This window comes from Rhodococcus sp. NPDC080181 (assembly GCF_040702225.1).
GTDB lineage: Bacteria > Actinomycetota > Actinomycetes > Mycobacteriales > Mycobacteriaceae > Rhodococcoides > Rhodococcoides fascians.
The window spans coordinates 1-55896 of the sequence record NZ_JBFBKN010000025.1 but is presented as its reverse complement, the minus strand read 5'-3'; the positions used below and the strand labels follow the sequence as shown (position 1 = coordinate 55896).

The 55896-nt window shown below is 65.1% G+C and carries 56 protein-coding genes (1 of these 56 only partly in view); 32 read left to right on the top strand and 24 right to left on the bottom strand.

The annotated features are described in order from the left end of the window. From AB0O58_RS22485 to AB0O58_RS22475, 3 genes are all read left to right on the top strand, one after another. Window positions 1-361, top strand: partial view of a Fur family transcriptional regulator gene (locus tag AB0O58_RS22485; protein WP_032366272.1) — the 3' portion only. 119 nt of this gene lie to the left of the window's left edge; only the last 361 of its 480 coding nucleotides appear in the window; the start codon falls outside the window, past its left edge; its stop codon occupies window positions 359-361. 75 nt (window positions 362-436) lie between these two features. Next, window positions 437-2632 carry a catalase/peroxidase HPI gene (gene katG, locus AB0O58_RS22480; protein WP_197077504.1) on the top strand — a complete coding sequence of 732 codons (2196 nt, stop codon included), beginning with the start codon at window positions 437-439 and terminating at the stop codon, window positions 2630-2632. A gap of 165 nt (window positions 2633-2797) precedes the next feature. After that, entirely contained in the window at window positions 2798-2941 is a 144-nt protein-coding gene (locus AB0O58_RS22475) for a hypothetical protein (RefSeq protein ID WP_155288482.1), read from the top strand. Between the two features lie 3 nt (window positions 2942-2944). Here AB0O58_RS22475 and AB0O58_RS22470 read toward each other — a convergent pair whose 3' ends face one another. Next, window positions 2945-3943 (bottom strand): fumarylacetoacetate hydrolase family protein, encoded by a 999-nt coding sequence (locus AB0O58_RS22470; protein ID WP_052063188.1) that lies wholly within the window; start codon window positions 3941-3943, stop codon window positions 2945-2947. Window positions 3944-4049: 106 nt separating this feature from the next. Between AB0O58_RS22470 and glsA the strand changes: the two genes are divergently transcribed. Further along, a complete protein-coding gene (glsA, locus tag AB0O58_RS22465; RefSeq protein ID WP_366238826.1) occupies window positions 4050-5258 on the top strand; it encodes a glutaminase A in 1209 nt (402 codons plus the stop codon). A gap of 25 nt (window positions 5259-5283) precedes the next feature. Here the strand turns inward: glsA and AB0O58_RS22460 are convergent, their stop codons facing one another. Continuing rightward, window positions 5284-6465: an FAD/NAD(P)-binding oxidoreductase gene (locus AB0O58_RS22460; RefSeq protein WP_032375643.1), complete on the bottom strand. Its 1182-nt coding sequence runs from the start codon at window positions 6463-6465 to the stop codon at window positions 5284-5286. Window positions 6466-6473: 8 nt separating this feature from the next. After that, on the bottom strand, window positions 6474-6941 hold the full coding sequence (locus tag AB0O58_RS22455) for a hypothetical protein (RefSeq protein WP_032375617.1): 468 nt from the start codon (window positions 6939-6941) through the stop codon (window positions 6474-6476). Between the two features lie 202 nt (window positions 6942-7143). Between AB0O58_RS22455 and AB0O58_RS22450 the strand changes: the two genes are divergently transcribed. Both AB0O58_RS22450 and AB0O58_RS22445 read left to right on the top strand, forming a co-directional pair. Next, window positions 7144-7830, top strand: a complete 687-nt coding sequence (locus AB0O58_RS22450; protein WP_283550704.1) for a HemK2/MTQ2 family protein methyltransferase — start codon at window positions 7144-7146, stop codon at window positions 7828-7830. A gap of 61 nt (window positions 7831-7891) precedes the next feature. Continuing rightward, the gene (locus tag AB0O58_RS22445; RefSeq protein WP_063216898.1) at window positions 7892-8056 is read left to right on the top strand and encodes a CDGSH iron-sulfur domain-containing protein; all 165 of its coding nucleotides are present in this window, start codon (window positions 7892-7894) and stop codon (window positions 8054-8056) included. On the opposite strand, the gene AB0O58_RS22440 is transcribed toward AB0O58_RS22445, so the two are convergent. Further along, window positions 8038-9036 carry an iron-containing redox enzyme family protein gene (locus AB0O58_RS22440; RefSeq protein WP_048319872.1) on the bottom strand — a complete coding sequence of 333 codons (999 nt, stop codon included), beginning with the start codon at window positions 9034-9036 and terminating at the stop codon, window positions 8038-8040. The genes AB0O58_RS22445 and AB0O58_RS22440 overlap by 19 nt on opposite strands. A 127-nt stretch (window positions 9037-9163) precedes the next feature. On the opposite strand from AB0O58_RS22440, the gene AB0O58_RS22435 reads away from it, so the two are divergent. Next, window positions 9164-10345 (top strand): zinc-dependent alcohol dehydrogenase, encoded by a 1182-nt coding sequence (locus tag AB0O58_RS22435; protein ID WP_032375618.1) that lies wholly within the window; start codon window positions 9164-9166, stop codon window positions 10343-10345. Window positions 10346-10421: 76 nt separating this feature from the next. Here AB0O58_RS22435 and AB0O58_RS22430 read toward each other — a convergent pair whose 3' ends face one another. After that, window positions 10422-11375, bottom strand: a complete 954-nt coding sequence (locus AB0O58_RS22430) for a hypothetical protein (RefSeq protein WP_032366265.1) — start codon at window positions 11373-11375, stop codon at window positions 10422-10424. A gap of 207 nt (window positions 11376-11582) precedes the next feature. On the opposite strand from AB0O58_RS22430, the gene AB0O58_RS22425 reads away from it, so the two are divergent. Both AB0O58_RS22425 and AB0O58_RS22420 read left to right on the top strand, forming a co-directional pair. Beyond that, on the top strand, window positions 11583-11975 hold the full coding sequence (locus AB0O58_RS22425) for an OsmC family protein (RefSeq protein ID WP_027496209.1): 393 nt from the start codon (window positions 11583-11585) through the stop codon (window positions 11973-11975). A gap of 39 nt (window positions 11976-12014) precedes the next feature. Continuing rightward, window positions 12015-12851: a YihY/virulence factor BrkB family protein gene (locus AB0O58_RS22420; RefSeq protein ID WP_052063189.1), complete on the top strand. Its 837-nt coding sequence runs from the start codon at window positions 12015-12017 to the stop codon at window positions 12849-12851. Here the strand turns inward: AB0O58_RS22420 and AB0O58_RS22415 are convergent. The 4 genes from AB0O58_RS22415 to AB0O58_RS22400 all read right to left on the bottom strand — a co-directional run bounded on the left by AB0O58_RS22415 (window position 12799) and on the right by AB0O58_RS22400 (window position 17201). After that, on the bottom strand, window positions 12799-13512 hold the full coding sequence (locus AB0O58_RS22415; RefSeq protein ID WP_051365079.1) for a CDP-alcohol phosphatidyltransferase family protein: 714 nt from the start codon (window positions 13510-13512) through the stop codon (window positions 12799-12801). The genes AB0O58_RS22420 and AB0O58_RS22415 overlap by 53 nt on opposite strands. A gap of 98 nt (window positions 13513-13610) precedes the next feature. Further along, window positions 13611-13844 carry a hypothetical protein gene (locus AB0O58_RS22410; RefSeq protein ID WP_155289657.1) on the bottom strand — a complete coding sequence of 78 codons (234 nt, stop codon included), beginning with the start codon at window positions 13842-13844 and terminating at the stop codon, window positions 13611-13613. 97 nt (window positions 13845-13941) lie between these two features. Beyond that, window positions 13942-16260 (bottom strand): glycosyltransferase, encoded by a 2319-nt coding sequence (locus AB0O58_RS22405; protein ID WP_230595433.1) that lies wholly within the window; start codon window positions 16258-16260, stop codon window positions 13942-13944. After that, entirely contained in the window at window positions 16257-17201 is a 945-nt protein-coding gene (locus AB0O58_RS22400; protein ID WP_032375647.1) for a WcbI family polysaccharide biosynthesis putative acetyltransferase, read from the bottom strand. The genes AB0O58_RS22405 and AB0O58_RS22400 overlap by 4 nt, the downstream gene beginning before the upstream one ends. 202 nt (window positions 17202-17403) lie before the next feature. Here AB0O58_RS22400 and AB0O58_RS22395 point away from each other — a divergent pair, with 202 nt between their 5' ends. From AB0O58_RS22395 to AB0O58_RS22375, 5 genes are read left to right on the top strand one after another with little or no spacing between them, the layout of a single operon-like run. Continuing rightward, complete coding sequence (locus tag AB0O58_RS22395) at window positions 17404-18438, top strand: glycosyltransferase (protein WP_366238825.1); 1035 nt, start codon at window positions 17404-17406, stop codon at window positions 18436-18438. Continuing rightward, on the top strand, window positions 18435-19547 hold the full coding sequence (locus AB0O58_RS22390; RefSeq protein ID WP_027496215.1) for a glycosyltransferase: 1113 nt from the start codon (window positions 18435-18437) through the stop codon (window positions 19545-19547). Before AB0O58_RS22395 ends, AB0O58_RS22390 begins: the two co-directional genes overlap by 4 nt. Next, window positions 19544-20563 (top strand): glycosyltransferase, encoded by a 1020-nt coding sequence (locus tag AB0O58_RS22385; RefSeq protein ID WP_366238823.1) that lies wholly within the window; start codon window positions 19544-19546, stop codon window positions 20561-20563. Before AB0O58_RS22390 ends, AB0O58_RS22385 begins: the two co-directional genes overlap by 4 nt. Beyond that, entirely contained in the window at window positions 20560-21411 is an 852-nt protein-coding gene (locus tag AB0O58_RS22380; protein ID WP_366238822.1) for a galactosyltransferase-related protein, read from the top strand. Before AB0O58_RS22385 ends, AB0O58_RS22380 begins: the two co-directional genes overlap by 4 nt. Before the next feature lie 33 nt (window positions 21412-21444). Further along, window positions 21445-22467, top strand: coding sequence for an LLM class flavin-dependent oxidoreductase (locus AB0O58_RS22375; RefSeq protein ID WP_366238821.1), 1023 nt, complete (start codon window positions 21445-21447; stop codon window positions 22465-22467). Window positions 22468-22536: 69 nt separating this feature from the next. On the opposite strand, the gene AB0O58_RS22370 is transcribed toward AB0O58_RS22375, so the two are convergent. Next, on the bottom strand, window positions 22537-23730 hold the full coding sequence (locus AB0O58_RS22370) for an alpha/beta fold hydrolase (RefSeq protein ID WP_027496218.1): 1194 nt from the start codon (window positions 23728-23730) through the stop codon (window positions 22537-22539). 353 nt (window positions 23731-24083) lie between these two features. Here AB0O58_RS22370 and AB0O58_RS22365 point away from each other — a divergent pair, with 353 nt between their 5' ends. After that, on the top strand, window positions 24084-25340 hold the full coding sequence (locus tag AB0O58_RS22365; RefSeq protein WP_032375623.1) for a CdaR family transcriptional regulator: 1257 nt from the start codon (window positions 24084-24086) through the stop codon (window positions 25338-25340). After that, complete coding sequence (locus AB0O58_RS22360) at window positions 25337-26071, top strand: EAL domain-containing protein (protein WP_230595434.1); 735 nt, start codon at window positions 25337-25339, stop codon at window positions 26069-26071. The genes AB0O58_RS22365 and AB0O58_RS22360 overlap by 4 nt, the downstream gene beginning before the upstream one ends. A 62-nt stretch (window positions 26072-26133) precedes the next feature. Here AB0O58_RS22360 and AB0O58_RS22355 read toward each other — a convergent pair whose 3' ends face one another. After that, a complete protein-coding gene (locus AB0O58_RS22355) occupies window positions 26134-26331 on the bottom strand; it encodes a CsbD family protein (RefSeq protein ID WP_027496220.1) in 198 nt (65 codons plus the stop codon). A gap of 118 nt (window positions 26332-26449) precedes the next feature. Between AB0O58_RS22355 and AB0O58_RS22350 the strand changes: the two genes are divergently transcribed. After that, entirely contained in the window at window positions 26450-26911 is a 462-nt protein-coding gene (locus AB0O58_RS22350) for a hypothetical protein (RefSeq protein WP_027496221.1), read from the top strand. Window positions 26912-26985: 74 nt separating this feature from the next. Here the strand turns inward: AB0O58_RS22350 and AB0O58_RS22345 are convergent, their stop codons facing one another. From AB0O58_RS22345 to AB0O58_RS22335, 3 genes are all read right to left on the bottom strand, one after another. Further along, window positions 26986-27534, bottom strand: a complete 549-nt coding sequence (locus tag AB0O58_RS22345) for a DNA starvation/stationary phase protection protein (RefSeq protein ID WP_027496222.1) — start codon at window positions 27532-27534, stop codon at window positions 26986-26988. 79 nt (window positions 27535-27613) lie between these two features. Continuing rightward, entirely contained in the window at window positions 27614-28678 is a 1065-nt protein-coding gene (locus AB0O58_RS22340; protein ID WP_032371100.1) for a TerC family protein, read from the bottom strand. A gap of 312 nt (window positions 28679-28990) precedes the next feature. Further along, window positions 28991-30205, bottom strand: a complete 1215-nt coding sequence (locus AB0O58_RS22335; protein ID WP_032375624.1) for a helix-turn-helix domain-containing protein — start codon at window positions 30203-30205, stop codon at window positions 28991-28993. A gap of 215 nt (window positions 30206-30420) precedes the next feature. Here AB0O58_RS22335 and AB0O58_RS22330 point away from each other — a divergent pair, with 215 nt between their 5' ends. Next, window positions 30421-31860, top strand: coding sequence for an amino acid permease (locus tag AB0O58_RS22330; protein ID WP_032375651.1), 1440 nt, complete (start codon window positions 30421-30423; stop codon window positions 31858-31860). After that, complete coding sequence (locus AB0O58_RS22325) at window positions 31857-32756, top strand: universal stress protein (protein ID WP_027496226.1); 900 nt, start codon at window positions 31857-31859, stop codon at window positions 32754-32756. The genes AB0O58_RS22330 and AB0O58_RS22325 overlap by 4 nt, the downstream gene beginning before the upstream one ends. 7 nt (window positions 32757-32763) lie before the next feature. Here AB0O58_RS22325 and speB read toward each other — a convergent pair whose 3' ends face one another. Beyond that, entirely contained in the window at window positions 32764-33723 is a 960-nt protein-coding gene (gene speB / locus AB0O58_RS22320) for an agmatinase (protein WP_032375625.1), read from the bottom strand. A gap of 115 nt (window positions 33724-33838) precedes the next feature. Between speB and AB0O58_RS22315 the strand changes: the two genes are divergently transcribed. The 3 genes from AB0O58_RS22315 to AB0O58_RS22305 are packed head-to-tail and all read left to right on the top strand — an operon-like array spanning window position 33839 to window position 36995. Next, the gene (locus AB0O58_RS22315) at window positions 33839-34471 is read left to right on the top strand and encodes an XRE family transcriptional regulator (RefSeq protein ID WP_032375626.1); all 633 of its coding nucleotides are present in this window, start codon (window positions 33839-33841) and stop codon (window positions 34469-34471) included. Beyond that, window positions 34468-35313, top strand: a complete 846-nt coding sequence (locus tag AB0O58_RS22310) for a carbon-nitrogen hydrolase family protein (protein ID WP_032375627.1) — start codon at window positions 34468-34470, stop codon at window positions 35311-35313. Before AB0O58_RS22315 ends, AB0O58_RS22310 begins: the two co-directional genes overlap by 4 nt. Then, the gene (locus AB0O58_RS22305) at window positions 35310-36995 is read left to right on the top strand and encodes an NAD(P)/FAD-dependent oxidoreductase (protein ID WP_032375628.1); all 1686 of its coding nucleotides are present in this window, start codon (window positions 35310-35312) and stop codon (window positions 36993-36995) included. Before AB0O58_RS22310 ends, AB0O58_RS22305 begins: the two co-directional genes overlap by 4 nt. On the opposite strand, the gene AB0O58_RS22300 is transcribed toward AB0O58_RS22305, so the two are convergent. Next, a complete protein-coding gene (locus tag AB0O58_RS22300) occupies window positions 36992-37702 on the bottom strand; it encodes a YoaK family protein (protein ID WP_032375629.1) in 711 nt (236 codons plus the stop codon). The genes AB0O58_RS22305 and AB0O58_RS22300 overlap by 4 nt on opposite strands. A gap of 28 nt (window positions 37703-37730) precedes the next feature. Further along, window positions 37731-39227, bottom strand: a complete 1497-nt coding sequence (locus tag AB0O58_RS22295) for a PucR family transcriptional regulator (RefSeq protein ID WP_032375652.1) — start codon at window positions 39225-39227, stop codon at window positions 37731-37733. 129 nt (window positions 39228-39356) lie between these two features. Between AB0O58_RS22295 and gabT the strand changes: the two genes are divergently transcribed. Together gabT and AB0O58_RS22285 are read left to right on the top strand one after the other, a co-directional pair. Next, a complete protein-coding gene (gene gabT / locus AB0O58_RS22290) occupies window positions 39357-40721 on the top strand; it encodes a 4-aminobutyrate--2-oxoglutarate transaminase (RefSeq protein ID WP_032375630.1) in 1365 nt (454 codons plus the stop codon). Window position 40722: 1 nt separating this feature from the next. Further along, a complete protein-coding gene (locus AB0O58_RS22285; RefSeq protein WP_032375631.1) occupies window positions 40723-42174 on the top strand; it encodes an NAD-dependent succinate-semialdehyde dehydrogenase in 1452 nt (483 codons plus the stop codon). 108 nt (window positions 42175-42282) lie between these two features. Here AB0O58_RS22285 and AB0O58_RS22280 read toward each other — a convergent pair whose 3' ends face one another. After that, window positions 42283-43314, bottom strand: coding sequence for a Glu/Leu/Phe/Val dehydrogenase dimerization domain-containing protein (locus tag AB0O58_RS22280; protein WP_045842106.1), 1032 nt, complete (start codon window positions 43312-43314; stop codon window positions 42283-42285). Between the two features lie 283 nt (window positions 43315-43597). Then, window positions 43598-44077 (bottom strand): Lrp/AsnC family transcriptional regulator, encoded by a 480-nt coding sequence (locus AB0O58_RS22275; RefSeq protein WP_027496234.1) that lies wholly within the window; start codon window positions 44075-44077, stop codon window positions 43598-43600. Window positions 44078-44211: 134 nt separating this feature from the next. On the opposite strand from AB0O58_RS22275, the gene pdhA reads away from it, so the two are divergent. The 3 genes from pdhA (at window position 44212) to AB0O58_RS22260 (ending at window position 47666) form a co-directional block, all read left to right on the top strand. After that, complete coding sequence (gene pdhA, locus AB0O58_RS22270) at window positions 44212-45294, top strand: pyruvate dehydrogenase (acetyl-transferring) E1 component subunit alpha (RefSeq protein ID WP_032375633.1); 1083 nt, start codon at window positions 44212-44214, stop codon at window positions 45292-45294. Then, the gene (locus AB0O58_RS22265; protein WP_032375634.1) at window positions 45291-46295 is read left to right on the top strand and encodes an alpha-ketoacid dehydrogenase subunit beta; all 1005 of its coding nucleotides are present in this window, start codon (window positions 45291-45293) and stop codon (window positions 46293-46295) included. Before pdhA ends, AB0O58_RS22265 begins: the two co-directional genes overlap by 4 nt. A 75-nt stretch (window positions 46296-46370) precedes the next feature. Then, complete coding sequence (locus tag AB0O58_RS22260; protein WP_032375635.1) at window positions 46371-47666, top strand: dihydrolipoamide acetyltransferase family protein; 1296 nt, start codon at window positions 46371-46373, stop codon at window positions 47664-47666. A gap of 32 nt (window positions 47667-47698) precedes the next feature. Here the strand turns inward: AB0O58_RS22260 and AB0O58_RS22255 are convergent, their stop codons facing one another. Beyond that, the gene (locus AB0O58_RS22255) at window positions 47699-49168 is read right to left on the bottom strand and encodes an MDR family MFS transporter (protein WP_032371088.1); all 1470 of its coding nucleotides are present in this window, start codon (window positions 49166-49168) and stop codon (window positions 47699-47701) included. Between the two features lie 110 nt (window positions 49169-49278). On the opposite strand from AB0O58_RS22255, the gene AB0O58_RS22250 reads away from it, so the two are divergent. Next, the gene (locus AB0O58_RS22250; protein WP_052063193.1) at window positions 49279-49926 is read left to right on the top strand and encodes a helix-turn-helix domain-containing protein; all 648 of its coding nucleotides are present in this window, start codon (window positions 49279-49281) and stop codon (window positions 49924-49926) included. A gap of 67 nt (window positions 49927-49993) precedes the next feature. Here AB0O58_RS22250 and AB0O58_RS22245 read toward each other — a convergent pair whose 3' ends face one another. Further along, window positions 49994-51136 (bottom strand): FAD-binding oxidoreductase, encoded by a 1143-nt coding sequence (locus AB0O58_RS22245; protein WP_366238819.1) that lies wholly within the window; start codon window positions 51134-51136, stop codon window positions 49994-49996. Beyond that, window positions 51133-51630, bottom strand: a complete 498-nt coding sequence (locus AB0O58_RS22240) for an Lrp/AsnC family transcriptional regulator (protein WP_027496240.1) — start codon at window positions 51628-51630, stop codon at window positions 51133-51135. Before AB0O58_RS22240 ends, AB0O58_RS22245 begins: the two co-directional genes overlap by 4 nt. 166 nt (window positions 51631-51796) lie before the next feature. Between AB0O58_RS22240 and AB0O58_RS22235 the strand changes: the two genes are divergently transcribed. Both AB0O58_RS22235 and AB0O58_RS22230 read left to right on the top strand, forming a co-directional pair. Beyond that, on the top strand, window positions 51797-52369 hold the full coding sequence (locus AB0O58_RS22235) for an antibiotic biosynthesis monooxygenase (RefSeq protein WP_287452447.1): 573 nt from the start codon (window positions 51797-51799) through the stop codon (window positions 52367-52369). 46 nt (window positions 52370-52415) lie between these two features. Further along, the gene (locus tag AB0O58_RS22230; RefSeq protein WP_027496242.1) at window positions 52416-52940 is read left to right on the top strand and encodes a peroxiredoxin; all 525 of its coding nucleotides are present in this window, start codon (window positions 52416-52418) and stop codon (window positions 52938-52940) included. A gap of 3 nt (window positions 52941-52943) precedes the next feature. Here the strand turns inward: AB0O58_RS22230 and AB0O58_RS22225 are convergent, their stop codons facing one another. Beyond that, window positions 52944-53066 carry a hypothetical protein gene (locus AB0O58_RS22225; protein WP_255032376.1) on the bottom strand — a complete coding sequence of 41 codons (123 nt, stop codon included), beginning with the start codon at window positions 53064-53066 and terminating at the stop codon, window positions 52944-52946. A 91-nt stretch (window positions 53067-53157) separates the two neighbouring features. Here AB0O58_RS22225 and AB0O58_RS22220 point away from each other — a divergent pair, with 91 nt between their 5' ends. Continuing rightward, window positions 53158-54276, top strand: a complete 1119-nt coding sequence (locus AB0O58_RS22220; RefSeq protein ID WP_222083065.1) for a methyltransferase — start codon at window positions 53158-53160, stop codon at window positions 54274-54276. Window positions 54277-54300: 24 nt separating this feature from the next. On the opposite strand, the gene AB0O58_RS22215 is transcribed toward AB0O58_RS22220, so the two are convergent. Continuing rightward, window positions 54301-54726, bottom strand: a complete 426-nt coding sequence (locus tag AB0O58_RS22215) for a hypothetical protein (protein WP_027496244.1) — start codon at window positions 54724-54726, stop codon at window positions 54301-54303. Window positions 54727-54923: 197 nt separating this feature from the next. Between AB0O58_RS22215 and AB0O58_RS22210 the strand changes: the two genes are divergently transcribed. Further along, window positions 54924-55772 carry a Bax inhibitor-1/YccA family protein gene (locus AB0O58_RS22210; protein WP_027496245.1) on the top strand — a complete coding sequence of 283 codons (849 nt, stop codon included), beginning with the start codon at window positions 54924-54926 and terminating at the stop codon, window positions 55770-55772. Window positions 55773-55896: the final 124 nt, after the last annotated feature.

The following is a 55896-nucleotide window of genomic DNA, read 5'->3' as shown; positions in this document are numbered from 1 at the left end:
CGGACTCGTCCGATCGGTGCTCCCCGAGGTATCACGCCAGACGGTGTACGACGTTCTCAATGCCCTGACCGCTGCGCGCCTGGTGCGTCGCATCGAGCCCGCGGGATCTCCCGCACGATACGAATCTCGGGTCGGGGACAACCATCACCACGCTGTGTGCCGCAACTGCGGCGTGATCGCAGACGTGGATTGCGCGGTGGGCGAGACGCCGTGTCTCACCGCATCGGACTCCGTCGGTTTCACGATCGACGAGGCAGAGGTCATCTACTGGGGCTTCTGCGCACAGTGTTCGGCTGCTCGCGAGCAGCCGGCAGTTCCCGTTCAGTTCCCTCCCCGGTCTCGAACACAGCAGAGTTCGTGACCACCGATCACAGCCCGATCGTCACACCTTGGAAGGAAGCACGTGTCTGAAGATCACGTAACACGCGAAAAAGAGATGAACGAGGATCAGCCGCAGGAGAGCGGTGGCAAGTGTCCGGTCATGCACGACGCGATGCCCACGCCTGTCGAAGGCGGCGGCAACCGCGAGTGGTGGCCCAAGGCGCTCAATCTCAAGATCCTCAAGAAGAACCCGGCCGTGGGCGATCCGATGGGTGCGGATTACGACTACGCCGCCGAGTTCAATTCTCTCGATCTCGCCGAGGTCAAGCGTGACATCGAAGCCGTGATGACGAACTCGCAGCCGTGGTGGCCTGCGGACTTCGGGCACTACGGTCCGTTCTTCATCCGCATGGCGTGGCACGCGGCCGGAACCTACCGCAAGCAGGACGGTCGCGGCGGTGCCGGAGCCGGCATGCAGCGATTCGCTCCCCTCAACAGCTGGCCCGACAACGCGAGCCTGGACAAGGCCCGCCGTCTCATCTGGCCGGTCAAGCAGAAGTACGGCCGCAAACTGTCCTGGGCCGACCTCATCGTGCTCACCGGCAACGTCGCCATCGAGTCCATGGGCCTGCCGACCTACGGCTACGCCGGCGGACGCGTCGACGCCTGGGAGCCGGACGAGGACGTCTACTGGGGCCCCGAGCAGACCTGGTTGGGCGACGAGCGCTACCACGGTGACCGCACGAGCCTCGAGAACCCGCTGGCCGCAGTGCAGATGGGCTTGATCTACGTCAATCCCGAAGGCCCCAACGGTAACCCGGATCCCGTGCAGTCCGCACTGGACATCCGCGAGACCTTCGGCCGCATGGCCATGAACGACATCGAGACTGCGGCACTCGCGGTCGGTGGACACACCTTCGGCAAGACCCACGGCGCAGCCGACCCCGATGCCCACATCGGACCGGAGCCCGAGGGCGCGCCCATCGAGCAGATGGGCCTGGGCTGGAAGAACAGCTTCGGCACCGGCTCGGGCGCCGACGCGATCACCAGCGGACTCGAGGTCATCTGGACCCCGACGCCGACCCAGTGGGACAACTCGTTCCTCGAGACCCTCTACGGCTTCGAGTGGGAGCTCTACAAGAGCCCGGGCGGCGCACACCAGTGGCGTCCGAAGAACGGAGAAGGCGCGGATCTCGTTCCCGACCCGGCGGATCCGTCCAAGCGTCGCCACCCGTCGATGCTGACCTCAGACATCGCGATGCGCGTCGATCCGATCTACGAGCAGATCACCCGTCGTTGGCTCGATCATCCCGAGGAGCTCGCAGAAGAGTTCCAGAAGGCGTGGTTCAAGCTCACCCACCGCGACATGGGACCGGTCTCGCGTTACCTCGGCCCCGAGGTTCCGGCGGAGCCCCTGCTTTGGCAGGACCCGATTCCGGCCGTCGATCACGAGCTGATCGGTGACGCCCAGATCGCCGAGCTCAAGCAGGCCATCCTCGGTTCCGAACTGAGCCAGGATCAGCTGATCTCGGCTGCGTGGGCGGCGGCATCGTCGTTCCGCGTCAGCGACAAGCGCGGCGGTGCCAACGGTGGCCGTCTGCGCCTGCAGCCGCAGGCCGGCTGGGAGGTCAACGAGCCCGACGAGATCGCACAGGTCATCCGCGTTCTCGAAGGCATTCAGCAGTCGTTCTCCGGAACGGTGTCGTTCGCGGACCTCGTCGTCCTCGGCGGTGTCGCAGCCGTCGAGCAGGCCGCCAAGAACGCAGGCGTCGACATCACGGTCCCGTTCACCCCGGGCCGCATGGATGCGACGCAGGAGAAGACGGACGTCGACTCGTTCTCCGATCTCGAGCCCAAGGTGGACGGCTTCCGCAACTTCCTGGGCAAGGGCCAGAAGCTGCCCGCCGAGTTCAACCTGGTCGATCGGGCCAACTTGCTCTCGCTCAGTGCACCGGAAATGACCGTGCTGGTCGGCGGTCTGCGTGTACTCGGCGCGAACTACAAGGGGTCGACGCACGGCGTCCTCACCGACAAGGTCGGCACGCTCACCAACGACTTCTTCGTCAACCTCCTCGACATGGGCACCGAATGGGTTCCCACCGCGGAGGACGGCATCTACGAGGCCAAGGACGCCGCTACCGGCGAGAAGAAGTGGACCGGAACACGTAACGATCTGGTCTTCGGCTCGAACTCCGAATTGCGGGCTCTCGCAGAGGTTTACGCTTGCGATGACGCCAAGGAGAAGTTCGTCCGGGACTTCGTCGCAGCCTGGGACAAGGTCATGATGCTCGATCGCTTCGAGCTCGCCTAGTACTCACCGGCGCTGATGCGCCACCCGAACTCGAAGTTGTGGATGGAATACGAGCTGGATCCATCCACAGCTTCGAGTTCGTCGTTACCGGGCTGTTATCATTCGATGCCGATTCGTGACTTTGCGCCTGGATTTGTCGCAATGTCCGATTGTCATGCTGGTTGCATGACACAACAGGACGTATCCGCAGGCTCTGCGGACAACAACAGAGACGAAACACGTCAGAGTGCATCCGGTTTCGGGTCGTTCCTCGAGATGTTCCAGGACGCGTCGACCGACAAGTCGGACACCGAGCGCGGAATCCGATAGGACTCAGCGAGCACCGATGGTGTTGGTGACGGAGCCGATCCGTTCGATATCGAGTTCGACTCGGTCGCCCGGAGCGATCCACCGGTCGAGTTCGAGCCCACAACCGCGAGGCAGGGTGCCCGACGTCAGGAGCTCGCCGGGGTAAATGCTCTCGCCGCGACTCGCAAACGCCAGAGATTCACCCATGGAATAGCGCATCCCGGCAGTGCTGGTGGTCGACCAGAGCTCGCCGTTGACCCGGACGGCCGCGGCCAGCGAATCTACATGCGCCGCAACCTCATCGGGGGTGACGACGTCTGCGCCCATCGAACTGGCGAACGTCTTGGTCTTGACGACCGGGCCGAAGGGCGTCCGGCGCTGCTCCTCCCACTGTGTGTCCCGCGCGCTGATGTCGTCGAAGACGACGTAACCGCCTATCGAAGCCTCGGCCTCCCGCTCTGACGCATCTCGGATCGGTCGGGTGACGACGGCACCGAATTCGAGCTCGAAATCGAGAACTCGGCTGTACGACGGCCACTCGACATCGGCCCCGTCGGCTACGACGGTCAGGTGGTTACCGGTGTAGTAGATCGGATGGTCGTCGAACCCCGGACCGGGACGCAAGGCCGGGAAAGTTCGACGCGTCAGCATCTCGAATCCACGGATGAACGGGACGGCACGCGGTAGATTTCGCCGAACGAGGTTGTGCGCGGCCAGATCCCAGTGCTCGTCCCAACCCAGGAAGCAGCGCAGTGACGCCGGAACGACCGGAAGGGTCGGTGCCGGTCGGTCCATCGTCGCGACGCCCTCGTCGGCCGCCCGCCGCGCCACCGTCGTTGCGGCTTCACGTGCGGGTTCACCTGCATCGAGGAACCGAAGCATGGACCCGGTGAGCGGGCGCAGGATCTCGGGGGCACCCAGAGTCGAGACCGCAGCCTCGAGATCGATCCACGTGGTCGTGTCGGGCACGTGGACGGCAAGGCGGTCGGCGGAATCGGTGGGGGTCAAGCGTCGCAGTCGCACGGGCGCGTCCGATCTGTGCGGAGCGATGCTCCACAACGGTTGAGGAACCCGGAGTGTAAACGGTGCCACGGTCGGCGTGTCAAGACCCGACGGTTAGCGTGGGGTGATGAGATCACCGGTGCCCGAGTATCTTCAGTCCGTCCTGACGGAGTGCCGACACCTCGACGATGGGGAAATGTCGAGCGGCAACCCGGAATTGGCGGCGGCCGATCCCGACACGTTCGCGGTTGCGCTCGCCACCGTCGGTGGGTCGCACTACGGGGCGGGCGATACCGACACCGAATTCTCCATCCAGTCGATCGCCAAAGCGGTGGCCTATGCGCTGGCCATCGAGGACAACGGGCTCGCAGCGGTGCTCGAGGCCGTCGACGTCGAACCGTCGGGGGATTCGTTCAACGAGATCTCGTTGGAGGCGCGGACCGGTCGACCTCGCAACTCTCTGATCAATGCCGGTGCGCTGGCGGTACATTCGATGATCGCGGGAAGTGACGGCGAAGAACGAGCGGGGCGGCTCATCGAGCTGCTCGGAGCCATGGCCGGCCGTGAACTCCACATCGATCGATCGGTGTACGAGGCCGAACTGGAATCCGACGATCGAAATACCGCGATCGCGCACCTGCTGAAGTCGGTCGGCCACCTCGGTGCGGAACCCGCGGTCGTCGTCGACGGGTATGCGCGCCAGTGCGCGGTGACGGTGACGTGCAACGATCTGGCCGTGATCGCCTCGGTGATGGCGAACGGCGGAACCGATCCGGCCACCGGCCGACAGGTCGTCGACCCCGCGGTCAACCGTCACGTTCTCGCTGTCATGGCAACCTGTGGGATGTACGACGGCAGCGGCAGTTGGATTGCGACAGTGGGCATTCCGGCCAAGAGTGGAGTCGCGGGAGCCATCATGGGCGTGCTCCCCGGTCAGGTGGGTGTTGCCGTGATCTCGCCCCGGTTGAACGAGCACGGAAACAGCGTCCGCGGGGTTGCGGTGTTCGAGAGGTTGTCACGCGACCTCGGTCTGCACATGATGCGCGTCCCTCCCAGCGGCGAATCCGCCATTCGCACGCTGAACGAATCCGACGGCGTCACGACCGTCGAACTGCAGGGCGAGCTGAGGTTCGCCGGTGCGGAATCCGTCGTCGCCCGTCTTGCGGCCGGCGTCCCGGACTGCGAGGAGATAGTCGTCGATTTCACCGAAGTGCGCGCCGTCGACGGCGCTGCACAGCGCCTCCTTCGAGAGGCTGTGAGCGGACTGGAAGACGACGGCTACCGCGTCGTCGTCGAGGATCCCGACGGGCTGATGAACGCCTCCCGCGACAGCTGACACACCTCGAACCAGACGGTCGGTGTCACAGTCTCCCGGCGAGAATCATGTGCCAGTAGGACTGCGGTAGGCCGTATCGGTCGAACGCCCACGCGGACCGTCTGGGTTTCAGGGGATCGAGAAACGAGGGTAGCGACGACGCCAGTGCACCGGTGCGGTCGAACTCGGCAGCGATCAGAGTGTGTGCTTCGACAGCGATGGGTGCGACGGTGTACCCGTCGTAACTCGACATCGCTCCGCCGCTCCTGGATGCGACGAGATTGTCGACGAGAACCGAAATCTGTTTGCGTAGAGCGCCACCCGACGAGTCGGTGTCGATCGCTGCACCGTCGCCTGCAGCCCACACCTCGGGGTGGCGTCGGTGCCGCATCGTGCGGGAGTCGATGTCGACGACACCGTGCTGCTGCTCTCCTGCCAGACCGGACTCCTGTACCCACAATGGTCCGCGATACGGCGGGACCAGGTGCAGCATGTCGTAGTCGATACGCTCGTCGACCCCGGCGTGATCGGTGACGGTGATGCGCTTGCTCTCGGGCTCGAGCGCCGTGACCGCCGTATCCATCAGGACGCGCACACCCAGGTCTCGGAGGTGGCCGGCGAGCCGGGGGTCCAGGTCAGGGACACCGAGCAGACTCTCACGATCTACGACCAACGTGATGTCGACGGTCGGTAGTCGTCCTGTGCGCTTCCAGTGGGCGGCCGCGAGGAACAGCGGCTTGACAGTGGTCCCGGTACACCCGACGGGCGGACGCGGCACGGTGAACACGGCGCGACTGTGTGCAGGCAGGTCACGGACCAGCCGCCATGTGCGCTCGGCCCGGTCGAGGTAGTTGCTGGCGACATCGGGAAAACGAAGCGCCGCATGCACACCCGGCAGAGCGGCTTCGTCGGCGATCAGGCCTTGCCCCAGTACGAGATCGCGGTAGCCGTACTCCATTCCCGACGCGCAGCGAACCGAGCGTTCTGTCGGATCCACCGACACGACCGAATCTTCGAGCCACACACAGCCCTCGGGGGTCACCGAGCGTTGGGTCCGTTCGGCCTCGGTCAGCGGTGCCTGACCGGCACCGACGTACGACAACAGGGGCTTGTACGTGTGCACCTGCTTGGGCTCGATCACGGCGACGTCGGACACGCCCTTCTTCAGCAGTCGTGCGGCCGCGCTGATCCCGGCATTGCCTCCACCGATGATCAGCACGTCGTACATGGTGCGGCTCACCGTGAATCGGCCGCCTGCGCTGTGACGTCGGTGCGGGCATCGGTTTCGGTGCGGGCTTCGGCGAGCGTGCGGTAGACGAACACGCGGTCCGAGACGCCGCTCGGGTCTGCGCCGTCGGGAAGCACAACGGAGAGTTTCTGCTGCCAGCGACCCTGGCGAATAGCGGTGGCGTCGAGCACGGAGCGAACCCCCGCCGCGACGAACGTGACGCGAGACAGATCGAGAATCAGAGCCCGGCCGCGCTCGGCGGCTTCCCCCAACGTCTCTGCCAGCACCGGAACGTCCACGTCGGTGATGGTGCCGGCAATGCGCACCTCGATGTCGGCGCCTGCGCTCTCGTCGACCGACACCGTCATCTCGGCCTCCGGGAGCGAGGAACGGGTACTCGAGGCACGGTCGTCGGCGGTGGAGAGCGATGGAACCACACCGGCGAGCGGAGTTCGAATGGACGGAACGACGATCATGGACAACTCCTCTGGAGCCGAACTCCTGAACCCGTGCAGGGGGAGTGCGGCAGTCGACTGCCGAGACTGCGGGCTGCTCCTCAACCACACACGTCCTAGCACTACCCCGAAGTGCGTGTCGGTAAGCCTGTTCCGAACAACCGGTTTGCGGGGCTTGGACGCGGGAATACGAATCCGACAATCCACGCTGGGAGGAATGTCCATGACGACAGCCGAATTCGATTCCGTCCGTTCGCTGGCACGAGTGCACGCCGATCCCGGAGTGTACGAGCCTCAGGAGGATTCACTTCTGCTGTGCGACGTCGCCGCAGATTCTGGGCTCGTGCCCGGAGCCCGTGTACTCGACATGTGTACCGGTAGCGGCGCAGTGGCCATCACCGCAGCACTGCTCGGTGCCCGCGAGGTGGTGGCCTTCGACATCTCTCCGCGTGCGGTTGCCTGTGCGCAGCGCAATGCCCGGTCGGTCGGAGTCGATGTGGATGTGCGGCTGGGGTCGTTCTCGGGGGCGACCGAGCTGGAGCCGTTCGACATTCTGCTGTGCAACCCTCCGTACGTTCCGTCGGAGACCGCGCCCACCGGCATGGGTTTGCACCGCGCCTGGGATGCGGGTGAGGACGGGCGAGTGGTGCTCGACCCTCTGTGCACGCGAGGCGCGGAACTGCTGGCCCCCGGCGGTGTGCTGCTGGTGGTCCACTCGGAATTCTCGGGTCCGCAGCGAACACGGGAGATGCTGAATACTCACGGTTTCGGTGCATCGGAGGCGGCGTGCCGCACAATCGACTTCGGGCCCGTCATGACGGCTCGTGCCGAGTGGCTCGAGGCCAAGGGCGTGCTCGAATCAGGCCGCAGAACGGAAGAATTGGTGGTGTTGCGTGGCGACAAGCGATGAGTCGACGGGTGGTGACGCTGCACCTGCGCGCACTCGGGTGAGACTGGTCCGGGGCGGACCGATGCTGATCGACGGGCCGGTCGAGATCGAACTCGACGACGGCTCCGTCGTCACCTCGGATCGTTTCGTCGTCGCGCTGTGCACGTGCAAGCGCAGCAAGACGTACCCGCTGTGCGACACGAGCCATCGCGCGAAGCGACGAGCGAGTCAGTCCAGCGACGACTGACCGGCGGACCACCGCTGCATCACGTGGTCCGCGAGCTCGTTCTCGACGAAATCCAGTGCGCGCATGCCGAATACGATGTCGGCTTCGATGTGTGGTTCCTGTCCGATCAGGTTCTCCACCACGTCGTGGCGCAGGACCTGCTCGTGGACGGCGTCGGCCTCGACGTGCTCCGCGTAGAACGCGATGCATGCCGCCGGCGCAGACAACCTGCGAAGGCCCTGCACGAACCGCTGTGAACCCGGCGAGGACGTGATCTCCGTGGCGGCGAAATGGCCCACGGTGGCACCTCGCCGGCTGCGGTGCAATCCGAACAACGACATGAGGTTGACCCACGCGAGTGTCTGGGCGGGGACGCGGTCCACGTACCCGAGGTAGGACGCATCGAGGTCTGCTGCCGTCATGGATTCGGCCCACAGATGCTGGTGGACACGCTCACCCCTGCCACCGCCGTACTCGTCGAATTCGACGGCGACATACGAGGCCTTGACCTGGCCGACCAGCCTCGGGATCGCCCACGCATGGGGATCCGCTTCCTTGAGGTGGTAGATGGACCGATGTACGAAGTACTCGCGCATCTGCTCCCACGATCCTTCGTCCCGCAGGAACCACGACGGGCCGGTACCGGACGACGCCTCGACCGACAGTCGCTTCATTTCGGCGACGACGTCGTCGCCGGGTTCGACATTCGAGCGCACGTAGTTCAGAAACGCGGATTCGAGTGCTGCTCTGAACTGCAGCAGTGCTGGATCCCACTCCAGTTCGTCGTCCACGCCCTCGAACCCGCGGTAGTGCAGTTCGTAGCTGACGAGCAACGCCAGTTGCATATCACGCGACGTCGGATCGGCATCCGACGCGCTGGGCAGTGCGGCACCGCCGCCGGTGGAGAGATACCGGATCACGGCGTCCGAGAGTGGACCACACGGCACCGGCAACCGAGGCGACACGAGGGTGGGGGCGATGGAAGGGGTCACAACACTCATTGTTCACGCCTACCCGCTGCCGGTCACGGTCAATCGTGTGGGTCCGATGCGTTTGCACGCATACGAAGCAGGTAATCCGCTTCGTGCGATTCCGAGTTTCGGGGTCGAGTAACAGAGAGGAGCCTCCATGCGCGCAGTGACATGGCAGGGCAAGAGGAACGTCAGCGTCGATTCGGTGCCCGATCCCCGCATCGAAGCGCCGACGGACGCAATTGTGAAGATCACGACCACCAATATCTGCGGATCGGACCTACACCTGTACGAGACGCTCGGTGCCTTCATGGACCAGGGCGATATTCTGGGTCACGAGCCCATGGGCATCGTGGAGGAAGTCGGTTCGGAGACAGGCGATCTCGCCGTCGGAGACCGTGTGGTCATCCCGTTCCAGATTTCGTGTGGACATTGCTACATGTGCAATTCGAGTCTGTACACCCAGTGCGAGACCACCCAGGTTCGTGAGCAGGGCATGGGTGCCGCGTTGTTCGGCTTCTCCAAGCTGTACGGCCAAGTGCCCGGTGGGCAAGCGGAGTACCTCCGTGTTCCGCAGGCGCAGTTCACGCACATCAAGGTCTCCGAGGCCGGACCCGATTCGCGATACGTCTACCTCTCCGACGTATTGCCTACCGCGTGGCAGTCGGTGGAGTACGCGTCGATACCTGCAGGCGGGTCGGTGACGGTGCTCGGACTCGGTCCCATCGGAGACATGGCCGCCCGCATCGCCCAGCACAAGGGTGCTCGGGTCATTGCTGTCGACCTCGTACCCGAGCGCCTGGCGCGAGCTGCGGCACGGGGAATCGAAACGGTGAATCTGGCCGAACACAGCGGGGGCGTCGGCGACGTCATTCGAGACATGACCGACGGCCGAGGAACGGACGCGGTGATCGATGCCGTCGGAATGGAGGCGCACGGCTCACCGGTCGGCAAGCTGGCCCAGCAGATCGTCGGAATGCTGCCCGACGCCGTGGCCGCGCCGATGATGCAGAAGGCCGGCGTGGACCGGCTGGGTGCGCTGTACTCGGCAATCGACATCGTTCGACGCGGCGGAACCATCTCGATCATCGGTGTGTACGGAGGTATGGCCGATCCGCTACCGTTGATGACCTTGTTCGACAAACAAATTCAGCTGCGGATGGGCCAGGCGAACGTCAAGCGATGGGTCGACGACATCATGCCGCTTCTCGGCGACGACGATCCGTTGGGCGTCGATTCGTTCGCTACTCACGAGCTTCCGCTCGAAGAAGCGCCGCATGCGTACGACATCTTCCAGAAGAAGCAGGACGGTGCGATCAAGGTTCTGTTGAAGCCCTGAACCTTTCGAATACAGCGATGCGGCCCGGAACTTCACGGGCCGCATCGGTATTCGCAGAAGGATCGATCGATCGTCGTCAGTCGACGGAGATGACGTCCTTGGCGATTGCTGCCAGGCGAGTCTGTCCTGCGGACACGACTCCGTGGCGGTTCTTGTGTGCCTCTTCGTACGCCACGACAGTGCGTACGTCGGCGGGTGTGGTCAGTTCCTTGATGGCGGCCACCGCGTCCGAGACGTTGAGGTCGTCGTAGTCCGCTACGGGAAGTTCGTCGGCACCGAGAGTTCCACCGGCGGACCGCGCGGTGTGAATGGCGTCGGCGACAGAATCGACACCCTCGCTACGGGTGACATCTTCGGCGGCTTCGAGTGCGGCATCGCGGCTGGCGGTCAACGTTCTGACGGCGACGTCGCCTGCGTGTGCACCGCGGCCGAGCAGAGCGCTCAGTCGGTCCGGGGTGGCGCGAGCGGCGTCCAATGCACGGTCGAGACCGCGAGCCGACCAGTTGGCCGGTGCGTTGACGATCTTGACTGCGGTGCCGGCAGCTGCCTGGAAAGGCGTCCGGCGCAGTGCGGCGGGTCCACCCAGGGCGTCTTCGGCGAGGACGGTCTCGAGCCATTCGACCGTCGCGGCGTGCGCGGTGGCCAAGCGGCCGGCCAGTGCCACGACGGACGGTTCCTCGGCTGCTGTTGCCAGAGCCTTGATGTACTTCGCTCGACCCAACAGTTGCTGCTCGAGGGCGAGATCGCCTAGCAGTGCCTCGTCGAACGGCTGCGCCTGCTCGGCGACTGCCTTCACCGCTGCGAAGGTGCGTCCGATGAACGGTGCCACTACCTCGGGCAGGCCACCGAGGTTGCGCAGTGCTTCCTCGATAGCGGCGGCGCGGTCACGTCCGTTGGCGGCGTTCTGCGTCAGTTCCCGACGAACCGCTTCGGTGCGCGCCTGCACGACGCGGGTTTCCGCGACCTGAATTTCGGTGTGTGTCAGCTGCAGTGCAATCCGCAACTGAGCGATCAAAGTCGATGTGCTCATGGTGCTCCCCTTTCGGTGGGTGGGTACATGGATCCGGCCGATGCCTGTGGGTCACAGCGTGATGCTCGGCCCTGTTCGGGTGTTACCCGTCGGTAAGTTTTGCCAAACGGCTGTACCGCAGGTGTGAACAGCGACACGTCCGAACCGCTACTCGTGTCGGCGGGATTCGACGGTTTCGATCGGCAGCGGAATGGACATCCGACACCGATGACTACCGAGCTGTACACAGCAACCGTCTCTGCAACTGCGACCGGCGTGACCTCCGACGACGGAGTGCTGTCGTTGAGTGTGCGAGAACCGGCCGAACTCGGTGGCCCGGGCGAGGCCACCAACCCCGAGCAGTTGATGGCCGCAGCGCTGTCGAGTTGCTTGGTGGAGTCACTGCGAATCGCACTGGGGACCGTCGGCGGCAGTGTCGACGAACTCGCGGTCAAGGGCACCGTCGTGCTGACCGATTCCGACGCATCCGGTTACGACGCGAAATTCGCACTGTCGGTGTCGCTACCGGGCACTGACAACCCGGAGGCCGTACTCGCGCAGGCCACGTCGATCTGCCCGTTCCTCAAAGTGATCGACGCCGTGGACGTCACCCTTGAATAACCGCTCGATCGATCGGCGGACCTGCTCCGAACGCGCGCGATGACATCCGTTCGCGTTCGGGCGGTTCGCGGAGTGCAGGCGATCAAAGCCGGCTTCGCGCGTGAGGACACCACGCTGATCGCGGGCGGACTGACGTTCTACGCGGTGATCGCCGTCGTCCCTCTGCTGCTTCTGACGATCCGGGCGACCGTGTTGTTGGTGTCGGCGCAGTGGGTACAGGGCGGATTCGACGCCATGTCTGCGTTACTGCCCGATGCGTTGGGTGCCCGCGCGGCGCTCGACGGCCTGGCCGATGCCGGAATACACCTGGGACCACTGGGGGTCGTGATCTCGATCTTTCCCGCAACGTTCTACGGAGAGGGTCTGCGGAGGGCGATCGTGCGCTTCGCCCCGACCCGTGAAACGTTCACCGGGTGGCGAGGCAGAGCTGCCATGGTGCCCTTTTTCGTTGCCGCCCCGGTGTTGCTCCTCGGGGTGCTGACCGTCGCACGCGTCCTGCAGGCGACCACGGGCGGCGGGGGTGCCGGTGCGCTGGCTCTACGAATATTTCTGGGGTTCAACTGCCTATGGCTGATCCTGGCCGTTCCGCTTGCCTGGACCTACCGGGTCATCGCGCCGCGGGCGGTGGGGTGGCGGGCACTCGTGGCCGGCTCCTTGGTCACGTCGTCGATCGTCACCGGGTTCGTGCACGGCTTCATCTTGTTCCTGGCCATTCCGGTCGACCTCGGTGCACCGTTCGGCGGTCTCACCGACATCGGCGGCGGTGTGGCAATCATGCTGTGGATGTTCGTCTTTCACGTGCTGGCGCTCGCCGGCTGGCTGATCACCGCCGAGTTCGATCGGCCCGTCGGTACAGCCCGAACATCAGCTGGGTGAACCCGAGAACAGCCAGACCACACGTCACCGATATTCCGATCGTCGCGGACGTCTGAGCGCTACCGGGGCCCGCGCCCGCAACGGTCGCGGTGACGACGGCGGCAACGACCCGAGACGGCCGCTCCCACACTGTCAGAAAGCCGACGTCGGAAATCCCGGCTCCGACGGCACGCGCGCGGGCCGTCTCGTGCAGCAATGTCGTCACACCGACGGCAACCACGATGGGCATCGGAGCACCCAGCGCGAGGCTGCCCGCCAGGAACAGCAGATCGCTGCACCGATCCGACACCGTGTCCAGCAGATAGCCCCACTGCGATTGGGAACGGCCGATCATGGCCACGCCGCCGTCGATACCGTCGAGCAGCCCGGAGAACACGATGAGCACCGCAGCCAGGAGGGGCAGCGAGGTGCCCGGCCGGGACAACGCCACCGAGCCTGCAGCCGCAACCACCGCGGCGACGGTGACGACGTGGGCAGAGACGGATGCGCGCACGAGCGGGGCGCTCAGGAAGTACACCAGACGAAGCCACGTCGACACGAGCACCGACGACGATGGATCGATGTTGCTGTGCAGACCCGACCATGTCGACAGATATTCCTGGCGGGTCGCCGGAAGTTCGGACGAAGTGCGCCGGCTCGGTGTGCTGCGCTGGTTGACCATCGACGATCCTTGCTCGGCAAATCGAAAGACCGACTCTACGAAATATTCGTCGGTGTATACCCGCCTATACGAAACCCACACCCGAGCGGCTCCGACAGTTACTGCTCGTCGGAGTTGCTCTGTCTCCTGCGGGCTTTGAGCCGCGATATTTTGATCCCGACGGCCGCGAACAGAATCAGCCATCCCGCGATCAACACTCCGCCTCCGACGAATGCCGCTCGCTGCAGAGGATGGGTGTCTGCGTACACGTAACCGACTGTGCCCCACAGCAAAGCGACCAAAAAGATAATCGCCATCATCCACATCATCGAATACAGCGTTCTGTTCATCATTCGCCCGATCTCGCCGTTGCTTTCGTCTGCCGCCGATTTACATTCTCCCACTGGCCGTACCCGATTCGGTCGAGTCGACACCGGAACCACCCCACATTCACCACGCAAGTTTCGGTTGAACCTCGCCCGCGAAGAGCCCGAACTCCGCGCCTGTCCGATGCATGTGCCCGAACAGGGCCTCCGCGAGGTCCTCGGAAGCCGTTCCCATCGTCGACGACCACCGTCGAGCGCGACAGCTCGACCGAGACGTGCGCAGTTCGACCGTGCCCGAGTTGCCCACGTCGACCGTCAGACGATCCGCTCCTGTCTCCACGAGACGACGTAGTGCGCCGGCACCGAACAGGACGAGGCCGCGCACCTCGAGCACCGCGTGAGAACGTGCGGTGTCTCCCGGGAGCCCCACCTGGATGCGGCAGTCGGCGTCGCCCCACTGCCGCTGTAATTCTCCGGCATCGGGTCCGTGAATCCACACTCGACAATCAGGATGCCTCAGGACCGAGCCGACGGTCTCGAGGAGGGACGCAGCGCTGTGCCCGGTGGTATCGACAACCGCGACGATCTCCGGCAGCGCGTAGGTCAGACCCTGGGTACGCGCCGCAGGGTCGGTGATGCGGGAGGCCAGCATCAGCGCTTCGGCGTTCTTCCGCTCTCGGTCTCCGCCCGTGCGTTCGGCCCAGTCGGGCCCGTCGTGCCAGGCGACTGCTCGCGGCCGATGGGCCAGGACGGCACCTGCGGCGTAGGCCCGATGCGCGAATTCCCAGTCTTCTCCGCCGTACCCGACGAACGTCGGGTCGAACCCGCCGAGTTCCTCGAACAACGTTCGGCTGCAGGACATCACGGCACTGATGACGTATCGGTACGAACGACGGTCCGCGTCCAGAAGGTCTCGCGAGCCGGCGTAACCGTCACGAAGCCATGGAGGCTCGGTGAATTCCGTCGGGCCCGCAGATCGGCCGTCGAACCAGGTACCGACGTCCGCGGGCGACCACCCGCCGAGATCGGCATGTCGACGCCTACCCACCGTCACCGCATCGGGAAGGGCCACGATCAGGCGTACCGATTCCTCGATGTAATCGGGTTCGGGCACGGTGTCGGCGTCGAGGAAGCAGAGGATGTCTCCGCGCGCTGCGGACGCACCGAGATTGCGTGCGGCGGCGGCCCGGAATCCGAGATCCGGTTGGCGCACGACGGTGATGTCGAGAGCCGAGCCGAATTCCTCCACGTTCGGTTCCTCGGGAGATCCGTCGTCGGCGACGATCACCTGGATGCGGGACGCGGGCCAGGTCTGCGCGGTCAACGCTGTCAGAACCAGGTCGAGCTGGTGCTGCTGCCGGAAGTAGGGAATCACGACCGACACTCGGGGCGTGTCGGATGCGGTCGGTGCCAGATCCCACCGATTGTGCGGAACCACCGAGCGGCCATCGGGCAGCGCGATGGACGGTAGAGCCATGCTTTCTCGGAACAGGGAGCTGTACAGGTCGGCCGCCTGCGCCGGCGATGGATACGGTGCCGAGTCGGTGGCCTGCCATGTCTTCTCGGGTCGGCGTAACGCTTCTGCCATGGCCTCGGCCAGGCCCTCCACTGTGTCCTCGTGAATCCACAGCGCATCGGGCGAATTGACGGCCATCTCGTCGACGTATCGACCACGAGGGACCAGAGGGCGACGGCCCGCCGCGATCCAGGTGTTGATCGAACCGGATGCCGATACATGCCGGTGGAAAGCGACCGGGACAGCAATGGACCGCAACCGGCCGCCCAGTTCGGCGTCGGGCACGAAGCCGGTCGTCGAAAACGGCCTGCCCAGATGCCGGGCAGTGGCGCGTAGTTCGTCGAGCACGTCCTCGTGTCCGGCCGACGCGGCCCCGACGATCTCGAACCCGACGTCGGTGTCCAGTGCAGACATGGCACCGAGTACTTCGCTGTGTCCCTTCCCCGGATAGACGAACCCGAGAATCCCGACGACTCGCCGGGGGACGACGTCGTCGGATCGTAGTGCCGGGCGGTCTATCGGTAGGGGAATGACCCGGATGTCGGGTCGGCTGTCGAGTATGTCCTCGACAAGCAGTCGCTCGTGCACACTCGACACCACGACCGTTGCAGCGCAGTCGATCACTCGGCGGTAGCAGTCGGTGCGTGCCGCAAACGCGGAGCCGTCCGAGATCTGGGGTACGTCGTGCAGCGTAACGGTGATGCGGGCTCGATGCTGCTGTGCCAGTGCGACAATGGCATCGGCTGCCTCGTGCGCGGTACGTCCGAACAGCCGGTCGGTGAAGTGAATGTGGACGGGAGTGTCGCGCGGTAGTCGGTCGGGAGCGGTCACCACGGGACTCGCTGTGGCGGCAGCCATGTCGCGGGCGCACCGGACGACTCCGTGGTCCGGTGGGCCGACCACGAGATGATGCACGGGTGCGATCACGGCGTCGTCTGCAGGATTCGCAGGAGCTCGGAGTGGCGGGCCAGTGCGGCGTCGACGAACTGGGGATGTGCCGCATACCAATCGAGGTGAGCGCGGTGCACGACATCGTTGGACACGTCGGAACCGTCGACCGTCCAGTCTGGGCGAGGATCACCGGGGAGGCCGAGGGCGTCCAGTACCCGGCGTTCGACGGGCGCTCGCACACCGCCGAGCAGTTCTCTCCCTGGATCACCCACAGTGCAGGCGGTGTCGAGGTGGTCCAGGATCCGCTGCGCGAGTGCAGTCAACACCACGTTGGTCGGGTGGTTGATCGTATGTGTGGCACGGCTTCTTGCACTCTGGAACAGGTCGGACGCAGCGATGTCGGTGTCGCGGCTCTCGCGTCGTCGTAGTTCCTCCAGGCTCGCCTGCGCGGCATCACGAAAGCCGGCGTCGGATACCGGGAGGTCCCAGTTCTCGCCGGACCGCACGCCACGCTCGAAGGCCACAATCGTCCGCAGATCGTGGTACGGAACGAGATCCGGAACGGCCGCTGGGTCGCTCGGATGCCGAACGATGATCTGAAAAGGATGCAGCGCAGCGTATCTCAGCACGGGCCAACGAAGTACCACGGCGTGTGGCGGGAGTGATCGTGTCAGATCGGGGACCCCGAGCGGCAAATGCCGATAGCCCTCCCGCACAGGTTGAGTCAGCAGTACCGAGGTCTGCCGGACCAATCGATCGACGTGCGGCAGATCGGCGGATTCGAGTTCGTGTACCGGCGGGATTCGTACCGTCCGAAACGGCAACGCCGCATCCGAGCTCAGCAGAATGCGCATCGCCTCGGCCTGGCAGTTACCCCAGACGAGCAACAGGGGGCGATCGTCGACGGGTGTACGTGGCGCGGCCTCGAGCCCCGATATTCCGTAGAAATCGCCGTAGTGGCGAGTACGCCCGTCCATGTCTGCCCCGACGTCGTGTGAGTGCGTGTGTTCGACCATTCTTCTGGTCAACGTAGCCCCGCCGAACCTGCGACGCCAACCGCGATTGAACTCGGTACGAAGTGGGTACAGACCCCATGCGCGTGTCGGGAACAGGCACGATTCGTCTGACCTGTACCCGAAGGAATTCATGATTCGTATTGCGTCCGTACCCTCCTCTCACGTGTACGTACAGCACGTGCAGCCGGTGCCCGACGGCTCCGGTAACTCGGTGGTGCTGTTGCCCGATCCGACGCCGGTTCGCGTCGATGTGCCGGGCCAGTGGTGGCCGCCTCGTCTCCTCGACGCCGGGTGGTTGGCCGAGCAACCCGATTCGAGCTTCGACGTTCTGCACGTGCACTTCGGCTTCGAGTCCTTCTCGCCGGAAGAACTGACCCGCACGGTCGAGTATCTGCGGGCCCACCGCAAGCCCTTGGTGCTCACGGTGCACGACGCGCACAATCCCCATTTCGCGGACAACACCGGTCATCTGGAGCAGCTGGACGTATTGATTCGTGGTGCCGATGCCGTGATCACCCTCACCGAGGGAGCAGCCGCATGGATAGCCGATCGGTGGAATGTGCGTGCGACGGTGATCGAGCACCCGCACGTGGTGCCCCTCGAGAGAATGAACGTCCCACGCCCGGTCTCGGACTCGTTCGTCATCGGAGTCCACGCCAAGAACCTGCGAGCGAACATCGACCCGCTTGCGGTGATGGACGCCGTCGTCGAGGCGGCTCGATCGCTACCGGCTGCGACGGTGCGGTTGGACATCGACGAGGACGTGTTCGACACGGCCGGCCACTGGTACGACCCGACCGTCGGCGCGAAGTTGCTGGACTACAACAGTTTCCCCGACGTCGATGTGCGGGTGCACGCCCGATTCGACGACGAGCAACTTTGGGACTACCTGTCTTCGATCGACGTCTCGGTGCTGCCGTATCGGTTCGGTACACATTCGGGTTGGCTCGAGGCCTGTCGGGATCTGGGAACGGCCGTCGTCGCGTCCGATTGCGGCTTCTATGCCGACCAAGCGCCGATTCACAGTTTCGTCATGAACACCGACTCGTTCGATCCCGCCACGGTGGTGGCAGCCGTGCAGGCGGCCCACGCCGATCGGACCACAGCGCTCGACGCCGCAACCCGGGCCGAGCAGAGACAACGAATCGCAGCGACCCACGCTGGGATCTACGCAGCAGTGACAAAGGAGATGCGTTGAACGAGAAGCCACTTCGCATCGCGGTGCTGGCGTCATCGAGTTTTCCGGTGGCACAGCCTTTCGCGGGCGGTCTGGAGGCACACGTCTACAATCTGGTGCGGGCGCTGACCGAGCGTGGGCACCACGTCAGTCTGTTCGCCGCAGACGGATCGAGCGTCGATCTGGATGCCACGATGTTGCCGGTCCGAACGCTGGATCTGACACCGATTGCCCTCGCCGATCTCGCGGTCACCCCCACTGCGGTTCGCGAGCACCACGCATACCTCGCCGTGATGATGGAACTGGCCGGTGCGCTGTCGAACTCGTTCGACATCGTGCACAACCACAGCCTGCACTACCTGCCGTTGGCTATGTCCGCCACACTGCCGGTGCCGATGGTGACCACTCTGCACACGCCGCCGTTCGCGTGGCTGGAGTCGGCTGTTGCCCTGGCTCCGTTCGGTGCCAACACTTTTGCTGCTGTCAGTGCGTTCGCAGCCGAACAATGGGCCGACGTCGCGACCGGGACGATCGTCATCCGGAACGGGATCTCGCTGCAGGACTGGCCGTTCGGTGCGGGCGGCGACTATGTGGTGTGGTCCGGACGGTTGGTTCCCGAGAAGGGATTGCACCTGGCCATCGCCGCCGCGAAGCTCGCCGGCCGGTCGCTACGCATCGCAGGACCCATCAGCAACCTCGAATACTTCCACGGTGTCGTCGAACCCCTGCTCGACGATCGAGTCCGATACGTCGGGCACCTCGATCAGCCGGCCCTCGCCGCGCTGGTGGCCGGTGCCGAGGTCGCGCTGGTGTCGCCGGTGTGGTCCGAGCCGTACGGTCTGGTGGTCGCCGAAGCCCTGGCCTGCGGTACCCCGGTGGCAGCATTCGCCCGCGGAGGGATACCCGAGATCATCGACGCCTCGTCCGGAGTGTTGGTACCCGCCGACGACGTGGCCGGGCTCGCCGCCGCCATTCCCGCCGCGGCAGCGTTGAACAGGCACGACGCGCGGGCGCGCGCCGAGCAGGTGTGTTCGGTGGACCGGATGGTCGACGAGTACGAGGAGCTGTACCGATCGACCCTCGAGTCCGCATCGGCACCGGAGTCCGCCCACGGTCTCGCGATTGCATGATCGGCTATTACGCACACCACCACGGGGTAGGCCACGTCACTCGGTCCGACGCGATTGCGCGCCGCCTGGGTGAGCCGATCACGGTGCTGTCCTCGCGGGCGCGGCCTCCGGAACATGCTGCAGCGGAATGGATCGCACTCCCGCTGGATGTGAACGACACCGTGGTCGAGGCAGCCGCCGACGACATCTCGGCGGGGGGAGTGGTGCACTGGGCACCCCACGACGTCGACGGACTGACCGCACGGATGGCGATCATTGCCGACTGGGTTGCGCGTGAGCGACCGCGGGCAGTGGTCGTCGATGTGTCCGTGGAAGTGGCGATGTTTCTGCGGCTGATGGGTGTCCGGGTGATCGTCATGGCGATTCCGGGACACCGGGCCGATCCCGTCCACGCGATGGCCTACCGCGCGGCGACGCACATTCTCGCACCGTGGTCACGCAGTGTGTACGACCCGGCATGGTTGCATCCGTACGCCGCAAAGACGACGTACTCGGGCTCGATCAGCCGGTTCGCCGGACGAGCCCGAACGGAGGGCTCGAACACTGCGGCCACCGAAGGCCCGGTTGTCGTACTGGGCGCGGCGGGTGGCACCTCGTTGACCCGTGAACTGGTGGACTCGTGGTCCGCCGCGGACGACCGGTTCGACTTCCGCACACTCGGAGTAGCGGGCGGCGACTGGGTGGACGACGTGTGGCCGGTGCTGTGCTCAGCGGCCCTCGTGGTGACCAACGCCGGGCAGAACGCCGTGGCCGACGTCGCCGCGTCGGGCACACCGGCCATCGTGGTTCCGCAAGCCCGGCCGTTCGACGAGCAGGCTGCCACCGCGCACGCACTGGCGGCCGGATCCATCGCCGCGGTGCTCGACGAGTGGCCCTCGGTCGATCGGTGGCGACGCGCTGCCGACTGCGCCCTGGGCATCGGCGGACGGACATGGTCGCTGCTCGGTACCGACGGCGCACCCGATCGGGCGGCTCGCGCGATCGAGCAGGCTGCGTCCGGGACGGCTCGACGATGAACGTGGTTGTCGTGACCGTGGTCTCGGGTCGTCACGATCATCTCGCCGCGCAGATTCGCGGGTTGGCCGAGTCCACCGACCGGCCCGTCGAGCACATCGTGGTCGCCATGGGCGATGACGACATTGCGGACGTGGTCGCCCGATCCAGCTCTGCGGCAACGGTTCTCGACATGGAGGCACAGACCCCGCTGCCGGTGGCGCGAGCGCGTAACCTCGGGGCAGCCGCTGCCTTCGGTCGGGGTGCCGAGCTGGTGGTGTTCCTCGACGTGGATTGCATACCCGCCCCGGAGATGCTCGACAGGTATCGCCGCGCCGCACTGCGCCCCGACAGTCGGCGAACTCTGTTGTGCGGACCGGTGACCTACCTGAAACCCGACAGCGTCGGGCTCGAAGGTGACGCTCTGATCCCGCTCACCGCGCCGCATCCGGCTCGACCGAATCCGCCTGCGGGCGCAGTGGAACCCGGACACGATTTCGACCTGTTCTGGTCGTTGTCCTTCGCCGTGCACGCCGACACGTGGACCGAGATCGGCGGCTTCTGCGAGGACTACACCGGGTACGGGGGCGAGGACACGGATTTCGCGGCCACGGCCCGCGCGTCGGGCATCGGGTTGCGGTGGGTGGGCGGCGCTCACGCGTACCACCAGTTCCATCCCGTGTCCGATCCTCCGGTGGAACATCTCGACGACATCGTCGTCAACGCTCGGATCTTCTTCCGCCGGTGGGGCCGGTGGCCGATGGTCGGATGGCTCGAAGCGTTCGCGTCGCTCGGATTGCTCGAGTACGGCGGCACCGAGATTCGCCGTCTCACCGCCGCTGTTCACGACACTGACGACGGTGTGAATTAGGCTGGCCGGACTTTCACGAAACGAGGTCCAGACGTGCCCGAACCATCCAGGCCCCTGCGTTCGCTCGGATTTCTGACCATCGGGCTCTTCGACGAGAACACACCCGAGGTCGGCCACGAATCGACGCTGCGCATCATCGAACTCGGGGAGCGGCTGGGATTCGACAGTGCGTGGCTTCGTCATCGTCATCTGCAGTTCGGTATCTCGTCTCCCATCGCGGTCATGGCCGCCGCGTCGCAACGTACCGACCGCATCATGCTCGGCACTGCGGTGACGCCGTTGGGTTGGGAGAACCCGTTGCGTCTCGCCGAGGACCTGGCCACGGTGGATGTGCTGTCCGGTGGGCGCGTCAACGCGGGAATCAGTGTGGGACAACCGATGCACTTCGATCGCGTCGCACACTCGTTGTATCCCGACACCGCCGAGGACGAGGACTTCGGCTACGACCGAGTCTCGCGGCTGCTTCGGTTCGTAGCCGGTGAACCTGCGTCCACGTGGTCGGGGACCGAGGGAATCGAAGCGTATTCCGAACGAGTACAACCGTATTCGCGTGGTCTACGGGACCGAATGTGGTACGGCGGGGCCAGTCTCCGTTCTGCCCAGTGGGCAGGGGAGAACGCGATGAATCTTCTGGTGAGCAGTGTGGTGCGCGCCGAGGACTCGACGGATTTCGATGCGATCCAGCGCGCGCACATCGCGCGGTTCCGCGAGGCTCACCCGGCCGGGGCCGACGCGCGGGTCTCCCAGGGGCTGGTAGTCATCCCCACCGACAGTGCTTCCGCCGCGCAGAAGCGCAAGTACGAGGACTACGTTCACGCGCGTACTGCACGGACCGGAGCACCGCAGGGGCCGGCTCGGATGATGTTCGCACCGGACCTCGTGGGTACCTCGGACGAGATCGCGGAGCAGTTGTACGCCAATCGATCTTTTCGCGAGGTCGACGAGGTGGCGTTCGCGCTGCCGTTCAGCTTCGACCACGAGGACTACGTGCAGATCCTGACCGACACGGCGCAGACGCTCGGCCCGGCGCTGGGGTGGACCCCAGCACAGAACTGACCCGGACTTCCGCCGAGGGCGATCGGCCCGATCGGCCGATCGCCCTGGTGGAACAGAGGTACCGGTGTCCTACTGGCCCGTGATGGGCGAGTTGTAGGCACACGGGATCGACTTCGCGGGGAAGCCCTTCGGATCCAGTGCGTTCTTGACGATGCCGATCGCGCGCGGTGAGACGGAGATCGACAGGTGGTCCGACAGGTCGATGCCGCAGCCGTCCTGCAGGGTGACATTGTTGACGGTGGCACCGGGGCCTGCGGTGAGGAACGTCGTCTTGTACGGGGTGACGACCTCGTCGTACTTGGTGCCGATCACGGTGTACTTGATGCCGGGGTCGGTGTCACCGCCGACGGCCAGTCCCTTGACGAGTGGCGAGTCGATCACCTGGTCCGAAGCTGCCGGCCCGGCGATGGCACCGACGACTCCCAGGACGTTGAGTCCCAGGTTGTTGATGGTGCGCCCCAGAGTTCCGATGCCGACGAGGGTGGTGCCGTGATTCGATCCGGCGACGCTGACGACCGTGTTCACTTTGTTCTTGGTCGGGTCGGTCGGATTGGCACCGCCCTCGAAACGGAGGTACTGACGGGTGACGAGCCCACCCTGGGAGTGGCCGACGATGTCGACCTGCGCAGAGCCCGTGGCCGTCCGCACAGCGTCGACGTAGGTGGCGATCTCCTTCGCGTTGGACGCGACCGATGCGGTACCGCGAAGCGACGGGAGATTGCCGACGACACTGGAGTCCCCGTCTCCGTAGTTCAGCGCGAAGATGCAGTAGCCCTCCTTCTTCAGGGCAGGCGACATGCGCGCGAAGTTGTTGTACGCGTTCTCCCAGGTGCCGTGCAGGAGGACGACCGGGCGGGGGTGCGCGGCGGTGGGCTTGCAGTTCCAATCGTTGGCACCTTGGGGTGCGACGTTGGGGTTGACGATGCTGTAGAGGAATCCGGCCAGGAAGTTCTTCTGATCGGGCCCGTATCCGGTGGTCTCGGTCCGTGGGTCGTACGTCGCGGTGGCGGGGGCAGCCGAATCGATGCTCGGTGCCGTGATGCCCTGATCCGAGGCCTTCGGGTATGCGCCGGTCGGCCCCGGCGGAACAACGGTGTTGCCCTGCACGGTAGCGGGCGGTGCCGGTACCGGGACGGGTGCCGGCTGAGCCTGCGCTGCGAAACCGGAACCGAGGGCAACGGAGCATGCCATTGCAGCAATCATCGCAGCGCGGACTGTCGTGGCCTTCCTCGTTGCACGGAAGGTGGACCGAGAAGTGGTCATGGAGCCTGACTTTCGACGAGGGTCAAGTGGACAAGTCGGAACTGTAGGCCCGGATTTCGGCCCGGAACGTGCGCCGCATCACGTTTGGAAACCGCCCGCACGTGACCGTTCATTCGTGATGGGGCGTCACAAATGACGGCGAACCGGATGCGAATGCGGATTTGGTGCCGGGTTCACGGTCCAAAACAATCCCCAGGTTTTATTTGTGCACTATGGTTCGAGTGTCTTCACCGCGGCCGACTGTTCGGCCGGGGAAGGACGGTTCGATACCGAGGCAGGGGCGTTGTGGGCAGACATCGACCGCCTGAAGGACATGACCTGACGCTGGTTTCGAGTACGAGGGGTGGGGTTCGGTGACTGCAACAGACAGTGTGGACACGGCGCAGGAGGAGTACGCAGGTGGTCGACGTGCATCCGACCGCTTGCGGACGCCCCGGGAGACTGCCGCGCGAATGCTGAACCGGTATTTCGTCGATCCGGAGGACGTACCGCCGCCGCGCGACTGTGCACGGGGCGAGCTCGACGACATGGCGACCACCTGCAGCGAACTGGCTGCAGGGGTCCTCGACTCCGGTCGACTACCGATCGCGGGGGCAATGGACACCTTCCGGGACGCCGCAACGCGGTGGGCCCGCGACGGAGTGCCGCTCGGCCGTATACAGCACGCGATCAACGAAGGCTGTGCGCTGGGTTTACGGGCCGCCGAGTCGGCGGTGAACCGGGAGGCAGGCGCGGCGGGCGATGACCGGACGATCCTGATCATGGAGCTTCTGAACGTGGTCACCGAGGCGGTGTCCGACGCTTATCTCACCGAGTTCCGCACGTTGGCGCAGAACGGTCCACGGCACGACGTCGAACTGCTCGACGCTCTGCTGACCGGCGACGGCACTGCCCGCAGAATCGCCGATCGGATGGGTGCGCTGCTCGCCGAGGAGTATCACGTCGTGGCCCTGCACTTTCCGGCGCATGCCGACGAAGGGGGTAGGCGCGGCGATGCGGCGATGATGGCCGCACGGAAGCTGCGGAGAATTCACGCGGCCCTGGCAGCGCACAACGGAGACATCGCCCCCATTGCATCCATCAGTGCGACGGGTGGAACGGTACTGCTGCCCGACGTTCCGGGTGCCGACGTCGACGAACTGGTCGAGCGGCTTGCCGACGCCGGCCAGATCGCAGTGACGGCGACGACCGGGTCGGCAGCGATCGACGACATCTCGGTGACGGCGCCGCACCTGTACGAGCTCCTGAGTCTGGTCCGCAGGCTGCACTACACGCCGGGCACGTACCGCATCTCGGATCTGGTGTTCGAGTACCAGGTGAGCAGGCCCGGACTCGGCCGAAAGCACCTCGTGACCTTGATCGATCCGCTCCGTGACTCGGTCGACCTTCTTCCGACGCTGCAAGCCTTCGTGGACTCCGATTCCAACAGGAAGAAGACAGCCACGTGGCTGACGGTGCATCCCAACACCGTCGACTACCGCCTCAAGCGGGTGGATCAACTCACCGGTCTCGATCCGATGAAACCGTCGGGGTTGCGGCGACTGCACGCAGCACTGATCGCCGATCGCCTCGAGGCACGCCGAACCCCGGTGGACGAGCGATCACTGTGACCGTCTCGGACGGCGCGGTGCTGGCAGCGTCCGCGGCGCTCGAGTCGGTGGATTCGGTGGCGGCGCTGTTTCAGCCGGTCGTCGAACTGTCGACCGGACATGTCGTCGGCTACGAGGCTCTCGCTCGGTGGCCGTCGCCGAGCAGCGCACTCCCCGAGGACGTCTTTGCTCTGGCCCGTGAACGGGGACTCGTCGGCCGAGTGGATGTGGCCTGCCGCGCGGCAGCTCTGCGCGCGGCGAGGGAACGTGCCTACTCCCGCAGGGTGCGGTTCTTCCTCAACATCGAACCGGGTTGCTTCCGTGACGAGCAGGACGTCGACATGCACCTCGACGCCATCGGCGACGATCTCGACGTGGTCCTCGAGATCACCGAGCGTGATCTGGATCGGAACGTTCCGTTGCTGATGGTCCTCGTCCGCGGCGCGCGCGCACGCGGGATGGGGGTGGCCATGGACGACGTCGGAGCGACACCGGCAACCCTGGATCTACTGGCGCTGGTGGCACCGGACATCGTCAAGCTCGACGCGTCGATCGTGCGAGCTCCGCTGCGATCCCGACCGGCAATGCGACAGATTCGCGCCTACGTTCGGTCGAGCAACGCGATCGTGCTGGCGGAAGGCATCGAGACGCGTCGGCATCTGCGACGTGCGAAAGCGCTCGGTGCCAGCTTGGGGCAGGGATGGATGTTCGGGCGGCCGTTGCCGCTGCCGAATCCGACAGGAGGCCTGTGACAGAGAAGAACCCCGCACCCGAGCCGTGAAGGCTGGGTGCGGGGTTCTGCTGCATCGATGGATCAGTTCGTGAACTTGTCCTTGATGTTGCCGGCTGCGTCCGAGACGTCGTCGCCGACCTGCTTGGTCTTGCCCGACGCCTGGTCCTTTGCGCCTTCGGCAGCAAGGTCGTCGTTGTCGGTCTTGTGGCCGATCTTTTCCTTGGCTTCGCCCACGAGCTCTTCTGCCTTGTGCTTTGCCTTGTCGATGAAATCAGCCATGTGAACTCCTCGAGATCGATTGTGCTGCTCGTGCATGGGAGCTATACCCGAGATCGCGGTCGGTAATCATCGGACTGCCGGCCGTGTTGCCGGCACGGGATGCGGGTACGTGCCGTTCATGACTGCACAGACGAACGACCCACATTCGCATGAGACGCCGGCACCGGAGCACCGCCGCCCCGACGGAGTGGACGACGATACCGTGGCAGCCACGGGCAAACTGTCCGAGGCACTCGAATACGTCGAGCGCGCTCGCGGCCACCTGTACTCGTTCCATCAGCTGATGGGACACGCGGATCTGCTGCTCGGGGAGGCCTCCGACGCGTTGTCGGACGCCGGGCACGACGCGTTGGCACAGCGACTCGAGACCGACATGATCGGCCGCAACATCGCTCAGGGGCGGTGGACGTTCCAGCTCGTCGAGGAGTTCGACGACGGGTATTGGACGGTACTTCGTGATCACGAGCGGGCGGTCCGGAACGAGCTGCTCGACGGACGTCGGCACGTCTTCGAGGCCGAGATGAAAGAACAGCGACGAACGCACGGTCGCAGCGGCCACGAGGCGCGTCCGACGGAGTGATCTGGCTCTGTCACAACGAAAAGCACCGGCCTCGCCGTGATCGGCGAGACCGGTGCTTCGGGGAGAAATGTTTGTCAGCCGGCTTGCTTCGCAGCGTCGACTTCGCTGGTCGCGCTTGCGGTGGAGAGCTGACCACCGGAGTTCTCCAGGTGCGCGCGGACGAACCAGTGGAACAGTTCGAGCTGGGCGCTCTGGCCGATGAGCATGTCCTCGGTGATCGGATCGATCTCGCCGACCTCTTCGATGTTCTTACGGGTGGTCTCGATGACCCCGGTGTACACCAGATCGAGAGCGCCGAGGTGCTCGATCGCCGTCGCCCGGCCGATCGAGTAATCGTCCCAGGAACGTTCCTTGACGATGGTGCCCGGCGTTCCCTTCGCAGAGGAGCCGAGGGTCGCGATGCGCTCGGCGACCTCGTCGGCGAAGCCGCGCACGGCCTCGACCTGAGGATCGAGCATTTCGTGGACAGAGATGAAGTTCGGTCCGACCACATTCCAGTGAATGTGCTTGAGCGTGAGATGGAGGTCGTTGTAGGCGTTCAGGCGATCCTGCAGGATCGCTGCGACGCGCGCGCCCACGTCCGACGAGAGTCCGGGAACGGTGTACGAGTTCTTGTCAGCCATGACGACGGTTTGCCCCATCACGGCGAAGTACAAACATGCCCCGCCGGATCGATTCCGGCGGGGCATGTGTCGTGCGGAACTATTTGTCGAGTCGAGGCGAATCGGTACCCGACGTACCCGTCGACGAGGTGCCGGCGGTGGAGGTTCCGTCCGTCGGATCGACGATCGGACTGTCGGCTGCGGCCCTGTCGACCGCGTCGGCGCTGTCTTCCTCCGGGGGATTCTTCAGGCTCAGGATGATCGAGCCTGCCAGGACCACGACGATGACCACCAGGCTGACGAAGGACGGGATCTCGGGGATCGACGTGCTGATCACCTTGTGCCCGGCCTGCAGGATCAGCTTGACGCCGATGAAGGCGAGGATGATCGCCAGTCCCTTGGACAGGTAGTGGAACTTCTCGAGCAACCCTGCGAGCAGGAAGTACAGGGCACGCAGGCCGAGGATCGCGAACGCGTTCGAGGAATACACGATGAACGGGTCGTCGGTCACTGCCAGAACGGCAGGAACACTGTCGACCGCGAAGACCAGGTCGGCGGCCTCGATCGCCACCACGACGGCGAGCAGTGGCGTGGCCACCCGCTTGCCTGCTTCCTTGACGAAGAACTTGGTACCGGAGTACTCGTCCTGAACGGGGACGATCTTCTTGAGCAAGCGCACTGCAATGGAGGTGCCGGGGTCGTACGAGTCGTCCTCGTCCTTCATCAGCTTGTACGCGCTGTAGAGCAGGATGGCGGCGAAGACGAACAGAACCGCGGCGAACTTGCTGACGATGGCCACACCGGCGGCCAGGAAGATGGCACGGAAGACCAGGGCGCCGATGACACCGAAGAACAACACGCGGTGCTGGTACTCACGGGGGACCTTGAAGTAGCCGAAGATCAGCGCGAAGACGAAGAGGTTGTCGACCGACAGACTCTTCTCCAGCAACCATGCCGTCGTGTACTCGACTCCGGCCGTTGTTCCCAGCGTGAAGAACACCACGATGCCGAAGATGATGGCGACGCCTACCCACAGTGCGCTCCACCACGCGGCCTCCTTGAAGCCGATGATGTGCGCGCCGCGGTGCGCCAGCAGGTCGATGGCCAGCAGGATCAGGACGACGGCACCGAATGCGGCCCACGCCCACCATGGGACGACGTTCATGAACGTCCACCCTTACCGGTGAACTTCGTGCCCAATTGCTTCAACTTCGCCTGATTCTCTGGCTTGGTTGCATATCGGCGCGCTCGGTCGATCATCTGTTTGCCCTGAGGGCTGCGAGCGAACGCGGTCAACTTTTGTGTCAACGACGACATCTGTCCTGCTCCTTACGTTCTCGTTCGATCGGTATGTGGGGCGGTTCGACCGCAACTACTCCAGTCTGACTGTTTGCTTTACTGCAGGCAGGGTTGTTTTGCGGACATGTTTCAGCAGACTTTCTTGCCGACATCCGGCAATCTCGGCCTCAGGTGCGATTCAGGAGTGCAGGCCGGATCGCGGCCAGTCGAGCAACATCGCGCCGAGTACTGCCGTGTGCAGCGCAAATGCCTCGACGGGATTGCCCACATCTTGCCCGGTCAAATCTCTTATTCGCGACAATCTGTACGTGACCGCGCGCACTGACAGATGCATCCGGCGTGCGGTGGACGCCGAGTTCGCGCCGGTCTCGAAGTACACCTGCAATGTTTCCAGCAGTGGGCCTGCTCCGCCCCGAGCGCTCGTCAACGGGGTCAGCAACGTCTCGACCAGATCGGCGATCGCGGCGCGATCACTGATCAGAACGCGATAGACGAGCAGATCACGGGCGTCGACGACGGGTGTGTCGAGCCCCAGCGACGACGCGAGGTCGAGCGCGTCCAGGGCGTCTCGGTACGACGCGGCCACGCCGACTGCGCCGCTGCGTGGGCGACCGACCCCGAGCTGTATCCGTCCGTATTCGCCGCGACGGCGCAGGTCGACGGTATCGCTCGGGCCGGATGCCGATCCGCCGAGGACTCGTCCCGTGTGGGTGAGTACGTGATCGACGGCCTCGCGATCGGGTGCCGGAAACACCACGATCAGCCGACCCTGCTTGGTGGCGACGAGGAGATCGGCGTCCCCTTTGCTGCCCTGCACGCTGCGTTCGACCAGCCCGATGGCCGACGTCGCGTCGGTGAACGGAGTCGTGGACGTGACCACGGCGACTGCGTGCGGACTCGACAGATCCAGCCCGAACGTCTGCGCACGTCCCAGGACACCGGCGACATCGGCCGTTCCGGAGAGCAGATCGTCCACGAACTCGCGGCGTGCCAATACCTCCACGCGAACCAGGGTCCGCCGGGCGAGCTGAAAGCCTTCGGCGAGTTCGGCCGCGGCGTCGTCGACGGCTCGAAGCATGACCTCGCCCGCGGTGACGACCCCGGCCGGGTCTGCTGCGGCGGCCTGCACGGCGGGCAACTCGCGCCACAATCGCCACGCCGCCGACAGGTAGAGGTCGAGCAACGCGCGCAGAGCCACACCCGCTCGGGCTGCTTCGTCGCCGTGTACGCGGCACTCCCGAAGTTGCTTGCGGGTGAGCGGAACACCTGCGTCCACCGCATCGGTCACGACGTCGAGAAAGTTCCCCAGGAACGCGACGTCCAGGCCGCCTGCGTCCGAGGCCGCTTGCGCGGCCACCGCGTCGAGCGGTGTCGCGTCCGGCTGTGTGGCCATGTGTTCGAGGGTCTCCCATCCGAGTCGAGGTCAATGGTAGGCGGCGCTCACACCGACACCGGCTCGACGACGAGCTCGTGGACCGCGCGGCGTGTTCGGTGTGCGACCGGGTGGCTCGGGGAGCAGAATCACCGAAATCGCCTCGCGTCGGCTGCTGTACCGCCCGCGGCACGGTTCGGTCCGCACCGTTCGTCTTCACGTTGGGAGTCTCGACCATGACATCGTCGAACGGACCCGCATCGGGTCTGCGCTCGCAGTTGTTCCGCAAGAAACCGATCGCAGAACCGGACCAGCAGCCCGGTGGTCTGGAACGCACCATCGGGACGTTCCAACTGACGATGTTCGGAGTGGGAGCGACCATCGGTACCGGCATCTTCTTCGTGCTCTCGCTCGCTGTTCCCGAAGCCGGTCCAGCCGTGGTCTTGTCGTTCCTGGCCGCAGGAATTGCCGCCGGGCTCGCCGCTATCTGTTACGCCGAAATGGCCTCGGCGGTGCCGGTGTCGGGATCGACGTACTCCTACGCATACGTGACGATGGGGGAGGTGGTCGCGATGGGTGTTGCGGCCTGCCTGCTGCTGGAGTACGGGGTGTCGAGTGCCGCGGTGGCGGTCGGCTGGAGCGGATACCTCAACGAACTTCTCGGCAATCTCTTCGGCTTCACCATCCCGCACGCGTTGTCCGCGGCACCGGGTGACGCCGATCCGGGAATCCTGAATCTGCCCGCCGTCGTGCTGATCGTTCTGTGCGCCGTGTTGCTCATTCGCGGTGCGAGCGAGTCCGCAGCGGTGAACGCAGTCATGGTCGTCATCAAGCTGGGCGTGCTCGCGCTGTTCGCCGTCGTCGGATTCACCGCCTTCGATTCCGGCAACTTCTCGGACTTCATGCCGCTCGGAGCGGCAGGTGTCACCGCGGCGGCCGGCACCATTTTCTTCTCGTTCATCGGTCTCGACGCCGTCTCGACAGCCGGGGACGAGGTGAAGAATCCACAGAAAACCATGCCGCGAGCCATCATTGCCGCACTCGTCGTGGTGATCGTCTTCTACCTCGTTGTTGCGGTCGCGGCGTTGGGAACTCAGCCGTGGACAGCATTCGCCGGGCAGGAAGAAGCCGGGTTGGCCGAGATTCTCCGAAATGTGACCGGACGGGCATGGCCGGCCACGATTCTGGCGGCGGGCGCGGTGATCTCGATCTTCTCGGTGACTCTGGTGACGATGTACGGGCAGACGCGCATTCTGTTCGCCATGGGCCGAGACGGGATGCTGCCCAAGGCGTTCGCGAAGGTCAGTCCCCGGACTCACACCCCCGTCAACAACACCATCGTCGTCGCGGTCATCATCTCTGTACTCGCCGCGTTCGTTCCGCTGGACAAGTTGGCCGATCTGGTGTCGATCGGAACGCTCGTCGCGTTCATCGTCGTGGCCATCGGCGTGATCGTCCTGCGCCGGACGATGCCCGACCTCGAGCGTCCGTTCAAGGTACCGGGCTACCCGGTGACACCGATCCTGTCCATCGCCGCGTGCATCTACATCCTGTCCGGCTTGCGCTGGACCACGTGGTTCTGGTTCGGGCTCTGGCTCGCCGTGGTTCTCGCGTTCTACTTCCTGTGGGGTCGGCATCATTCGGCGCTTCGATCGGTCGGAAAGGACGCGGAATGAGCGTGCTGATCGCCTTCGCGCCCGGCAAGGGAAGTGTCGGTGCCCTCGATCTCGGTGCGCAACTGGCCCGATCCCTGACCACGAACATCGACGTGGCAACCGTGGTTCCCAAGCCGTGGTCGACGCCGTCGATGGCCCGGGTCGACGCCGAGTTCGCCGACTGGGCCGCGTCGACGGCCACCGAGTCGGAGGCGAAAGCCCGTCACTACTTGGAGGAACGCGCACCCGATGTCGCGGCGTCGTTCCACCGGATGTCGCACCGCTCGGTGTCCACTGCATTGACCGAGGCCGCGGAGACCACCGGGGCGTCGATCCTGGTTCTGGGTTCCTCGGGTGACGGTGCTCTCGGGCAAGTTGTCGTCGGTTCCACCGCGGACAAGTTGCTCCATTCCTCGCCGGTCACCGTCGCGTTGGCCCCGCGCGGCTACCGCATTCGAGATCGGGCCGTCCTGACGCGGATCACCTGCGCGTTCTCGGGCGACAGCGAGGCCACCCGCGTCGTCGGGCCCACAGCGGAGTTGGCCCGCGACACCGGTGTGCCACTTCGCTTGGCCTCGTTCGTCGTTCGCGGGGCAACGATGTATCCGCCCGAGATCGGGCTGCGAGCCGAGGACGACGTAGCAGCGGAGCTCGCCCGAGGACTGAGCGAGGCGCTGACCGCTGCGGTGGACGACGCTGTCGCGGTGGGGTTACCGGCCGACCGCGTCGACACCGAGTTGGCGACCGCGGGCAGCTGGCGAGAAGCACTCGACGAACTGCACTGGCAGGACGGCGAAGTGCTGACCATCGGATCGTCCGGGCCGTTGGGTCCGATCGCTCGGGTGTTCCTCGGTTCACGGGCAACGAAGATCATCCGCCACTCGCCCGTACCCATTCTGGTGTTGCCGCGCCGGTGAGTGCCCGCTACCGGTTCAGCGCCAGCACCGACAGCAACTCGTACGCGACATGGGCCGCCGCGATGCCGGTGATCTCGGCGTGGTCGTATGCGGGTGCGACTTCCACGATGTCGGCACCGACCACGTTGAGCCCCACGAGACCGCGCAGCGTGTTGAGCAACTCGCGCGAGGTCATCCCGCCGGCCTCGGGTGTGCCGGTGCCCGGAGCATGCGCGGGATCGAGAACGTCGATGTCGACCGAGACGTAGACCGGGCCACCGTCGAGGCGACGACGCATCCGCTCGACGATGCTGGCCACGCCGTCGACCTCGTAGTCGTCGGAGCGAATCACCTGGAAGCCGAGAACCCGGTCGTCCTCGAGGTCCTGCTCACTGTAGAGAGGGCCGCGGATACCGATGTGCTGGGAGCGTTCGAGGTCGATGAGCCCTTCCTCGCTGGCTCGTCGGAACGGCGTCCCGTGTGTGTACGGCGCACCGAAATACGTATCCCAGGTATCGAGGTGGGCGTCGAAGTGCAACACCGCAATCGGCCCGTGATCACGCGCGAGCGAACGCAGGATCGGGAGCGCGATGGTGTGGTCGCCGCCGAGAGTCAGCACCGAAGAGCCGTCGGCACGCAGGTTCGTCACGGCATCGTGCACGGTCTGCAGCGCTTCGGTGATGTCGAACGGATTGACCCCGATGTCGCCGAAGTCGGCTACCTGTTGGCGTGCGAACGGCGAGACCTGCAGGGCAGGGTTGTACGGCCGCAACAGTTTCGACGCCGCACGGATGTGGCCGGGTCCGAAGCGCGCACCCGGCCGGTAGCTCACCCCCGAATCGAACGGTACGCCGAGAATCGTCACGTCTGCCCGCGACAGCTCGTCGAGCCGGGGGAGTCGCGCGAATGTCGTCGGTTCGGCGTAACGGGGGACCTTGGTGGCGTCGAGCGGGCCGACCGGGGTGTGTTCCGGGTTGTTCGCATTCATCGAGATGTCCCTCCGCAGTCGAGCGCCCGGCCGTCGAAAGGTCGACCATGTCGCTCGGCAAGCGTTACTCTGATGCTCGGTCTTGTCAACACAAGTTTCCTGAAAGGCGAAAAGGGTGTCTTCAGCCGCGCAGGTCGACGTCGATGCGCCACGGATCGGTGCGCGCCTGAAGGAGGCGCGCCTGAAGAAGCGGCTCACGCTCGACGCGCTCGCCTACACCTGCGGGGTCACCAAGGGGTATCTGTCCAAGCTCGAGCGCGATCAGGTGAACGCATCGGTCGCATCCCTGGTTAGAGTCTGCGCCGCGCTCGACGTACCGGTCGGCTCGCTGTTCGACGACGCACCCGTCGGCGAAGTGGTACGCGCACAGTCGTTGCCGCGCATCATGTTCGGTGGAGAACAGATGACCGAGTATCTGCTGACGCCGGTAGGGGAGCGTCGCGTGCAGGTGTTGTTGGGGCATATCGAACACGGCGGCGGAAGTGGGCCCGAGGCGTACACGCTGCCGCTCGATGTGAGCTTCGTGTACGTGATCGACGGCGAGCTACGGGTGATCTTCGAAGCCGATCCCGGCGCGGACTTCGGCGGGGACGACATCTCTCTCGGGGCGGGGGACGCCTTCACGTTCTCGCCGCGCCGTCGGCACAGTTTCCGCAGCGACAGCAGCGGTGGGGCGCGAGTGTTGTGGGTACTGGCACCGGCACTGCCCGAAGAACTACCGATCGGAAAGCCGGGGTTGCATCGGTGACGAACACCGTCTCGCTCTATCAGGGGCCGGAGGACTCCGGCGATGTCGAGGCCAACCTGACGGCACTCGATGCTGCGGCTGCGGCAGCCGCGGCGGCAGGTGCATCGATCCTGGTCACCCCGGAGATGTCGGTCAGCGGTTACGACATCGGTGAACTCGTCGTCGATCGTGCCGAACCGTTCGACGGGCCGATCTTCGGGAGGGTCGCACAGATCGCCCGTGCTCACGGCGTCGCGATCGTGTACGGATATCCCGAACGCAGCGGCGAGTCGGTGTACAACGCCGTTCAGGTGGTCGACGCGACCGGTACGTCACTGGCGCGTTACCGCAAGACGCACCTGTTCGGTGAGCTCGATCGTGCCCACTTCACCCCCGGCCAGGAGTTGGTGGTGCAGTTCGACTTCGGAGATCTGCGCTGCGGTCTGCTTACCTGTTACGACGTCGAATTTCCGGAGACCGTCCGCGCGCACGCCGACGCGGGTACGCAATGGTTGATCGTCCCTACCGGTCTGATGTCGCCGTTCGAGATCATCGCAACCCACGTGGTTCCCACGCGGGCCTACGAGAGTCAGGTGTTCGTCACCTACGTCAACCGGTGCGGCACCGAGTCGACTCTGACCTATTGCGGCCTGACGTGCGCCGTTGCTCCCGATGGCACCGACATCGCCAGAGCCGGTGTGCACGAGCAACTGTTGACGGTGCACTTGGACCCCGCCGACCTCGACAGGTCCCGAGCGATCAACACCCACCTTTCCGACCGACGTCCGGATCTGTATCGGACGGCACCTCGTCCCGCAGGGACCGCAGGCCCGGTACGAGCCGAGCAGGAGAACGACAGATGACCACACCCGTCACCCCGGACAGCGCGATCGAGTTCGAGGACGAACAACCGCTCACCATGTTCGGGCCGGACTTTCCGTTCGCTTACGACGATTACCTCGCCCACCCGGCCGGCCTGGGTAGCGTTCCCGACGCCGCACTCGGTACCCGAGTCGCGGTGGTCGGCGGCGGACTCGCAGGAATGGTCGTGGCCCGCGAGTTGCTTCGGCTCGGCCTGGAACCGGTTGTCTACGAATCGGATCGAATCGGCGGCCGCATGCGATCGGTGCCGTTCGAGGGGCATCCGGGTGTGGTGGCCGAGATGGGCGCGATGCGGTTTCCGCCGTCCTCGACCGCGTTGTTCCACTACCTCGACTCCGTCGGGCTCGAGACGACTCCGTTTCCGAACCCGTTGGCCGAGGCGACCCCCAGTACGGTGATCGATCTCAAGGGCACCAGCCACTACGCCCGCAAGCTCGAGGATCTCCCGCCGATCTTCGCCGAGGTCGCCGAGGCATGGAACAGAACGCTCGAGGAGCACGCCGAACTGATTCCGTTGCAGCGCGCCATCCGCCGGCGGGACGCGGCCGAGATCAAGCGCATCTGGAACGAACTGATCGTCAAATTCGACGATCAGACCTTCTACGGATTCCTCGCTGCGTCCGAGCATTTCTCGTCGTTTCGCATGCGAGAGTTGTTCGGCCAGGTAGGTTTCGGAACAGGAGGTTGGGACACCGACTATCCCAACTCCATTCTCGAGATCCTTCGTGTCGTCATCACCGCAGCCGACGATCACCACCGCGGCATAGTCGGCGGGTCACAGCAGTTGCCGATGCGGTTGTGGACCGACACACCCGCGGACCTGGCGTACTGGCCGGCGGGTACGTCGGTGTCCTCGGTGAACGGCGGCACGACGATGCCTCGCGTCACCGAGATCAGGCGCACCGGGGGCGGCACGACGATCCACGACGACCGAGGAAACATTCGGACGTACGCGGCCGCGGTCGTGACCGCGCAGAGTTGGATGTTGCTCAGCAACATCAGGTGCGACGACGATCTGTTCCCGATCGACCACTGGACCGCCATCGAACGTACCCACTACATGGGGTCGACGAAGGTGTTCGCACTCGTCGATCGGCCGTTCTGGAAAGACAAGGACCCGGTGACCGGGCGTGATTTGGTCAGCATGACGCTGACCGACCGGATGAGCCGCGGCACATACCTTCTCGATCAGGGCGAAGGAAAGCCGGGGCTGATCTGCCTGTCCTACACCTGGTCCGACGACTCGCTCAAACTGCTGGCTCTCGATCCCACCGAACGCATGAACATCATGTTGCGATCGCTCGAGGAGATCTACCCGGGCGTCGACTTCCGCAGCCACATCATCTCGACTCCGGTGACGCTGTCCTGGGAGACCGAGCGCGACTTCATGGGTGCGTTCAAGGCCAACCTGCCGGGGCACTACCGCTATCAGGAAAGACTGTTCACCCACTTCGTGCAGGACGAACTCGAACCCCGACACCGCGGCATCTTCCTTGCCGGCGACGACATCTCGTGGACCGCCGGTTGGGCGGAGGGCGCGATTCACACAGCACTGAACGCGGTATGGGGCGTCGTACATCACCTGGGTGGCATCTCGGCACCGGACAACCCGGGCCCGGGGGACGTCTTCGACACCATCGCGCCGCTTCGACTGGGCGACTAACGCTTCGCTGCAGCCGATCGAGGTGGGCGCTCGTCGAACACGAACAGTGCCAGCGCAACGATCAGCATGACGGCCACCACCCAGATCGCGCGCAGAGCGAACAGCTCCACCGACACCGCGCCGAGTACAGCGCCACCGAGAAATCCGGCGATGACCGTGCCGAACCGCCGAGCCCTGATCCCCGCCTCCCGATCGTGCTCGACCACACGATGAAACGCCGCCATGGCCATGGTGCGGAGGTTGCCGGTCGTCATCGTCGTGTTGAACGGCGAATCCACCAACACCCGAAAGGTCGTCACCTGCACGCCCGCGACATGCGCGAGGACGACCGACACCACCGCATCGGGAACCGTTGCCGGCAGAAACCCGACGATCACCAGAACCAGGATCTCGTAGCAGAGCACGGCCCGCACCGGCCTGCGCACGATCCTCTCGATCGCAGGCAACGCGATGAACTCGGCCGTCATGACACCCAGAACGAACGCCGTCAACGGCGGCAGGAACACCAGCGCCTCCACCCAACGCCCGCCCGCCACGTCCACGCCGAGCAGCACCACGTTGCCGGTCTGGGCACCGGCGAACACACCGCCGCGAGTGACGTAGGTGTACGCATCCAGAAATCCGCCGACTGCCGCCAGCAGCACTCCGAGCCGAACCGACTTCGCGGTGGCGACGGAGATCTGGGGTTCAGGACGAGGGGTGGTCATCGCGAAATCCTGACACAGAGGGGCGCTCTCATGCCGCGAGTAGGGAGAGCAACAATTCCGCTCGCACCCGCGCCGACGTGAGATCCACCCCCAGCAATTCCTCGCATCGTGTGATGCGGTTACGCAAGGTGTGACGATGCACCGACAGGTGGGCAGCGGCGGTTTCCCAGTGCCCGTTGGCCTCCAGGAACGCCCGAAGCGAACCCACCAGATCCGCGGTGTGAGTGCGGTCGTACTCGGCCAGTACGGCGATGGTGACGGCAGCCATGGCACGCAACGACTCCCGAACCGGTTCCGACGCCAGCAGCATCGACCCGGTGAAGTGGACGACCCGATCACCGGGACCGGCCGCCGCGCACGCGAGCCGCGCTTGTCTGAGCGCGGTGGGGGCCTCGGTGATGTGCATGTCGGTGCCGACCCCCGCACACACCGAACGGGGAAGCGAATTCATCAGCTGCGCAACGAAATTCGCGTCGTCTCCGGGTAGCAGCATCTCGGCACCGTCGTCGGTGGACCTGACGAACGTCGGCCGTGCATGGGCGCGGAACTGAGCATCGACGGCATCGGCGATGGAACCCGTCCGCCCCGTCGCGCCGCGGAGAACCACCACGGTGATGCGTGAGTCGTCGTCGGCCGCATCGGCGAGATAGCTCGGTACCTGCGTGTCACCGGGGGACAGGAGATACCCGTCGAGGAGAAGTCCGAGCGCACGCGAGTTGAGGGCCGTCTGCTCGGCGCGCAGCCGCGCAGGCTTTTCCAGTTCGAGGGTTATCAGCGACACCGCATGCCCGAGCAATATCTGCTCGACTCCCGTCACGGGCCCCTTCGTGCGAATCGCGAGAAAGCTCGGCGCACTGGCGGTGATCGGTACCGAGTGCAGGCTCACGGTGCGGCCCGGCTCGCTCACCGACACCGTCGCGGGTGACGACGACGGACGGATACTGTCGGCGATCTCGCGGGCCTGCGCGATCAGATCCGCCGCGTCGACCGGATGGAACGACTCGGTGCGATGTCCGATGAGCGCGACGGAGGTGGACGTGGCGACCGCCAATTCGCGCACGATCGCGTCGACACCGCCGTGCAGTGCGGCGCGGGTGATGCGACTCTGTACCGACGCCGCCCGCAGGACTTCCTCGTACTCCTGCTCGGCGATGCGTGTGGTGACCGCCCGAATGACCGCGGCGAAAGGAGTGTCGTAGGGAACCTCGACGACGGGTAGCCCGACCTCGTCTGCCGCGTCGAGAAGTTCTCGTGGAATCACGCTGTGCGAGAGACCGGTTCCGAATCCGAGGCAGGCAACCCCTGCCGTTCGGAGGGTGCGGACGTACTGCGCGAGTGCGGGGCCGCCGAAGTCGAAGCCGAGACCTGTCGTGAGGATCAGCTCGCCGCCGGACAACCACGGACTCGGATCGGTGAGCTCGGTCGCCTGCGCGAAGGTGATGGCGGCACCGCTGCGTTCGGGCCCGCCGCGATGACTCAGCCGGAGGTCGCGTTGTCTCAACAACCAGGAAATCTGCACACTCACCTGTCGCACTGTAATCGTGCCTGACGAAATGGCGTGCGCTTCTGTACCTGAATGTACGTATCGGCAGTCTCCGGTCGACCCTCGCGGTCGCATACTTGCTGCACAGAGACCAACCCGAAAGGTGCGACCATGGCTTCGATCGAATACCGACTTCCGCAGGAGCGCAGGATCGTCACCGCGTTCCCCGGCCCGAAATCGTCGGCGCTGGCCGAGCGCCGCAAGGCCGTCGTCGGTGCAGGCGTTGCATCGACGCTGCCGGTGTACGTGGCCGACGCGGACGGCGGCGTCGTGGTCGACGTCGACGGCAATTCGTTGATCGACCTCGGTGCCGGTATCGCCGTGACGACCGTGGGTGCGTCGAATCCGGCTGTCGTTGCCGCCGTGCAGGATCAGGTCGCTCACTTCACGCACACCTGCTTCATGGTCGCGCCCTACGAGGGATACATCGCGGTCGCCGAGAAGTTGGCCGAACTCACGCCGGGAGATCACGACAAGCGCACCGTCCTGTTCAACAGTGGTGCCGAGGCCGTCGAGAACGCAGTCAAGATCGCCCGGCACGCCACCGGCCGCTCGGCCGTGGTCGTGTTCGACCACGCGTATCACGGCCGCACGAACCTGACGATGGCTCTGACCTCGAAGTCGATGCCGTACAAGAGTGGATTCGGGCCGTTCGCTCCCGAGGTCTATCGAGTTCCGATGTCGTACCCGTTCCGTGAAGGACTCGGTGCCGACGGATCGGCCGTCACCGGTGCACAGGCCGCCGCCCGTGCGATCTCCATGATCGAAAAGCAGGTCGGCGCAGACAATCTCGCGGCCATCCTGATCGAGCCGATCCAGGGTGAGGGCGGCTTCGTCGTGCCGGCGGACGGCTTCCTGCCTGCGCTGACCGAGTGGGCGCGCAAGCACGATGTCGTGTTCATCGCCGACGAGGTGCAGTCCGGATTCACCCGCACCGGTGCCTGGTTCGCCAGCGAGCACGAGGGGATCGTGCCGGACCTGATCACCATGGCCAAGGGCATCGCGGGCGGTATGCCACTGGCCGCGGTGACGGGCCGGGCCGATCTGATCGACGCCGTGCATCCCGGTGGGCTCGGCGGCACCTACGGAGGCAATCCCGTCGCATGCGCCGCTGCGCTGGCATCGATCGAACAGATGGAGACCCTCGACCTCAACGCCCGCGCTCGCGACATCGAACGCATCGTCGTCGATCGGCTCACGGCGTTGATGCCGGAGGTGGGGATCATGGGTGAGGTTCGAGGCCGTGGGGCCATGCTCGCCGTCGAGCTCGTCGTACCGGGTGGACGTGAGCCGAACCCCGAGGCCACCAAAGCCGTTGCCGCTGCGGCACTCGCGGCAGGCGTGATCGTGTTGACGTGCGGAACCTACGGCAACGTCATCCGCCTGCTTCCGCCGTTGGTGATCTCCGACGAGTTGCTCGACGACGCACTCACGGTCCTCGAGAACGCACTGCGCGACGCTTCGAAGGGACTCTGACATGGCCGTCGAGCAGTTGTTGTCCTCGTTGCCCACCGACCTGTGGCTCGGTGGAAAGCAGACCCCCGCGCAGTCCGGCGCGCGATTCGCCGTCCTGAATCCCGCCACCGGTGAGGAGCTGACCACCGTCGCCGACGCGGGCGCGGCCGACGGCATCGCGGCCCTCGATCTCGCTGCCGCGGCGCAACCGGAGTGGGCGGCGACGCCTGCACGGGAGCGAGCCGAGATTCTGCGGCGCGCCTTCGATCTGCTGCAGGAACGTGCAGCAGATTTCGCTCTGCTGATGACCCTGGAAATGGGAAAGGCGTTGGCGGAGAGTCGCGGTGAAGTGAACTACGGCGGTGAATTCCTGCGCTGGTTCAGCGAGGAAGCGGTCCGGATCGGCGGCCGGTACACCCCTGCGCCCGCCGGTATCGGCCGAATTCTGGTCACCAAGATGCCGGTCGGCCCGGTGCTGGCGATCACTCCGTGGAACTTCCCGCTGGCCATGGGAACTCGCAAGATCGGTCCCGCGCTCGCTGCGGGTTGCACCGTCATCGTCAAGCCGGCCGAGGACACCCCACTGACGATGCTCCTGCTCGGCCAGGTGTTCGCTGACGCCGGATTGCCCAGCGGTGTGTTGTCGGTGCTCCCGGCCTCGGATGCTGCATCGGTCACCGGGCCGTTGATGGACGACCCCAGACTGAGGAAGGTCACGTTCACCGGATCGACCGGAGTGGGAAAGCTGTTGGTGCGCAATGCAGCCGACCGACTGCTCCGGACATCGATGGAGCTCGGCGGCAATGCGCCGTTCATCGTGTTCGAGGACTCGAACATCGATGCCGCGGTCGACGGGGCGATGCTCGCCAAGATGCGTAACGGCGGCGAGGCATGCACTGCAGCAAACCGTCTGTACGTGGCCGAGTCCGTTCGCGAGGAGTTCACCGAGAAGCTGACCGCGAGAATCGCGGCGCTGACGGTCGGCCCCGGTGATCGCGACGGCACCGACATCGGACCACTCATCAACGACAAGCAGCGACGGACGGTGTCGGCACTCGTCGACGATGCCGTTGCCAAGGGCGCCCGCATCCGCACCGGCGGATCGGCACCCGACGGTCCCGGGTTCTTCTTCACACCCACTGTGCTCGACCGCATCCCGGCCGACGCAAACCTGTTGCGCGACGAGATCTTCGGGCCGGTTGCCGCCATCGTCGGATTCGAGACCGAGGACGAGGCCGTCGCCGCGGCCAACGACACCCGATACGGATTGGTGGCCTATTTCTACACCGAGAGCCTCGATCGGGCTCTGCGGGTCTCGGCTGCTCTCGACACCGGCATGGTGGGGGTCAACCGGGGTGCCATCTCCGACGCCGCGGCCCCCTTCGGCGGTGTGAAGGAGTCGGGCTTCGGACGAGAGGGCGGCTCGGAAGGGATCGAGGAATACCTCGAGACCAAGTACATTGCGCTGCAGTAGACGGGCGCCGCAGTAGATCGCAGCGGTGCAGTAGATCGCAGCGGTGCGCTCCACTCCTGAGGCCAGCGCGGTACATGCGCTGCCGGGTGGAGCGCACCGGGCGTGCGGTCAGTAACCTCGGGCGGCTGCAATTCGCCTCTCGGCCAGCCGGTCCGCGGCTGCTCCGAGCAGGATCCCTTCACTGCGTGCCATGGCGAATATGCCGGCGACGGTAGTACGGATCTGTCCGATCGTTGCCATCACCTCGGCCGAATTTCGTCCGCGCAGTTCACCTTCCACCTGAATCAAGCCGCCGGCGTTGGCCACGTAGTCCGGTACCCAGACGATGCCTCGGGCGGCCAGCAGCGATTCGACGTCGGGCGTGAGCAGTTGATTGTTCGCGGCACCGCACACGATGGACGCCGACAGCCGGTCCACCGAGGACGCGTCGAGCGTTGCTCCCATGGCGCACGGGGCGTACACATCGATGTCGGCTCCGATGATGTCGGTTCCGATCGTGACGCCGGGGAAGTCCTGGGCGATCCGTTCGAGGGCGGGTTCGTAGGAGTCGCTCACGAGCACGTCGGCACCCGCTCCGCGCAGGAGCGCCACCAGGTTGTAACCCACCTTGCCTGCGCCTTCGACACCTACTCGTCTGCCGGTCAGATCGTCGGAGCCCCAGGTCGATTCGGCTGCCGCCAGCAGGGAGAGATAGACCCCCAGGGCCGTCTGTGGACCGCTGTCGCCGGTGCCGCCCGCAGTGGTGTTCTTACCGACGACGTAGGCCGTTTCTTCGGCGACGATATCGAGGTCGTCGCTGTTGGTGCCGACGTCGCCTGCCGTGACGTACGTGCCGCCGAGCGATTCGACGAACCGGCCGTAGGCCTCGAGCAATGTCGGGGTCTTGATGACGGTCGGGTCGCCGATGATGACTGCCTTCCCGCCGCCCAGATCCACCCCTGCGACAGCCGCCTTGTAGGTCATCCCGCGGGAGAGTCTCAATACGTCGGTCACGGCGTCCTGCTCGGTTGCGTAGGGGTAGAAGCGAGTTCCGCCGAGTGCCGGTCCCAGCACGGTCGAGTGAATCGCGACGATCGCGCGCAGACCGGTGTCTCGATCGTGGCAGAACACCACGCGCTCGTGCGCGGAGTCGGATGGCATGTCGGGCCGGTCGAAGACACCGGGTGCGGCCGGTGCCGAAGCCGAATTCGCGGTCTGGGCAACAGAAGAGCGATGTCGAGTGGGTGTGACGGCAGAGTGGTCGGCAACGACGGACACAGTCGGTCTCTTTCGGTCAGGGGATGGGAGCAGATGCAGCGGCTACCCGGATGTCTTGTCCGTCACAGGGTGTCGTGCACGACGCAGACCGGTCAACCGGCATCGCTCGGACCGTGCAGATTGCGTGATGCGGTCGGTATCGGCCCGGCGGGGATGGTCGGGGTGCTCAGCGGCGGCCGTCGTCGGCGAGCTGTTCGAGCAACGGCTTGGTTCGGTACTGAATCAGCTCGGACATGGCAATCGACATGTTCGTCCGCTCGACGCCAGGAATGTCGAGGATCAGGCCGGCTATGCGGTACAGGTCGTCGGCGTCGACCGCCGCAATGCGGATGTGCATGTCCGCGGCACCGGACAGGCCGAACACCTCGAGTACCTCGGGGATCGTGCGGAGGTGCTCGGTGACCGCTGCCAACGTGTGCTGATTGACCTGAGCGGTCACGAAGGCCTGCAACGGACGTCCCAGCGACTTCGGCGGAATACGGTGATCGATGGGGGTGAGAGACCCCTTGTCGTCCCACCGCCCGAGGCGTGCCTGGACGGTGTTGCGGGACAGGCCCAACGTGGTGGCGAGTTCGACGCCGGTGGCTCGAGGCTTGGCGCAGAGGGCGAGGAGGAGTCGGGCGTCGGTCTTGTCGAGATCGGTCATTGCGCACTTCCTGTAGCTCGGTCGTTACCCGATATTGTGCACACTGCGTAATTCTGAAGTCATCACTTGTGCACGCTGGGTGTCGGTGGTGTCCTTGTGAAGGACATCACATCACGACGGAGAGTGCCACGGACATGAACACCACCTCGCTGATACAGCTGATCAAGGAATCCGGAACGGTGGTCCGCAACGAGACGTATTCCCCTCTGGTCGCGGACATCGACACGGCTGCGATGAAGGAGATCTATCGCGATCTCGTGGTCGTCCGGCGCATCGACGCCGAGGCCACCGCGCTGCAGCGGCAAGGCGAGTTGGGGCTGTGGGCTCCGTTGCTCGGACAGGAAGCGGCACAGGTCGGCTCGGCCCGCGCGCTCGACTCCGAGGACTTCGTGTTCGCCAGCTACCGCGAGCACGGGGTCGCCTACTGCCGCGGAGTCGATCCCACTCGCATGCTCCGCTTCTGGCGCGGATCGACCCTGTCGGGATGGGATCCGTACGAATATCGAATGACGACTCCGGCGATCATCGTCGGCTCGCAGGGTCTGCACGCGACCGGATACGCAATCGGCATGCAGCTCGAGGGTGCCGACGGTGCTGCCATCACTTACTTCGGAGACGGAGCAACCAGTCAGGGCGATATCTCGGAGGCTCTCGGTTTCGCCGCCAGTTTCCATGCGCCGGTGGTGTTCTTCTGCCAGAACAACCAGTGGGCGATCTCCGAACCGGTGACCGTGCAGACCAAGTCGACGATCGCGGCACGCGGTGAGGGATTCGGCATCCCGTCGGTACGAGTCGACGGAAACGACGTGCTCGCTGTGCTGGCCGTGACCAGAGCGGCGCTCGCCCGAGCCCGTGAGGGCAGCGGCCCGACGCTCATCGAGGCCGTCACCTACCGAATGGGGCCGCACACCACGTCCGACGATCCGACGAGATATCGATCCGGGGCCATGGACGACGAGTGGCGTGCCAAGGATCCGATCGACCGAATCGAGAAGCTGCTCAGACGAATCGGCGTGTTCGACGACGAGTTCGTGGCTTCGGTCCAGCGGACGGCGGACGACGTCGCCGCCGATTTGCGACGTGGATGCCTCGAGACCGTCGAACCCGAGGCGATGACGGTATTCGACAACGTCTACGCCGACCCGCATTCTCTGCTGGACGACGAGCGGGCCCAATTCGCCTCCTACCAAGCTGGATTCGAAGGAGTCACGTCATGACCACCCTGGAACGGCCCACCAGCCTGCCGCTGGGCAAAGCCATCAATGCCGGCCTGCGTCGCGCGATGGAGAACGATCCCAAGGTGTTGCTGATGGGTGAGGACATCGGCAAGCTCGGTGGCGTCTTCCGCATCACCGACGGCCTGCAGAAGGACTTCGGGCCCGGCCGAGTACTGGACATGCCGCTGGCCGAATCGGGCATCATCGGTACCGCTGTGGGCCTGGCGATGCGCGGATTCCGTCCCGTGTGCGAGATCCAGTTCGACGGCTTCATCTACCCGGCGTTCGATCAGATCGTGTCGCAGGTAGCCAAACTGCACTATCGCACGAGCGGAAATGTCAAGATCCCGATGACCATCCGCGTGCCCTACGGCGGCGGAATCGGTGCAGTGGAACATCATTCGGAATCGCCGGAGGGCTACTTCGCCCAGACCGCCGGACTGCGCGTGGTGACCTGCAGCAACGCCGCCGACGGCTACTCGATGATCCAGCAGGCCATCGCCAGTGATGATCCCGTGCTGTTCTTCGAACCCAAACGTCGATACTGGGAGAAGAGTGCGATCGACCTCGGTGCCGACGATCTCGACACCGCCTTCCCGCTGCATCGGGCGCGGGTGGTCACCGAGGGCACCGACATCACACTGGTGGCCTACGGACCGTTGGTGTCCACTGCCCGTAAGGCAGCCGAAGTTGCTGCACACGAGGGTATCTCGATCGAGGTCATCGATCTGCGGTCGCTCTCGCCGATCGACTTCGAGACCGTCGAAGCGTCGGTGCGCAAGACCGGACGGCTCGTCGTCACACACGAGGCCCCGGTTTTCATGGGACTCGGCTCGGAGATAGCCGCCCGCATCTCCGAGCGGTGCTTCTACAACCTCGAAGCGCCGGTGCTGCGGGTCGGTGGATTCGGAACGCCGTACCCGGCGTCGAAGCTCGAGAAGTTCTATCTTCCCGACGTCGACCGGATCCTCGACGCAGTGGACCGCTGCCGTTCCCATTGAGCTGCCGTTCGCGCTGAGCTGCCGTTTCGCCCGATCTCACATTCTCCGCCGATACCGACCGAACAGGATTCGACGATGTCCACCATCAAGAGTTTTCCGCTACCCGACCTGGGGGAGGGCCTCACCGAGGCCGACCTGTTGACCTGGCTCGTCGCGGTCGGTGACACCATCGAACTCAACCAGAACATCGCCGAGGTCGAGACGGCCAAGGCTGCGGTCGAGTTGCCTTCCCCGTTCGCCGGGGTCGTTGCTGCCCTGCATGTTTCCGAGGGCGACACGGTGGAGGTCGGAGTGCCGATCATCGACATCAGAGTCGGCGGTGAGGACGAACCGGTTGCTTCCGATCCGGAGCAGTCCGTTTCCCCGATTCAGAACACCTCTTCCGGGGAGGACGAGGACGAGCGCGTTCCGGTGCTCGTGGGTTACGGCGTCGCGAAGGAAGGCTCCAGCCGACGCGGTGGCCGCGTCGACTCACCCGCGGCGTCCGCGGCGAACGTCCAGAACGGAAAGCCGCTTGCGGCCCCACCGGTACGAAAGATGGCCAAGGACAACGGCGTCGATCTCAACGAGCTTCCCGCGAGTGGCTCTCACGGCGACGTCACCCGTCAGGACGTGGAGTCGTACCTGCAGAGTGACACCGATGTGCAGCAGTCGGTATCCGGGCGGACCGGTCGGGAGGAGCGCACTCCGATCAAGGGTGTACGCAAGCACACCGCCGAGGCCATGGTGCGAAGTGCATTCACTGCACCTCACGTCACCGAATTCGTGACCGTCGACGTGACCGAGATGCTCGAACTCCTCGAGTCGCTGCGGTCCTCCACACATTTCCGGGACGTGCGTCTGACGCCGTTGGCTCTGGTGTCCAAAGCCGTTCTCGTTGCCCTGAAATCGAATCCGTCGCTGAACTCGAGCTGGGACGAGGCTGCGCAGGAAATCGTGACCAAGTACTACGTCAACCTCGGCATCGCGGCGGCGACACCCCGCGGATTGATGGTGCCCAACATCAAGAACGCACACGAGCTCTCTCTGGTGGACATCGCGCGTGCCCTGGCCGACCTGACGCGTATCGCGAAGGAGGGCAAGAGCAGTCCGGCCGATCTGGCCGACGGCACCATCACCATCACCAACGTGGGGGTGTTCGGAGTCGACGCAGGCACGCCGATCCTCAACCCCGGCGAGGCGGCCATCCTGTGCTTCGGGTCCATCCGTCGCACGCCGTGGGAACACAACGGCGAGATCGCTTTACGGTCGGTGACGACACTGTCGCTCTCGTTCGATCATCGACTGGTCGACGGCCAACAAGGGTCGGAATTCCTCGCCCTCGTCGGTCGTTTGCTGACTCACCCGATCGATCTGATCGCGCTCGGCTGACCGCGGCGGCGCGGTGTGAATGCCGCCGGGGTTCAGTGCACCGGCTGCGCCGACACGGCCTCGTCTCGATCACTGCTTGCCTGTGCTCGGATGAAGAACGACGCAGCCACCGCGACCAGTGACACCGCCCCACCGCACAGGAATGCGGTGTGGATGCCTGCCTCGGAACCACCCACCTGCGTTGCCCCGTCGGAGATTCGGGCCGCTGCGGTGTTCGACATGACGGTGACGAACAACGCGGTTCCTGCGGCTCCGGCCAGTTGCTGCACGGTGTTGAAGATTGCGCTGCCGTGGGAGTACAGGCGGGTGGGAAGGGATCCGAGCGAGGAGGTCATCAGCGGAGTCATGATGAGCGCGAGCCCCGCCGAGAGCAGCATGTGGATACCGACGACCAGCGGTAGTGCCGACTGTGCGTCCAGCACCGTCATCGACCACAACGCGGCGCTCACCACCATGGCTCCGGGAATGACCAGCGGGCGCGGCCCGATTCTGTCGAAGATGCGGCCGACGAAGGGGGCGAGCAGACCCATCAGCAATCCGCCGGGCAGGAGCATCAGGCCGGTTGCGAGGGTGTCGAGTCCGCGCACGTTCTGCAGATACATCGGCAGGAGGATCAGGGCACCGAACAGGGCCATCATCGAGATCGCGATCATGCCGAGTCCGATGCTGAAAGTGGGGGTGCGGAACGGACGCATGTCCAGCAGCGCGCCGCCGCGTTCCTGGCGGGCGATCTGCCGCAGCACGAAGACGACGAGTGCGATCACTCCCACCACCAACGGCAACCAGACCGGTACGACGGACTCCTCGGCGGAATGACCGAGGCTGCTCAGGCCGTAGACGATGCCGCCGAACGCCAAGGCGGACAACACGACCGACGTGGGATCGAACGAGGGCCGTCCCGTCTCGGTCACGTTCTTCACCAGTGTGGTTCCGATGCCGAACGCGACGAGCGCGATGGGAAGCACCAGCCAGAACATCCAACGCCAATTCAGCGAGTCGAGAATGACTCCGGAGATGGTGGGGCCGACGGCAGGCGCGACGGCGATGACGATGGAGATCACACCCATCATCGCGCCGCGCTTGTGGGCCGGGACGACGGTGAGCACCGTGGTCATGAGCAGCGGCAACATGATCGCCGTCCCGCTGGCCTGCGTGATGCGGCCGAGCAGAAGTAGCTCGAAACCGGGTGCCGAGGCCGCGAGCAGGGTGCCGACGGTGAACAGGGTCATCGCTGTCACGAACACCTGACGCAGTGTGAAGCGTTGGAACAGGTAGCCGGTGACGGGAATGACCACCGCCATGGTCAGTAGGAATCCGGTGGTGAGCCACTGGGCCGTCGTTGCCGTGATCTCGAGGTCGACCATCAGGGTCGGGAGCGCCACGCTCATGATCGTCTCGTTGAGGATCATGACGAAGGCCGCGATGACCAATATGCCGATCAGTAGCTTGCTGCCCGGCGCGAGTTGCTCGTCGGGGGTGCGGTCGGTCTCGGGTGAACTCATGTGTCGACAAACTTTCGCGTATGGGATCGAAGCGTGCAATCGTATGTAGATAGCTTCAATCATTATGACAGTGACTGTCAACTTGACGATTGCTGGTAAGTTGACAGCGAATGACGACCGCAGCCGACGGATGGACGAGGATGAGCGAACGAGTGCCGGACCTGCGAGAGCGACGTCGCCGAGACACTCGGCTCGAGATCACTCGCGCCGCACTCGAGCTGTTCGAGAAGCAGGGCTGCGCCGCGACCACGGTGGACGAGATCGCGCGCCGAGCGGGGGTGTCACCGAGTACGTTCTTTCGCAGCTTCGCCTCGAAGGAGGAGTCCGTTCTCGGCATCGACCCTGACTTCGAGGTCGACTTCGACCAGTGGCTCGCTGCCACCGCGCCCGAGCACATCACGCTGCCTGAAATCGAAGCGTTGTACGAGCAGTCCGTCGAGCGACTGTCGACAGCGCCCGAGGAGGAGCGCGACCGACTCCTACGCACTCGGCGACTGATCGGTATCGACGCGCATCTGCGGGCCGCAGCCTTCGCGGCCGACGCGATGACACTGTGCCGCGTCACCGATGCGGTGACCGAGCGTCTCGGTGACCACGAATCACGTTCGTATGCACGACTGTTGGTCGAAGGTGCCGGTATGGCCCTGCGCATCGCCTTCGACGACTGGGCGGTACGGATCGACGGCGGGCAGGATGCAGACCTGCTGGACATCTATCGGACGACAGTGCGCGATCTGCGACGCGTCGTCGCCGGCTGAGGTCTCACGTCGTGAGTGGAACTTCGTAGCCCAGGTCGAGTTTCCGCGCACGTGGCGCGCAGCGCCTCTAGCCGAGGCGGCGGGGCGACAGATCCGCTTCGAGAAGGCCGCGCTCGGCCACGTCGGCCGGAACCGGTTCTCCGCGAACGACAGCCGCGCCCACCCGGGCCAGCGCCGCGCACGTCTGGATTCCGTAGCCGCCCTGCCCGGCGCACCAGAAGAAGCCCTCGAGCTCGGGGTCGAACCCGACCACCGGGGTGCGATCGGGAACGAAGCTGCGCAGTCCGGCCCACGACGAACGAACGTGTCGCGCAGTCAGGGTGGTCACCTCGGCGATGTCGTCGAACGCCCGCGCGATCTCCAGCTCGTCCGGACGGGCATCGCTCGGTTCGACCGCCGTCTCGTCGGCCGGCGAGCACAACAGCTGTGCGCCTTCGGGTTTGATGTAGAACTTCTCGTCGATGTCGCTCAGTGTCGCCAGGTTCTTTGTGTCCAGATCGTCGGGTGCGGAAACCATGAAGACCGACCTGCGCTTGGGAACCAAGCCGATGTGGCGGGCCCCCGCCATCGCGCCGACGACATCCGCCCAGGCCCCTGCCGCATTCACGACCAGTGGAGCCCGATGAGTCGTCCCGTCCGAGGTGCGCACGTGCCACAGATCGTTCACGCGCTCGAGCTCGGTCACCGAAGCCTTGGTGTGGATCCGACCGCCCCGCTGTCGCAGCCCTCCGACGAAGCCCTGATGCAGAGCATGGACGTCGACCTCCATCGAACGCGGTTCGTACAGAGCGCAATCGATCAGCTCGGGCCGTAGCGGTGGGAAGAATGTGCATGCGTCGGTGGGGGAGATCAGCTGCGCGTCGGGAGTGAGGCGACTGACGTCGGTGTACATCGCTTCGAGGGCATCGCCGCGTCCCGTGGCCGCGAATTGCAACAGTGGACGCGGAGTGAGCAAATCCGACCGGAAGCAGTCGGGTGGGTTCACCAGAAAGTCTCGGCTGGCGGTGGTCAAGGCGCGAATCGTGGTGTTGCCGTACGTCTCCAGAAACAGAGCCGCGGATCGACCGGTGGTGTGGAACGCCAACGTGGACTCACGCTCGAGCAGCGTGACACGGCGGTCGCCGGCGAGTTCGTATGCGAGTGAGACACCGCCGATGCCGCCGCCGATGACAACGACGTCCGAGAGGGCGGGCTGTTCGGTGGCGCTCATGGATGTCTCCTGTTCGGCTTCGGCGTGAACCACTGCGCTCCGGGGCCGACTGCTTCGTCGAAGATCAGCCACGTCCGCGTCGAGAGTATCCCGTCCAGCCCTTGCAACTTGTCGAGTACCAGGTGTCGCAATGCGGAGTTGTCCGGAGCGCGCACGAGGACCAAGGCGTCGAAGTCGCCGCCCATCAGGCTGACGTGTTCGACGAAGGGGAACGTGCTGAGGTCGTCGGCGACAGCCCGCCAGGAATCTTGCCGAATCGACAGTGCGACATACGCGGATGCGCCGAATCCGGCTTTCTCGTACGCGATACGGGCGGTGAAACCCTCGATCACACCTTCGTCGACGAGTCGGTCGACGCGAACGTAGGCATGTGCGCGGGAAATGTGGGTGGCCTCGGCGAGGGCCCTCATGGACATGCGCCCGTCTCGGCTCAGTTCGGTGACGATCCGTCGGTCGACGTCGTCGAGTTCGTATTCGGTCTCGCTCGGTGCCATACGTCCACTCCAGACCGATCGCGATGGAAGCTCGTGGACGAATAGTCACACAGCGAGCTTCGGTATGCCATCGGTCTGCAATCCGGTTCCTGATTTGATACTCGGTCCATTTCGACACAGTCTGTGTAGAACGCACCGACGACGAACCAGCGCAGGAGGGGACCCCATGGCCATGACCGACACGCTCGAGCACGTCACGACCTCGGTCGCACGACGCGTTCGCGAGGGACACGAGGCGGACTTCGTCGAATGGACCGACCGGGGCATCGACCTGGTGCGAACCTTCCCGGGCTTTCTCGGCGGAGGCTGGCTGCGCAGCTCGGCCGAAACCAGTGACTATCACGTGGTGTATCGATTCGAGACGCACGACCATCTCGAGGCGTGGTTGCGTTCGGAGGCGAGGCGCGATTGGCTCGGCCGTGGCCGACCGATAGCGGACGACGTTGTGACACATCGGCTTTCCGGCGTGGAGGGATGGTTCGAGCCACAGTCGAACCTGACCGACGCCGTGCGCGTCGTGGGCGGTCCGCCGCCGCGGTGGAAGCAGGCCGTGTCCATCGGTGTTGCGTTCTATGCCGTCAGCCTGTTGGTGAACCTCGTGATCACTCCACATCTGACCCACCTGAACGTGGCCCTGCGGACTGCGGTCGTAGTGATGATGTGCACTCCGCTGATGGTGTACGTGGTGATGCCGTTCGTCACCGCACGACTGCGAAAGTGGCTCGTACCGCGCGGTTGACGGCCACGGCCCTGCTCGTTGCGAGCCGAGCGGTACCCTCTGCGTCATGCGAATCGGACAGACCGCCCCGGATTTCGAGCTGCCCGATCATTCCGGTGAACGTCGTGCGCTCACCGAGCTCACGGCGTCGGGGCCGGTGGTCCTGTTCTTCTATCCGGCTGCGAACAGTCCGATCTGCACGGCTGAGGCGTGCCATTTTCGGGATCTGGGAGCGGAGTTTGGCAGGTTCGGTGCGCAGCGAGTGGGGATCAGCACCGATACCCGAGACAAGAACCAACATTTTGCGCTGCAGAGGTCGTTCGACTTCCCGTTGCTCTCGGATTCCGACGGTGCGGTGGCCGAACAGTTCGGAGTGCGGCGCGGCGGGTGGTTCGCCCGTAGGCGTCGACTTCGGGATTTCGAGCGCGGCCACTCGAACGTGGCTCGTCGCAGTTATCTACGGCAGTTGTTGTCCGTGAAGCGGACGACGTTCGTGATCGATCGGCACCGTACGGTGCGGATGGTGGTGCAGAGCGAGCGCGGTCACGTACACGCGACCAAGGCGCTGGAGTACCTGCGGTATCTGTCGTGAGTGTCAGTCGTTGGCACCGCTGAAAAGGGCCGTGTAGACGGCGGGCTTGGTCGCTTCGGCCGAGGCATCGGTCGATGCGTCGTCGGGATGGCTGAAGAGCGCCTCGTTCTTGTCTTTGTGTTCCATTCCCCGAGCATGCACCTCATCGGTCGCAATAGCCACTTGCCGCGCGGAACGACCGCGCTCGGCCGGTCGCGTTCGGTGGAATACTGCCCGGGTGTCCGATGAAACGTTGTTCGAAGCTCTGCGGCGTGAGCCCGATGCCGAGGCACCCAATCTGCATGCGGTCGACGCGGCAGATCGTCTGCTGCTCGATACCGTCGACGAACTGGGGGTCGACCGCACGGCACCGATCGCAGTGATCGGTGATCGCTACGGCGCTCTGACTCTGGGTGCGGCGGCCCTGGGGTTCACCGACGTGCGAGTGCACCAGGACGCTGTTACCGGCGTACGCGCTCTGGAGCTGAACGCGGCGCGTGTGTCGATGGTCGGCACGTACACCCACCACGGGCTGGGTGCAGAACTGCTCGACGGCGTCGGCACCGTGTTGATGCAGTTGCCGCGAGGTCTGGCCGAGCTCACCGAGATCGCCGAGCACATCGCGGCGCATGCTCTCCAGAATGTCGTCGTCCTGGCCGGCGGCCGAGACAAACACATGACTCCTGCGATGAACGACATCCTCGGGCGGTCGTTCGAGACCGTCACGGCGGGTCGGGGACGGCAGAAGGCGCGGGTACTGACCGCGACCGGGGCAGTGGCGTCGGAGATGACGTATCCGGTCGACAAGCGAATCGACGACCTCGGCCTGACGGTCGTGGCTCACGGCGCGGTCTTCGCCGGGGCGGGCCTCGATATCGGGACGAGGTTCCTACTGGGGTTCGTGCCGAAGATGGCACCTCGCGCAACCAACGCCGTCGATCTGGGGTGCGGCAGTGGAATCCTGGCGACCGAATTGGCTCGAACCAGGCCCGGGCTCGAGGTGATCGCAACGGACCGATCGGCCGCGGCCATTGCGTCGGCCGCTGCCACCGCCGAGGCGAACGGGACGACGGTCTCGGTGGTGGCCGACGACGCGATGTCGACGTTCGAGTCCCGGTCGGTGGATCTGATCGTCTGCAACCCGCCGTTCCACGAGGGCGCTGCAGTACACACAGGCGGTGCAGGCAAGTTGTTCGAGGCCGCCGGACGCGTGCTGCGGCCGGGCGGACAGCTGTGGACGGTGTTCAACACGCACCTGAACTATCGTCGGGCTCTCGCCGACGCCGTCGGGCCCACCGATCCGATGGGACGCAACACCAAGTTCACCGTCACTCGCTCGGTGCGCCCGAGCGAGTAACGGTGAAGACCAGATGCGAGAGCGTCAGGTGACGGGGCCGCCGTCTTCCGGGGTGCCGTCGATCTGGCCCCTGTCGCGCCCACGATCCTCGACGAGAGTCCCTTCGACGATCTCGGCCTGACGCTGGCCTTCCGCGTAATCGATGTCGGGATCCTCGTCGGACTCCTCGATGACGTGGTCGACCAGTTCTTCGGTCAGTTCGTCGTCCGGGGTCTCGGTGATCGGGCGGTCGAGATCCTCCTCGACGGCGATGTCGGGTTCTTCTTCGCTGAGCTTGAGGTCGAGGCTCTCACCCTCGGCTGCTTCACGGGCGGTGGTGCCGAAGCTGTTGGCTTCGCTCCAGTGGTCCGGGGGATCGACCACGGTGTCGCCGTCGTCGTTGCGCACCTCGTCGGAGTCGAGGCTTTCGCTTTGGTCCAAGGTCTGGTCGGGTCCGTCTTCGATTGCCATTTCCTCATAGTGCCCGTTTCGATTCGGTGTCACACACGCGGTCGTGGCTGCCTGTCGAGGGGCGACCCGGTAGAGTCCGTTTTGTCCGACGTAGAGGTTCTCGTCACGGGAACTTTTGTCCGGATGTCGAACGTTCTACTGATGACCGACGGGGAGATCCCCGGTGGGGATCAGAACTTACGAAGGGAAGAGACACGGTGCGCACCTCCAGCAACCCGGTGTTCCGCAACCTGCCCAAGCAGCAGGGCGGCGGATACGCCACATTCGGATCTGCGACGGCTGGAGCCTCGCAGGCCGCAACGTTCGGCCAGCATCCCGGAACGCAGGCCGACCCGTACACCACGCAGCCCGCTCAGCGGGCCATGACGATCGACGACGTGGTCACCAAGACCGGCATCACCCTCGGTGTGCTCAGCGTCACGGCGATCATCTCGTACTTCCTGGTCTCGGGTAATCCGGGCTTGGCCATCCCCTTCGTGATCGGCGGCGGCCTCATCGGCTTTGGCTTGGTCATGTTCGCGACGTTCGGTCGCAAGATGGACAACAAGGCAATCGTGCTGGCCTACGCCGCGGCGGAAGGTGTGTTCCTCGGCGCGCTGTCGCTGATGTTCACCGACGTCTCGTTCGGCGGAGTCGGCGGATCGGCACTGATCGGCCAGGCCATCCTCGGCACGTTCGGCGTGTTCTTCGGCATGCTGATCGTCTACAAGACCGGTGCAATTCGCGTCACGCCGCGTCTGACTCGCATGATCGTCGGTGCCCTCATCGGTGTCGTCGTGCTCATGCTCGGCAACCTCGTCGCCAGCTTCTTCATGGACGGTGGATTCGGGTTGCGTGACGGCGGACCCATCGCCATCATCTTCAGCCTTGTCTGCATCGGCATTGCGGCGTTCAGCTTCCTGCTGGACTTCGACCAGGCCGATCAGCTGATCCGCGCACAGGCTCCGGAGAAGGCAGCCTGGGGCGTCGCGCTCGGCCTGACCATCACGTTGGTCTGGCTGTACGTCGAAATCCTGCGTCTGCTGAGCTACTTCCAGAACGACTAGTACTCACGCGAAAAGCCCCGCCCTCCGATTGGCGGATTCTAGGGGTCCTCGCAACACCTGATGGTCAGATGCCTGTCAGTAGATCACGTAAACGCTCGGCTGGAGTTTTCCAGCCGAGCGTTTT

Bases quoted from the DNA above. Each gene is read 5' to 3' on its own strand.
- katG (WP_197077504.1), top strand. From the start codon at position 437: ATGAACGAGGATCAGCCGCAGGAGAGCGGTGGCAAGTGTCCGGTCATG.
- AB0O58_RS22475 (WP_155288482.1), top strand. From the start codon at position 2,798: ATGACACAACAGGACGTATCCGCAGGCTCTGCGGACAACAACAGAGAC.
- glsA (WP_366238826.1), top strand. From the start codon at position 4,050: ATGAGATCACCGGTGCCCGAGTATCTTCAGTCCGTCCTGACGGAGTGC.
- AB0O58_RS22460 (WP_032375643.1), bottom strand. From the start codon at position 6,465: ATGTACGACGTGCTGATCATCGGTGGAGGCAATGCCGGGATCAGCGCG.
- AB0O58_RS22455 (WP_032375617.1), bottom strand. From the start codon at position 6,941: ATGATCGTCGTTCCGTCCATTCGAACTCCGCTCGCCGGTGTGGTTCCA.
- AB0O58_RS22450 (WP_283550704.1), top strand. From the start codon at position 7,144: ATGACGACAGCCGAATTCGATTCCGTCCGTTCGCTGGCACGAGTGCAC.
- AB0O58_RS22445 (WP_063216898.1), top strand. From the start codon at position 7,892: ATGCTGATCGACGGGCCGGTCGAGATCGAACTCGACGACGGCTCCGTC.
- AB0O58_RS22440 (WP_048319872.1), bottom strand. From the start codon at position 9,036: ATGAGTGTTGTGACCCCTTCCATCGCCCCCACCCTCGTGTCGCCTCGG.
- AB0O58_RS22435 (WP_032375618.1), top strand. From the start codon at position 9,164: ATGCGCGCAGTGACATGGCAGGGCAAGAGGAACGTCAGCGTCGATTCG.
- AB0O58_RS22430 (WP_032366265.1), bottom strand. From the start codon at position 11,375: ATGAGCACATCGACTTTGATCGCTCAGTTGCGGATTGCACTGCAGCTG.
- AB0O58_RS22425 (WP_027496209.1), top strand. From the start codon at position 11,583: ATGACTACCGAGCTGTACACAGCAACCGTCTCTGCAACTGCGACCGGC.
- AB0O58_RS22420 (WP_052063189.1), top strand. From the start codon at position 12,015: ATGACATCCGTTCGCGTTCGGGCGGTTCGCGGAGTGCAGGCGATCAAA.
- AB0O58_RS22415 (WP_051365079.1), bottom strand. From the start codon at position 13,512: ATGGTCAACCAGCGCAGCACACCGAGCCGGCGCACTTCGTCCGAACTT.
- AB0O58_RS22410 (WP_155289657.1), bottom strand. From the start codon at position 13,844: ATGATGAACAGAACGCTGTATTCGATGATGTGGATGATGGCGATTATC.
- AB0O58_RS22400 (WP_032375647.1), bottom strand. From the start codon at position 17,201: ATGGACGGGCGTACTCGCCACTACGGCGATTTCTACGGAATATCGGGG.
- AB0O58_RS22385 (WP_366238823.1), top strand. From the start codon at position 19,544: ATGATCGGCTATTACGCACACCACCACGGGGTAGGCCACGTCACTCGG.
- AB0O58_RS22380 (WP_366238822.1), top strand. From the start codon at position 20,560: ATGAACGTGGTTGTCGTGACCGTGGTCTCGGGTCGTCACGATCATCTC.
- AB0O58_RS22370 (WP_027496218.1), bottom strand. From the start codon at position 23,730: ATGACCACTTCTCGGTCCACCTTCCGTGCAACGAGGAAGGCCACGACA.
- AB0O58_RS22355 (WP_027496220.1), bottom strand. From the start codon at position 26,331: ATGGCTGATTTCATCGACAAGGCAAAGCACAAGGCAGAAGAGCTCGTG.
- AB0O58_RS22350 (WP_027496221.1), top strand. From the start codon at position 26,450: ATGACTGCACAGACGAACGACCCACATTCGCATGAGACGCCGGCACCG.
- AB0O58_RS22345 (WP_027496222.1), bottom strand. From the start codon at position 27,534: ATGGCTGACAAGAACTCGTACACCGTTCCCGGACTCTCGTCGGACGTG.
- AB0O58_RS22340 (WP_032371100.1), bottom strand. From the start codon at position 28,678: ATGAACGTCGTCCCATGGTGGGCGTGGGCCGCATTCGGTGCCGTCGTC.
- AB0O58_RS22335 (WP_032375624.1), bottom strand. From the start codon at position 30,205: ATGGCCACACAGCCGGACGCGACACCGCTCGACGCGGTGGCCGCGCAA.
- AB0O58_RS22330 (WP_032375651.1), top strand. From the start codon at position 30,421: ATGACATCGTCGAACGGACCCGCATCGGGTCTGCGCTCGCAGTTGTTC.
- AB0O58_RS22325 (WP_027496226.1), top strand. From the start codon at position 31,857: ATGAGCGTGCTGATCGCCTTCGCGCCCGGCAAGGGAAGTGTCGGTGCC.
- speB (WP_032375625.1), bottom strand. From the start codon at position 33,723: ATGAATGCGAACAACCCGGAACACACCCCGGTCGGCCCGCTCGACGCC.
- AB0O58_RS22305 (WP_032375628.1), top strand. From the start codon at position 35,310: ATGACCACACCCGTCACCCCGGACAGCGCGATCGAGTTCGAGGACGAA.
- AB0O58_RS22300 (WP_032375629.1), bottom strand. From the start codon at position 37,702: ATGACCACCCCTCGTCCTGAACCCCAGATCTCCGTCGCCACCGCGAAG.
- gabT (WP_032375630.1), top strand. From the start codon at position 39,357: ATGGCTTCGATCGAATACCGACTTCCGCAGGAGCGCAGGATCGTCACC.
- AB0O58_RS22285 (WP_032375631.1), top strand. From the start codon at position 40,723: ATGGCCGTCGAGCAGTTGTTGTCCTCGTTGCCCACCGACCTGTGGCTC.
- AB0O58_RS22280 (WP_045842106.1), bottom strand. From the start codon at position 43,314: ATGCCATCCGACTCCGCGCACGAGCGCGTGGTGTTCTGCCACGATCGA.
- AB0O58_RS22275 (WP_027496234.1), bottom strand. From the start codon at position 44,077: ATGACCGATCTCGACAAGACCGACGCCCGACTCCTCCTCGCCCTCTGC.
- pdhA (WP_032375633.1), top strand. From the start codon at position 44,212: ATGAACACCACCTCGCTGATACAGCTGATCAAGGAATCCGGAACGGTG.
- AB0O58_RS22265 (WP_032375634.1), top strand. From the start codon at position 45,291: ATGACCACCCTGGAACGGCCCACCAGCCTGCCGCTGGGCAAAGCCATC.
- AB0O58_RS22260 (WP_032375635.1), top strand. From the start codon at position 46,371: ATGTCCACCATCAAGAGTTTTCCGCTACCCGACCTGGGGGAGGGCCTC.
- AB0O58_RS22255 (WP_032371088.1), bottom strand. From the start codon at position 49,168: ATGAGTTCACCCGAGACCGACCGCACCCCCGACGAGCAACTCGCGCCG.
- AB0O58_RS22250 (WP_052063193.1), top strand. From the start codon at position 49,279: ATGACGACCGCAGCCGACGGATGGACGAGGATGAGCGAACGAGTGCCG.
- AB0O58_RS22245 (WP_366238819.1), bottom strand. From the start codon at position 51,136: ATGAGCGCCACCGAACAGCCCGCCCTCTCGGACGTCGTTGTCATCGGC.
- AB0O58_RS22240 (WP_027496240.1), bottom strand. From the start codon at position 51,630: ATGGCACCGAGCGAGACCGAATACGAACTCGACGACGTCGACCGACGG.
- AB0O58_RS22235 (WP_287452447.1), top strand. From the start codon at position 51,797: ATGGCCATGACCGACACGCTCGAGCACGTCACGACCTCGGTCGCACGA.
- AB0O58_RS22230 (WP_027496242.1), top strand. From the start codon at position 52,416: ATGCGAATCGGACAGACCGCCCCGGATTTCGAGCTGCCCGATCATTCC.
- AB0O58_RS22225 (WP_255032376.1), bottom strand. From the start codon at position 53,066: ATGGAACACAAAGACAAGAACGAGGCGCTCTTCAGCCATCCCGACGAC.
- AB0O58_RS22215 (WP_027496244.1), bottom strand. From the start codon at position 54,726: ATGGCAATCGAAGACGGACCCGACCAGACCTTGGACCAAAGCGAAAGC.